The organism is Paenibacillus sp. MB22_1, assembly GCF_047200555.1.
Lineage (GTDB): Bacteria > Bacillota > Bacilli > Paenibacillales > Paenibacillaceae > Fontibacillus > Fontibacillus phoenicis.
Genome location: NZ_JBLADV010000002.1, coordinates 705,172 through 762,842, shown reverse-complemented (window position 1 = coordinate 762,842; position 57,671 = coordinate 705,172). Strand labels below are relative to the sequence as shown.

Here is a 57,671-nt window from a genome sequence, read left to right as displayed (position 1 = left end):
ATGTTTAACTCTCCGCTTGACAAACACCAGTATTTTTATGCGCGTAAGTGGGAAACGGAAACGCAGCTCCAGCTTTACGTAAAACTCGGTGAGATCACAGCGGACGAATACAAAATCATCACTGGGTTAGATTATCCGGCGGAATGATCGGACGATATTGTGCAACAACGAGAGCAACAAAAAAAAGAGCTGCCGGATCATTCCGACGGCTCTTTTTCAAGTGCAATTCTGACGAGCTCTCGTATGGCTTCGCTTCTACTTTTCAGCTGCTTTTCGTGCCAAAACTTCTCAATCTCCTCGATCATATCATTCGGAAAGGAAACGAGAATCTGAGTGTTTTTCGATTTATCGATCGGCATTCGATTATCACCTCAAAAGTAGTATAGGTTATACAACTTATATTGACAACAAGAATGTACGTTTGTATATTAGTTATATAAGTTATATAACCGCGAGGTGATGACATGAATAATGCGAGTGAGCAGTTGTTGTCTGATGTCGTAGCCGTGTTATCTGAGAAGTTACCGGAGATCAATGTTGAACGTACGAAATCGATACTTTCGGCAGCAATTTCCAAATACCACATCAAGAAGGTGGAGGAAAATGAGCCTCATCCTGATTCTGACGAAAAGCTCGGTATGTTCTTGTCGTCGAAGCGGTTGGAGGGGCTTAGCCCGATTACCCTCGCCGGGTACGAGCTGGAGCTTCGAATCTTTTTTCGCTACGTAACGAAGCGCATGGAGTCCGTGACGGCAGCGGATATCCGGGCTTACCTAGGACAATTCGACCAACTAAAAATGAGCACCGTTGGACGCAAGCTATCTGTCCTGAAAAGCTTCTTTGGCTGGCTGACGGCCGAGGAGATCATCCTGCGCGATCCCTCAGCACGACTCAAGACGCCAAAGCAGGAAAAGCGCCTGCCGAAGGCGTTAACGGTGGCGGAGTTAGAAATGCTGCGGGAAGCCTGTCGTACCGTCCGGCAGCGGGCCTTTATCGAGGTGTTGTACGCGACCGGCTGCCGTCTCTCTGAAGTGTTCGGCATGAACCGAGATGATATCAATCACCAATCAATGAGCTGTCGGGTTGTCGGGAAAGGAAATAAAGAGCGGGAAGTGTACTTCTCATTTAAAGCCATGTATCACCTGAACAGGTATCTGTCCAGCAGGAACGACGACTGTGAGGCGTTGATGGTCACAGAGCGGCGGCCATTCCGGAGACTTTCCCGCCGGGGGATTCAGCGGGAGATCGACGTGATCGCCCGGGCTGCCGGTCTGGGCGGCAAGGTTAGTCCGCACGTACTTCGCCATACCTTCGCGACCTTAACACTCAATAACGGGGCGGAGTTGGTTGCGGTACAGGAGCTCATGGGGCACGCAGATCCGCAGACAACGCTACGTTATGCTCGGATAACGGAGGAGAGAAAACGAGAACAGCATAAAAAATACTTAGTTCAATGACACGCCCTGGCCGGCGTGTTTTTATTTGCCATCGAAAGGAGGGTTCGGCTTGGACATCCAATCCATTATCGCTGAAGCGGATCTGCTCGTCCCGAATGAAATACCGGAAGCCGATAAGCTACTTTGGATCAATTCGATTAATCAGGACTTCTTCAACGTGGTGAAGATCCCGAAGATCGCTCGCTTCGCGTGTGTAGCATCTCAGGCTGACTATATATTGCCAGACGATGTTCGATCCAAAAACATTGACCTGCTTATGGTCGGCTTGTTCCGGTATCAAAGCCTTGAATCGGACCTGGTTATCCCAACGCAGAACATGTACAGCTTTGATGATGTCAGCCATACCTTATCGTTGTTTCCCGCCCCATATTCGTCTGATCAGCAGGGCGTGCTCCGGTACCGCCGGATCGCGACCACCACCTATACGACCTCGAACCTGACAGCCGCGCCGGACGCTCCGGAAGAGTATCATTGGACGTACATCCCCGCGCTTGCCGTGTTCCTTGCACTCGCGCAGGATGATGGTGTGAAGGCGGCCAACTATGAGGCTCAGTATAAATCGGCTTGGAACGCTGCGGCACAGAACTATCAAAATGGGGTGGGCGAATGAAGCCAGTTCAATACCAGCCGGTTGCCTATCAGCAGCTCCCCGGTCTATCCGCACCGATTCCAATTCGGGAGTTTAAAGGCCTGAATACCTTTGATCCTTTGGCAATTAACGAATCATTCTTCACGGATATGCAGAATATGACCTCAGACGATTACCCGGCTGTATCAACGCGGCCGGGTTATTCCGTGCTTGGGACGTTCGGAACGCGAGTGCTAGGCATGGGAGTATGGGAGGGCAAGGAGTTACACGTTATATTTAACGATGGGACGTGGCGACGCTGGAACGGGTCTACCTGGACAACGTTGGCCAGTGGGCTGAGCACAACGGCTGAATGGACCTTTACCAACTTCCAAGGTAATTTTGATCAAGTCAATCTGATTGGCTGCAACGGCGTGAATCCTATGAAACGGTACGACGGCTCCACGGTTCAGAATTTGGCCGGCGCCCCGTCGAACGGAAAATACATCACCACGTACCAAAACCGGCTTTGGTGCGCGGTGGGCGTTGAGCTGTGGTCCTGTAAGTTGGACAACGCGACCGTTTGGGACAACTTCCTCAATGATGATGCGGCTTATCGTAAAACGATGGAATCAAGTCGCGGAGAGGAAATTAACATGCTCACCGGTAGCCTGACCAAGCTCACGATCGGTATGCCAAATGGGCTTCACGAATTGTACGGTGGTCGCCCTTCGGACTTTAACACGAAGCTGATCACGGAGGATACGGGGCTGGCAAGCAATAAGGCACAGGTTACACAAGATGGAGTTATGAGGTTCATTCATGGGTCAGGTATTTATGAATACGGTGGCGGTGTGGCCCCGGATAAAGCTTTTTCAGAGATCATCGGCAAGCTGCTTACCGGGATCACGGATCAGAGCGTAGCGGGAACAGACGGGAAGAAGCTCTACTTCAACCTTCCGGATGATCGCATGCTTGTTCATGATCCGAGGTCCGGGATACAAGCATGGAGCCTATGGCGAGGGATACGGGCGGTCCACTTCGCATCGATCGGTGGCACCTTGTTCATTGGCGATGCTCAGGGGCGTGTGCTTCGACTGGAGGGCACGACCGACGGCGGAAATCCGATAACCTGGTCTGCTACAACAAAGCCGTTCAACGGCAGCTCGCTTGCGCAGAAAATGCGGTGGTATAAGTTATGGGTCATGGTTGAGCTTTCAGGCAGCATGGATGTTTACCTTTCGCCGTCTATCACCGGAGAGGACTGGACGTTGGTTCAATCGATCACCGGTACGGGTGCCCCTCTGATCCGCCGGGTCATTATTCCGGTGTCCAGCTTTGCCCGAGAAAATTGGATTCGGGTTAAATTCGCAGGCACGGGCTGGGCCCGTATTCACGAGTTCACACGGCAAATGCGGCAGCTGCCGCTTTATTAGGAGGGATGATAGATGTCAACATGGAGCGACGCCCCGAAGATTCAGGGGCCGCCACAAACCGAGGATGTTTCCGTATTGGTTGATTACGTGAAGAAGCTTGCAAACGTGACGGCTAAGATGGCCAAGGATCTGGAATTCATCTTGAACGGCAATGTGGCGTTCGACAACATCCAAGCGAACGGTATCAAAGCTAATAATATTCAGGCTGGGGCGATCACCACAGAGAAGCTTCAGGCCGGGGCGGTGACGGCGGACAAGATCACGGTGAGCGAGCTGTCAGCTATCACTGCTGATCTGGGACATATTACTGCGGGGCTGATCGAGGCGGTCCAAATCTTCGGATCGTATATCGCTACGTCCATGGGATCATATCCTCGGGCTGAAATGAGCAATACGGAAAATATGTTTCGGGCGGCATCATCGCCAAGCAATAGAATTGAAATGCGGGCTTTAGGTTACCCAAACGCTGTGTCTGATTTGCATTTTATTAATGGGAGCGATGAAGCGTCCATGGGTTTAAGCCCGTCCGCTGGTCTATATTCGAGTGGTAGGAGATTGACATGCGAGTTTACGGATATTTACTTACGAGGTTATTCGGGGGTAAGGGTGCCGAGCTGGAGTGCGTTAAGAGCAGAGGATACCGGAGAAAACTTGCAGAATGCTTTGGACGGACTTGCTATTAACATGACCTTTGATCCTACAACGAGAAACCTAAAGCTCTGGAGCCGAAACGGAAGCCTACTCGCTCAAGTGAATATTCCGTAGATTATTGAAACTTTTTCCTCTTTCTGGCGATAATATAAGTAATAGAGTTTGTCGAAGGAGGATGTAATAGTGAAAAAGTGGTCATATCTCGTAGCTGGTATTTTGATAGGGGCTATGTTGTTTGGCGGGATTCCGGCATTTGCTGATACAGTTAAAGGCATTCTTGGGGCAAAGGTAACCGGTGTGTACACGGTAAAGAAGGCGAACGGCGCGAAGGTTGCGGAAGGGGCAATCTTGAATGGTTCAACTTACGTACCGGTTCGAGCGATTAGTGAAGCCGCGGGGATTCCTTTGACGGTTGATACGAAGGGGAAGGTGATTGTTATGGGCGAAGGCACAAGCGCAACATCAAATGTCCAAGTTGATGAGTTGAACATCAAAAAAAGCGCTGTTTCTCGTGAAATTCAATCCCTGCAAGGAATGGTAATCCTTTATGAAACTGATATCATTCCACGAGCACAAGAAGCGGCAAAAAACACAAAAGGTACCGAATCGGAGGCTACTTACCAAAGTAGACTCGACGAACGAACCAAAGAACTTGAAAAATACAAATCTGATCTCGCTGAAGCACAGAAACAGCTCGCAGAGATTGAGGCTCAGATTGCCGAGTTTCAAAAATAAATAGTGTTCGCAATAAGAGTCCTCTTCGTGGGGACTCTTTTTTATGCCTATGAGGAGGTGCGCTAATGGATAACGTCCAAGTTCGCCAGAATAGATTACTTTATTACGCAGATAAAATGCTTAAAGAGATTCCCGATCTTCTTCGTTCAGAAAATCGTCGTAGTCTTCTAGAACGTGTTTCACCACTTGAAGACAAACGGAAAGAGAAGTTGAAAACATATATGAAATGAAATACTCCTGATCATATTCGTCTCTTCTCTTTTGCAATAATTCGATTTCTTGACTCACTTGTAGCATCGCATTTTTGGAATGGCGGCTGAAAGACTCATCAAAATTAAATCCTGACATGTTCCTCCTTTCTACGAACTTGGACAGGTATATTCTACCAAATAAGCAGATTTGGAACTATAACTAAGGAGGTGACGCCGTATGAAGGGTAAGAAAGAAGTCGGGGCTCGATCTGTTAGTTCGAGTCTAAAATTGTTAACTACTTATAGTATCCTGCTTAGCGAAGTTCCGAGAATTTTCTCATCAGAAAACGATGATAGTCCTCCAAAACAGACTTCGTAACTTGGAGGCTGATCGCTAGCGAGCTTTTGGCAAAGCCCCGACGAGAATAGCTTATCAGATTTCAAGGAGGTGTAACATGGCCACAAATTACGATCTTGGGATTCGGAGTGCACTCAACAGCAAGGGGATCGACAATTCCCGAATCGGATATTCAAACGGGTATGTAACCGTAGATGGCAAGAATTTCATCAAGGCGGACGCTAATAAGAACGGTACGACCTATACTAGCCAGCAGAATTTTAATAACGCCTGGAATAGTAACTTTGGCCAGCCAACAAATCAATCGAACGCCATGGTGCAAGCCGCGAATAGCGTGAAGAGTACGCCGCAGGCGACCTACACACCACCATCGAGCCAAACGGCGGACACCTTGAGTCGAATCAACGACTTCATTAATAAACAGTCACAATTTCAATTCACGGCCCCGACGCCTTTCAGTTATGATCCGCAAAGCGATGCAGCCTATCAAGCTCAACTGGCCGAAGCAAAAAGGAATATCGCCAACCAGCAGGCTGACACGAATGCGTTCCTTCGAGCGAATGGTCAAGGTAAATCATCCTATTCTGAGATGGTGGCAAACCAAGTTGCCGACAGCGCGCTGGGCAGTATCGCGAATAACCTTGTGCCCGCTTTGATGCAACAGGCCTACCAGCGTTATAACGATGAAGCAAATCGGAATCTGCAGGTGCAGCAATTAAACTACGGCATTGGCCAAGACGCAATCGGAAACCTAAGCAGCCTTTACGGTCTGCAGGATAACGAGTATTTCCAGAAGCCAATTACGGAAGCGCAGCTCACCGGGAACTACCTACCGACGGAGGCCCGGCAGCTAATTAACGAAATTCTTGGACTGAAGCAGCAGGCGGAGGCTCCTGGTATCACGGCCCAAGCACGGGCGGGTTTGAGCCAACAGGCGGACGTATTGCGTGGACGATTGCAAGCGCTCGGCATCGATCCGAGTCTGTATGGTTCCGACGTCAGCTACAGTAACGCCAGTCGGGCAAATGCGGGGATCCGAACGCTCGCAGGACAGCAGCTCGATCTGCAGCGTCAAGGGCAAGCCTTCGATCAGAAATTCGCGCAAGAGCAGTTTGCGTATCAGAAGGCCCGCGATGCGATCAGCGATCAACAATGGCGTATGCAATTTGACGAAGCCGTACGGCAAAACGGCTTGAGCTACGGCCTGCAGATGCTGCAGGAACGGAACCAACAGGCGTATCGTGAAGCGCAACTGGCTCTCGCACAGGATGATAATGACCGTCAATGGTACGCCTTGGAGCAACAGTTAGCCTCCTCGGGCGCGCCAGAATACAATGGAATGACCGCAACTCAAGTTCTCGATGCCGCCCGACAACGTTTTGCGGTTCAGACGAATGATGGGCGGACGGTAATTCCGCAAGACCCGACGACTAAGGAGAAGATCTATCAGTATGTCGGCAGCATTGGATTACCGCTTGGCCAAGATGATCAAGTCATGTTGTCCCTTGGGCTAACTGCGCAAGACATCAAGGAATTTGATAAGAAGTATGGAGTGACGGCTTCGGGAAAATAGGAGCCAGCGTAAATGTGCCGTCCAAATACGCTGGCATCATTTCGACGGCAACGAAAAAGTACGGGCTGCCTGACGGTCTTCTCGCTGCCGTAGCAAGCGCGGAGTCAAGCTTTAATCCGAATGCGAGAAACAGCAAGAGCGGCGCTGCGGGGATGTTTCAGTTCATGCCCGCTACTGCGAAAGGGTACGGGATCGACCCCTATAACGTCAATCAGGCTGCTGACGCAGCAGCCAAGATGCTTAGCGGCTTGATCGCTAAATACAATGGGGATCTCGCCAAAGCGCTGGCCGGTTACAACTGGGGCGGTGGTAACGTCGACAAGGCCGTTAAAAAATACGGCAACAACTGGCTCAGTCACGCACCGACCGAGACGCAAAAATACATCCAAAAAATCCTCGGAAAATGAGGTGGGTTAAATGGCCACAAGAGCTGAAGAAATAAGACGCCGCCAACTGGGCGAAGAAGCCCGGCAGCGGATTAGGAGCGGATCGTTGAGACCGTCTGCTCAAACGCAGATGATCAATCCTCGTACAGAGGCGATAAAGAACTATTCTCCTTTTGTTGAGGACGTTCCTATGGCTGATCTGCAACAGCAATTTGGTGCGGTGACGCCGCTTAATCTGATCAATGCGGCACAGGCCAGCGCACCGAAGCAGCAGTCCATAGCAACGAGCCAGCCAACAACTGAATACGATCGTCGTATCGCTGAGATCAATCAGAGCAAAGCGCCTGCTCCGATCAAAGCCTATGCCCGCGGCATGACCTGGCTGACCTACGGTAATCCCGTAGGTCGTTTTGTTTCCCGGGTTGGTCATCAGGCCGATGCGGTTCTATCCGGCGGTAACCCGGCGACGATTCAGCCGGATACCGGAAGTCCTGTTGCCAACAAAGCGGCTGATATTGCGGGATCGGTCTTGTCGGCCTTTGTACCGACGGGGGCTCCAGTTGGAGCCGGTCCGATCGCTGGAACCTATGACGTAGCGGATCGCGTCCTGGCGTCGCCGGCAGCGCAACGTGTGGAACAGGCAGCTGCCCGGCAGTTGGGCAGGGTCGTGCGGCCGCAGACCGCACAGGCAGTCACCCGGGAAGCGCTGCGCGAAGGAGCCGCTGGCGTTATGCAGGGGGCCGCCTTCGGGGCAATGAGCGGCCAGGACGACCGGGGCATTTTGGAATCCGCAGCTGCAGGTGGAGCGATCGGCGGAGTCACCGGAGCGGCGCTGCGGGCGGCCGGCGCAGGATTGTCCAATTTGCTCAAGCGTAACGGCATACCGGAAAGCGAGATCAACGAGATCCTCGCGTTACCGGAAGGCCGCCGGGACGCTCGCATGGCCGCCGCAGTGGAACGCTCCAATCTACCTGCCGGTACGGAGCCCATCGTCAACCCGTACACGTTTGAATTGCCTGAAGCTTCTCCGGCATCGATTCGTGCAGCGGCGAATGCGGCAGAAGGCCGTACGGGACTGCAGGAGATCGACCGCGCCATTAATGAACTGCAGACGCAGTACGAGCAGCGCGTGATCGATGAGTACAAATACCTGAAAGCATCCCGGGATAGCCGGGGTGGTGTGCAACAGGGGAGCCTGCAGCGGAATGCAGCCGGTGATGTAGTCGGCCGCACAGGGCGGATCTCAGAAAATCCATTATGGTATCAGGAGTTTTATCGAAAGAACGGCAGGGTCCCGACAAACCGTGATCTTTATGAGCTTGCCCGGGAACGGGTGGATAACGGTTTTGTCGACGAAGCGGGCAATATGCCGTCATGGCGGGCTGAATCCGGGTATGATGAACAGTTGGCTGGTCTCATAGCCGTGCGTGAAAACCTGCAGAACAGCCTTCGGGAGATTGATCCCGCATTACGTGTGGTTGATCAGCCACTCGTAACAGAGAAGCTTAGGGACGTTCGTCCAAGGGCGCAACAGCAGCCCGTCATTCCCGAAGCTGCTGCACCCCCTATGCCTGAGGTCGATCCAAATGCTCCTCCGGTCTTGCGTCCGGAGCAATTTGAACCGCAGCGAGGGCTGGGGATCACGCCTTTCTCCCGGACTGATCCATACGATTCTCTCCGAACGGATACTCGGTCGCAGCTGGTGAGCCGGCAGAAGCGGGAAGCCCGCGGGCTCACGGTGAACGCTGATAGGCTGTACACCGCATTGGTGGATGATCTCCACCCACTGAACCAACAGGATAAGTTGCTTGAAAAGGTCATGGGCGAAGCGCTGCCGTCGAGTCAGCGGATACATGATCTTGGCCTGGCTTCGCGCGGTGCCGATGTCGTGGCCAAAAGGATCATTACGGACGGACTTGTAGATGCCAATGGCCAAGTTGTGGGCGAATCGCTTAAGAGCATCCTTGCGCCGCTTCGTCCGCTGATGCGACGGAACAAGCATATCTATGTGGACTTTGAAGACTATCTCATCAACAAGCATGCGATTACGCGGTTTGAACGCGGGGAGAAAGTATTCCGTGATGATCTCAACTGGACGCCTGCCTACGGGGCCCAGAAAGTTGCAGAGTATGAGCGGATGTTCCCGCAGTTTAAGGAGATGGCTGATAAGCTTTATAACTTCCAGCGAGAGCTGGCGCAAAAGTGGCTTGTCGATACCGGAATGATCCCGCAGTCGATGCTGGACTCTTGGGTTGAGCAAAATCCTTTCTACGTGCCGAACAAACGGTATTTTTCGGAGTTGGAGAAGACAGGGAAGGGATTCGGGGGCAAAAAGCGCGGATTCGGGAACCAGTCCAATCCGGTTAAGTCTTACCAGAAAGGCGGCTCGCAGCGGCTGATCATCTCGCCGATCGAGGCGATCATCGAGAACGTCGATGCCTACGTCAAATCGGCAAAGCGGAACCAGGTCATGCAGCAGTATGTGCGGAATATCGAACGGGCGCCGGAGGATTTTGAGCCTTGGGCTGAGATCGTCAAGCAGCCGGAGAAGCCAGAGGACATCACGAAGATTGTGCTGGATGAGGGAGGATTGGATGAGCTACTGTTCCGTTTTTCCGCTGACTTCGACAAAGCGATGCAGCGGACGCAGCTCGACAAGGATAACATCGTCCGGGCGCTGGTTGACGGCAATGCGGTCCACGTCAAGATCAAGGACAAGCAGCTGCTGAGCGCGTTGACGGCCCTCGGACCGGAAAGATCACCCTGGATGCTTGATATGGTTGGTAGACTCACGAACACCATGAAGCTGTTGACTACCGGCAGTAACCCGGTGTTTTCGCTGACGCGGAACATTTTCCGAGACATCCCGCAGGCCTATATCGCCAGTAAGACGAGCGATAACCCGATTTCATTTATGGCCGACTTGATTAGTGCTGCACTAGATATCGGACTTAAGCGCGGAGCGTATCGGGACTTCCTGAATATCGGCGGCGGTCACTCCTCCGCAATTGCGGCAGACCGTAACTTGCTCCAGCAAAGTAAAAACGCGGTGCTGCCTCAGTCTGGGCCGGTCAGGGTACACCGAGGCCTTCGGGATTCTTACGAGAATTTCCTGAACGCACTTGAAACTGCGCCGCGACTTTCCGAATTTAAACGGGTGCGTGCGCAGGGGGGAGACTTGCAGGCAGCACTCATGGCCGCGCAAGACATCACAACAAACTTCAAACGGCGTGGGGCGTTATCCGGGGAGATTGACAAGGTTTTCCCATATTTCAACGCTGCGATCCAGGGTTTGGACAAGACCATTCGGACTTATCGGGATGATCCGGTCAAAGCTGTTATCAAGTCAGTATTGGCGATTACATTACCGACCATGGCTTTGTACGCTCTCAACTACGACAATCCAGATTACCAAAAACTGAGCAACCGGACGAAGGATGCCTTCCTTCTTATTCCACGTGGTGATGGTAGATTCATAAAAATTGCCAAGCCACAGGAGCAAGGGACGATATTCAGCGACCTTCCGGAACGACTCATGCGCTTGTTCTTCGAGCAGGACCCGGCGGCTTTCCGGGACTTCGCTGATCGTATCCGTACGACATTCATCCCGCCGGGGCTGCAGGGGATAACTGGGGAGCGTGGGTTCATCGGCGGTCTGCTTGGTGATACAATCCTTGGGCCTGGCGTCGATGTGGTGGCCAATGAATCATGGTCCGGCGCTCCGATCGTTCCGGGTTATTTGCAAAATCTCTCTCCCGGGCTGCAGGCGGATGCCAACACAACCTGGCCGGCGCGGAAGATCGGCGAGCTGACGAATCGATACTTTCCGGGAACTATTCTTGAGGTTAGCCCCAAAAATATTGACTATCTGGTGCGGCAGTACACTGGGTTCATCGGGCAGTTTGGCCAACCGCTGCTGTCGTCCGGCGGGGATGCTGGCTATGCATTGTCTCAGCAAATGACAGCGGACCCGGTATTTTCAAATGACTTGTCGACGGAGTTCTATCATTACAAGGATAAGCTTGACCAGGCGTATGCGGACCGCGATCTGCGCGAACTGCCAGACTGGTACAACGACCCGCTGCGGAAACGGCTGAATAAAATCAGCCAAAACATGTCGGCGGTCCGGAAGGAGATTCGGGCGGTTCAGAGCGACACGAGGCTTTCCAACGCTGAGAAGCGTGTCAAGCTGCGCGAGCTGCAGGAGCGGATAAACCGCATGGCGGAAGCAGGCAGCAGCTTGGCACGTGGTAAGGTGCCCTACTAATTAAACAGTTTTCATATATGCCCTCGGAGCCGATCCGGGGGCTATTACATTTGAGAGGATGATAATGGTGGATAACGTAATCAAAGGCATCATCGCTGTTGGCGGCTCAGCCGCATCATTTCTGTTTGGGGGCTGGTCGTCGTTGCTTAATATCCTACTTGCATTCGTGGTAATCGATTATATTTCCGGGGTGGCCGCTGCGGCCCAGGAAGGTAAACTCAGCAGCCGGATCGGGGGGTGGGGGATCGCCAAAAAGGTGATGATCTTTGCGATTGTTGCCGTTGCCCATCTGGTGGATACGGCTCTTGGTGATGCGCACTTATTCCGGGACGCGGCGATATTCTTCTACCTTTCCAATGAGCTGTTGAGTTTGCTTGAAAATGCAGGCCGGCTGGGGGCACCGATTCCACCGGGCCTGCAAAAGGCGATTGCCATACTGCAAGGTAAAGGCGGAGCAAACGATAAGGAGGCTGAACGATAATGAAAAAGGTATGGATCGATGCCGGCCACGGCGGAAAGGACCCGGGCGCAGCGGCGAATGGATTGAAGGAGAAGGACATCGCGCTCGCGGTGTCCCTGGCGATTAAGGTGAGATTGGAAAGTGCATATGAAGGCGTGCAGGTGATACTCTCCCGCAGCACGGATGTATTTTTGGAGTTGGCAGACCGTACGCAAAAAGCGAATGCTGCCGAGGCGGATCTGCTCGTATCTGTCCACTGCAACGCCGGAGGCGGAGCGGGGGGCTTCGAATCGTTCAGGTATACGAATGCCTCAGCTGCATCTAGGGCATTCCAAAACGTCTTGCATACCGAAATCCTTACCGCGATCAAGCCGTTTGGCGTGATAGATCGGGGGCAGAAGGCGGCCAATCTGCATATGGTCCGGGAGAGCAAAATGCCGGCAGTGCTGACCGAAAACTTGTTTATCGACGTTACCGCTGATGCTGCGAAGCTTAAACGGTCTGACGTAATCGATGCGATCGTGACCGGTCACGTCATCGGGATTGCGAAGTATCTAGGGCTGAAAAAGAAGGAGGCAGGACTGGTGAGCGACAAGGTGACTGTGATCGTAAATGGAAAGAAGGTCGACGATGGGAAGCTGATCGACGGCGTTACTATGGTACCGCTCCGAGCCGTTGGTGAGGCTCTTGGGGCAAAGATTTCCTGGGATAACAAAACGAAGACAGCCACCGTCACAAAATAGATAGTTTACAGATTTACCCATATATCATATACTGGCAGTAGAAATCCGGAAGCACCGGTAGCAAAAGAGCCTCGCTGGCCTTATGGGCTGGCGGGGCTTTTTTCTTTTTCACTGGGCAACCAATACTTATCTCCTGGATCGGACGGGTTGATGTATTTAAAAATGTCTAGACCAAGAAACTTTTCCATGAGGACCGATGATTCCGCTTTGATCAAGCTCCAGGAAAGTGTCATGCTGTAGTGATAGCCCCGGCAAAGGTACTTAGCTTCAATCCCAATCCCGGTATGTTGTTCTTCGTATACCTTAAGGCCATGAAGCCGAAACTTCCTACGAACCTCACGAAGCTCGCCCTCGACCTGTTTAATCGCGTTTTCCAGCAGTGACACATATGGCCTCGGCGTTTTAAATACCTTTTCCGCGATCTTTTTATCCCGTTCAAAAGCCGCCAGGATCAGCGGCAGTATGAGGTAAAGCTTGACGTAAGATGACTCTTCGTTGGTTATTTGTGGCGGCATAAATATCACCTTTCGACTAGGAACGTATGTTCTTATTTTAACCTAAAACAAGCCGGTTATTCAAGAGGTAAAGAAAGGGTCGCCGAAGCGTCGGTAGCCGGATTTCAACAAAGCCTCTGCCCACAATTTGCCCACAATGCGCAAAATTTCGGACTATTTTCGCCTGTTTTAAGGCGTGCAAAGAAGGGCAATGCAAAACGCCGAGATGCCTTGATAATACAGGGTTAAACGTGTTTTAGAGGGCAAGGAAGGGCAATACGATAACAAACCGAGATGGTCTTCCCTCTGCTGCGCTATGCATTGGATAGCGGCGGCCGGGTGCTGGTCGCGACGCCGCGCCGTGATGTCGTGCTGGAGTTGGCGCCGCGGGTGGCGAAGGCTTTTCCCGAGGAGCCGATGGCGGTCTTGTATGGCGGAAGCCCGCAGCGATGGGAGGAGGCGCGGTTGATCTTGGCTACAACCCATCAGCTGATGCGGTTTTACCAGGCCTTTGATTTGGTTGTGATCGACGAGCTGGATGCTTTTCCGTATCACAACGATCCGATGCTGAACTTCGCGGCGGAGGCCGCTTGCAAACCGGAGGGGCGGTTTATTCTCCTCTCTGCGACGCCGCCTGCGCGGATGCGAAGAGAGATCCGGGCGGGGCGGTTACCGCATGCGAAAGTACCGGCAAGGTATCACGGCCACCCGTTGCCGGTTCCTGAAAGAATCACTATGGCGAGCGTGGAGTTGTGCCTTCGCCGCCGCGTGTTGCCCTCAGCACTGCTTCACCCGCTGCGGCATTCCGTTCAGCGCGGGGCGCAGATTTTTCTCTTTGTCACGCGGATTCGCCAAATTGCAACTTTTTCTGAGCTCTTGCGGACTTATTTTCCCGGGATCCGTATTGAAGGGACTTCTTCCACCGATCCGGACCGGAATGAGAAAGTGCGCGCCTTTCGGGAAGGGCGAATTCGCATGCTGGTGACGACAACGATTCTGGAGCGCGGGGTCACCGTACCCAAAAGCGATGTATACATAGTGGATGCGGACAGCGACTTGTTTGATGAAGCCTCATTGGTGCAGATGGCAGGAAGAGCCGGCCGCTCCAAGGACGATCCGAACGGAAAGGTTGTGTTTGCCGCACCGGCGTGGACCAAGTCGCAGCGAGATGCGATTCGGCAAATCCGAATGATGAACGCGGCTGCTTACAAAAACGGCTTTATAAAGGTAAAGGAGGTTCAATAATATGATGAAGTCATCCCAGAGTGTTGCAAGCGGCGGGTTCCGGATACGGAGCCGAAATTGGAGTCGCGTGAAAACATCCCCAAGTCCTATGCAAAATCCCTATGAGCGGCTAGGTGGCAAAGCTTGCCTTGAACAGGCGTACGGTAATGCTTCAATGAGGAAGGTTCCCGAAACGGCACATGGCGTCCATTCTGCGGATGACTTTACCTCGAACGCCTTATCCTCCGGGATGAGCTGGCTGCATGAGGGACGTACCTTTTCCTGGACGAGCTTGCTTTCTCCGCTGCATCAATTGCTTGCACCGCCTGCGATTCCCTGCTTAACCTGCGGCAAAACCATTTCCGAACGCGTCCGAGGTTACCCGGAAATCTGCTTGTCCTGCTATCTTTCGATCCCTTGGATCAAAACCACTCGCTGCCAAATCTGCGGCCGGTCGATAGGCTGCCCGGACTGCACTCGGACAGGACAAGCACCGCGCAGCTTTGTTATGAACCGAAGCGCGGTGATGTACAGCCCATTCATGCGGGAGTGGCTTGCCCAATACAAGTATCGGGGCAATGAAATATATGGGACGGTCCTTGCCAGGATGACAGGAATGGCGTATCGGCGTATGGTGAAGGAAATCAACGAAGCGGCTTCAAGCGGTAATCGCAATGCGATCCCGTTTCGATTCCATGCCGTGACGGCGGTGCCGGTCAGCCATAACCGCATGCAGGAGCGGGGGTTTAATCAAGCAACACGTTTGGCGTATGGCGCTGCGTCTGCCGGGCGTATTCCGTACTTGAACTTGCTGGAACGCACCCGTCACACTGAGAAACAAAGCTTTAAGACCCGCTGGGAACGTCTGCATGATTTACATGATGTTTTTCAGCTAACCGCTCACGCTGCCGACAAATTGTTGGCTGCAGTAAACGAAGTGAAATTGAAGCGAAACTCTTCCTCCTGGGCGTCATCGTGGTTTGGTGCAGTTTCATGGGAGGATTCCTATCCGCCAAAGGTACAAACGATTCCGCAAGTTACAGAGAAGAAACTCCCGCGTTTTCAAGCGGCAGGACTAGATCCTTTTTCCCGAACTCTAACTGAACCTTCACCCGAGCCGATACGTATTCTTCTCGTCGATGATGTCTATACGACGGGGAGTACGTTGGAGGCCTGCTCTCGTGTATTGCACGAATTGGGGGGACAAATCGGGAAACGGATCGAAATTTATTGCTTGACCTGGGCACGTTCCTAACCCTAAATTTTTACAAAATTCTTCAAAATTGTTGATAAAGTTATAGACGAATGACCTAGTCATAAGGTAATCTAACATCAAATGATGTTTTCAAGAAAGGACTGTAAGCGCATGGGGATGGAGCTTGGAAATTGTCCACGCTGCGGGAAACTGTTTGCTAAAAATTTCAGAGACATTTGTCCTTCTTGCATTAAAGATATTGAAGCAGAGTACGAGAAGTGCCTGAAGTATCTGCGTGAGGAGAAGTCTGCGACGATCCAAGAGGTTCATGAAGCGACGGGCGTATCCATTCGGCAAATTACCAAGTTCATCAAAGAGGGGCGCATTTCGATCGCCAATAACCCAAATATGATGTATCCTTGCGAAGTGTGCGGTGTCTTGATTCGTGACGGGAATATGTGCGATTCATGCCGTGCCCGGCTGACTCGGGATTTGAACTCCGCCCTGAAAGAGGACACTTCCAGAAGAAACGAATCGGGAGAAAAGAGCGGAAGTGGGGCTTACAGCGCCATCGACAAATTCCGTAGTCCCCAATGACTAAAACCGTGATTCTTTGGCATAATATTCTTAAACATCCAATGCTTCGCTATTAAAAATAATTTCAGTGCCGCCGATAAACTTAGTAAAGATTATCGGCTTTTTCTATTTGGAAGGAAGGTGAAGCCCTATGAAAATCAATGAAACTGGACGGGTTGGAGCCATCAATAACTATCAACGCCAGATTGATTCGCAACGTAAAGATACAGATAACAAAGCTCGCCGCAAGGATGAGGTCTCGATTTCGGCGGAAGCCAAGGAACTCTTGAAAGCGCAGGAGGTCGGAATCGATCCCGAGCGGGCCGAGCGGATTGAAGAGTTAAAGGCGCAAGTTTCCGCAGGAACCTATCAGGTGGAAGCACGCAAGCTCGCCGACAAGCTTGTCCCTTACTTCAAGTCTTTTCTGAACGAGAAATAGGAGGTTAGTATGTCAGTTCAGCCACTCATCGAAATTCTGAAGCAGATGGATGATCTTCACGCCGAATTGCTTGAAGTCATGGAATTGAAGAAGCAATCCATATTAGGGCGAAGTTATGAAGAACTGGTTCGCGTGATGTCCCGAGAATCGAAATTGGTGAAGGCCATCGAAGAACAGGAAAAACAACTGTTTGCATCCGCACAGACTTTCCTGCAAAGCAAAGGCATCCGATCTCAGCTGGAATTAACGGTATCGGAGCTTCTCCGGCTCGTGTTTGATCCGGAAGAGAAGCGTATGCTGGATGAGGCTAGACGGAAGCTTGGTGAGCGCCTGATGGAACTGAAACGGGTAAACGATCTGAATCAGCAACTAATTCAACAATCGCTCTCTTTTATTGATTTCTCCTTGAATTTGATGATTGGCGGCGAAGACGAAGGCACGACGTACTCCCCTCCATTGGCTCAAGATAAGAAAGCATCGGCAAGAAGCATGTTTGATACGAAGGCATAATCATTCGCAAGGGTAAAGGGGAATAAAAGATGACCTCTACTTTTCATGGGATAGAAACGAGTAAACGAGCGCTTTTTGTAAATACGGTGTCCATGCAGACGCTGGGGCATAACATTGCCAACGCGAACACCGAAGGATATACACGCCAACGGGTGAATCTGACGGAAGCCAATCCGATTTGGGCAATGGGCATGACGAAAAGTGCACAGCCTGGACAATTGGGGACCGGGGTTGAGTATACGAGCATTACGCGGGTGAGAGACACTTTCTTGGACACGCAATTCCGTCGGGAAAATCAGATGCTCGGGTCATGGGAAGTTCTTAATTCGAGCATGACCGCGATTCAAAATATCATTAATGAACCTTCAGGTAACGGGCTTAGCGCTGTTATGGACGATTTCTGGAATTCGTGGGAGACCTTGAACCGGGATCCTTCCTTGCTGAGTGCCCGCGTAGCTGTCGCTGGCGCGGCCAGTAACCTGGTCGATACGTTAAAGCATATTAGTGAATCCTTGAACAACTTGAGAAATGATATAAACACGAATATCGATAAGAAAGTGCTGGAGGCCAACAATATTCTCGATAATATTGCTCGGCTGAACGTGCTGATCCGCGACAATGAGAGCTTTGGGGATCATGCCAACGATTATCGTGACCAGCGGGATTTGCTGTTGGATCAATTGTCGACGATTGTGGATGTTCAATACACCGAAGACGAGAATGGGATGGTGAACATCACCTCGGCGGGGGTTAACGTACTGACGGGTGACACTGTTACGCCGCTGACCGCAGCTAATGCGAACACAGCTACGGCGGGACAATTAAACGGATATGTCAAATCCCTGCAGGAGACGGACTTGATCCGCAACCAATTAAATGGTTTAGTCAGCACCCTGGTGACTGGGGATATCAAAGTTACCTTAAGCAACGGATACGTTACGTCCTCAGATATTGTAGCGTTAAATGATGTTACAGTTGATGGGATGGGCACCGTAGCCGCAGGTACGGTGATCCCGGCCGGCTCCAAGATTACTTCTTCCATGGATGTCATGGTCAAAGGGTTTAATGGATTACATCAACTGGGCTACTCCTTAACGAAGCCAAGCTCTACTGGAATTCCTTTCTTTGTATCCGACAGTGGAACGTTCTCCATTGATGATATTAAAGTCAATCCCGACATTCTAGCAGATACGAATAAAATAGCGGCTTCCTCGCAATACGAGGTGATCAACGGCGTAAATACGACGATTCGGGGGAACAGCGACATTGCGAATGCGATCGCGGGCTTAAGAGATGCGATCTTCAAGTTCCCTGACGCGCTCACCTCGCTTTCCGAGGGTACGACGGACGACTACTTCCGGGCTTTAACGGCCGATCTGGGGATCCGGGCCAGCAATACCGAGCGCAATTATGAGAACGAACGAACGATGACTGACAATTTACAAATTTTGCGTCAATCCGTAAGTGGGGTTTCCATGGACGAAGAATTGGCCGATATGATTCGCTTCCAGCAAGCTTATAATGCAGCGGCCCGGAATATGACGGTGGTGGACGAGATGTTGGATCGCGTCATCAATTCGATGGGACGCGTCGGACTATAGTCCCGATAACGGTCTAAGGTGAGAATGAGGAGGTTCGACCAATGCGAGTAACAGGCATGATGCAGAACTTGCAGCTGCTAAAGAATTTACGAAATATCAATTCATCGCTAACGACCGGCCAACAACAGTTGGCCACCGGCCAAAAAATCAGCAAACCCAGCGATGACCCGATCGGCGTTGGTTATCAGATGCGGTATGATACGGATTTGGCGCGGAGCGAGGAGTTCCTGCTGAACGCACAGACCGGGACGGAAATCCTGAAAACGATGGATTCTTTGTTTCAGCAAGCTAGTGATGTTCTTAAGAGAGCACGTACATTAACCTTGCAGGCAGTCAATGGTACATATGACGCGCAACAGCGCCAGACAATTTCGGCAGAAATTAAGCAGTTAAAGGAACAAATGGTGACGATCGGTAATAGCACCTATAATGGTCGTTACCTATTTAATGGGCAGAAAACAGATCAAGCTCCATATACGGTGGCGGGAGCTGCTGGAGAGACGACGGATCCAGGTTTGTTCTATCTGAATGTAAGCCCCTCTGTAAAAGTGCCAGTTAGTATTACAGGAGAAGTTGTCTTTGGCGCTGCAAATACCGATAACGTGTTTCAAGTATTGGATGATCTCGCCAATGCTCTGGATACTAATAATGTTACTGGGATCACCGCGGCGCTGGACAAGATTGATGATTCGGCAGACCGTCTTTCGATCAGTTGGGCGGAAGTTGGTGCCCGTATGAATCGATTTGCCTTGATGGAGGAGCGGATCTTGGATGACCAAGTTAGTTTGAAGGAACAACGAGCGAATGTTGCCGATGTGGATGTTGCTGCTGCGATTACAGAATTGAAGTCCAAAGAAACTGTACTTCAAGCGGCTCTTTCAACAGGAGCGAGAATTATGCAGACTTCGCTTGTTGATTTCTTGAGATAAAAGGGAATGCCGTTGGTAGAGGAGGGCCTTATGCCAAGTATTCAACCCGTCTTTCCAGCCGACTGGGGGATTTACCGGCCTGCTGAAATAACAATTCGGATGAAATCTGCCGAAATGGAGACCGATTGGACAAGTGTGTTCTATGATATGGAACTGAAACGGCCAATTACAGTTGCGAAAGAATTAGGGCAAGCTGCAATGGAAAAAGCAATTGAGGATGTGGCGATCAAAGCACAAGAGGGCGACCGAATGATGAATATCGCTGTGGGTGAGAAAAATGTGTTTGGGAAAATCGCCCACGATCGATATATGCGAAATGGTCAGAAAGAGATTACTGTTGAAACGATCCCGCACCAAGGCGTATTAATCGATTTTCGCATCTATCCACCTGAAATTACGGTTGATCCGAGAGGGGCACTCCCGAAATGAGACAAGTAGAGAGTTCGATTTATGGAATGTTAGATGTTAAGGAACAGCAAATCTATAGGTTTGAACCGGGAATTGCTGGGCTGCCGGACATTAAGGAATATGCATTGTTTCCCATGGATGGTACTCCTTTCTTCGTTTTACATGCGCTTGAGGAAGAGGTTAATTTTATACTGTTGCCAGCTCATCAGGCAGTTTCGGACTACAGTTTTCAACTTAACGATGAGGTAGTCGAAATGCTCGGGCTAGAGTCGGCTGAGGATGTCGCGGTTATGGTTGTAGTTAACGTCACGCCTGAGCAATTGTTTGTCAATTTATTAGCGCCGATTTTGTTGGCCCCCAATTCTTTAAAAGGATGCCAATATATCATCAAAGATCAAGAATTGCCAATTCGACACCCGCTTTTACAGAAGGAGGGCCCTTAAGTGCTGGTACTCAGAAGGAAGATTGGGGAAGTCGTCATGATTGGCAATGATATTCAAATACAGGTGCTTGGTATTGAGGGAGACCAGATTAAGCTGGGGTTCCTTGCCCCCAAAGAAGTTCAAATCTTACGTAAAGAACTGTACGAAGGGGTTGCTGCAGAAAATTTGGCCGCAAACGAACAGCTTCAAGGGTTACCTCAAGATCAGCTTATTCATTTACTTAAGGAATTCAAAATTTAATATCAGGGTGGTGAGAAGATGAATGTGAATCGTTTAGAATCATTAGGGTTTGAGAAAATTACTTCAACCACAGCCGCCTATAAATTGGGCTCATCTATAAAAGGAATTAGGTTAATAGAGAATCATCAAGTGGATCAACAACAAGATAAATCCAAACAAGAACTTGAAAAAATGCAAGAGCAAATTAAGAAGCTTAATGAGTCTATAGCGGCTTCTGGCAAGGAGCTTCACTTCAAGTATAACGAAGAGGTTAATCAGCTTTATGTGGAAGTGATTGATTCCAAAACGAAGGAAGTTTTATCTAGCTTACCACCTGAATTTTTAATTGAATTATCGAAAAAAATGAAAGAAATGATCGGTTTGTTTATAGATGAGAGATTATAATGTGCGGTGAAAGGGTGAATGATGATGACTATTAGCTTTACAGGCTTAGCCTCAGGTTTTGATTCGGCTTCGTACATAGATGCGATTATGGCCCAGGAGAAGCTCCCGTTAAAGCGACTGGAAACCAAAAAGCAAGTTACAACAGCATATCAAAACGTATTTAAATCACTGAATACCAAGCTTTCTACTTTAAAAGATGCAGCAACAACGCTTTCCGATTTGAATAGTTTTCAAGTCTTTAAGGCAAGTTCTTCGGATACAACGAAGTTGTCCGTTACTGCTGATAGTTCAGCTATGGGCGGAGAATATTCAGTGAATGTAACACAATTGGCTCAAAAACATGTGGTAGCTTCTCAATCATTCGATGCATCTGCGGAATTTAAGTATGCAAATTTTTCAAACACTTTAAAAATAGGTGAATATACAACGACTGATGGAAATGGGGATCCTGTGACAACGGACTCTATAGATCTCACAAAGCTCCAACTTGAGGGGAAAACAGTAGGTGAGGCCTTAAATCTTATTGCCTCGCACATTAATAGTCTAACAGATGGCAAAGTTCAGGCTTCGGTAATCCAAACTGAGGACGGCAAGAGGTCGTTGGTTCTTACTTCAAAGCAGTCGGGAGCAGCTAATAAAATCGATTACGAAACTACTTCTAACTGGCTTTTTAGTGAGAAACAAGAAGCACTGGATGCTAAGATTACGGTTAACGGAATAGAAATTGTCAGTTCGACAAACACGATCAAGGATGCGATTCCTGGCGTCACGTTAACTTTGAGCAACAAAGGTTTATCGACAGTCAATGTGTCTCAAGATGTTGATACGATTACGGGTAAGGTAGAAGCATTCGTAAAAGCTTATAACGATATTATTAATACGATAAAGGAAAATACTCAGAAATCAACAAAGAATAGTGACGGCTCTCTCTCCTTAACATTACAAGGTGACTCAACCATGCGATCCTTGCGGAACCAATTAGCTGATATGATGAATGCCGTCGTAGGGGATACAAAAGGATTCAAACTCCTTTCCGATATTGGACTGGAAGTTGACAAAGGAGTTACGAGTGCGTCCTTGATGACAGGTACGATAACTTTTGATAAAGAGTTGTTTAAGCAAAAACTACAGCAAAATCCAGCAGAAGTTGAAAAAATGTTCACCAGTGAAGCTGTTGCAAATGAGGATAATACAGTAACTGGACAAGACGGTATCGGCACCATGTTTAAAAAAGTTATGAAAGCTTGGACCGATAGTGTTGAAGGCATCATTACTTCAAAAATCAAAGGATACGACTCTGAGATTTCATATCTTACAGAACAAATTCAAAGCATGAATGATCGTTTGGAAATCAAAGAGGCCTCCTTGAAGACGAAGTTTGTTAATTTGGAAGTAGTAATGTCTACGCTAAATAGCCAATCGGATTGGATTTCTTCTCAACTTACGGCATTAACTAAGTCGACTTCCTCGTCATCATAATGTACCTCTGTCAATAGAGTAGTCATCTGAATCGTTTGCAGTTTAAATTCTTTATCGTATTTTTTCGTCATGGTAGCACCTCGAATTTGGATAGATTCATTTTACCCGATTCTCGGTTCTCCATGTCTACTTTTTAGTCTATCAGCATAATAACTGGAGATGATGTCATTGGTATCACCTAACCTTGCAGGCTACCAAGCCTATCAAAAGAATAAATATGAAACCGCCTCCCCCCATCGATTGATTTTAATGTTGTACAATGGGGCGATCCAATTTGCAGGGAAAGCTAAAGATGCGATAGATAAAAAAGATATCGAGAAAACGAATAGTTTCATCCAAAAAACAGAGGATATTATTTACGAATTGATTTCTTCTCTGAATCTTAAAGAAGGAGGAGAATTGGCTTCAAATCTTAATAACTTATATTTATATATGATAGATCGTTTGATAGAGGCGAATATCAAAAAGCTGATTGCTCCTATAGATGAAGTGATCGGGATTCTTGAAGAATTGAGATCCGCTTGGGAAGAAATCGGAAAGAGAGGAACACTTGGATCTTAATTATGTTGAACTGTCTGAACAGCAGAAGACACTCTATTTGAAACTTTTGGATAATTCAAGAAAACAGTTGGCTTATCTCGATGTGTTGGAGGAAGATCTGGTTAACAATTTGACCTCTTTTCTGAATCTACATCAAGAATGGAATCAATGCACACATGAAATTAATAAATTGGACGAAATTCTGCAAGATATGGAACATTTAACAGATCAATTGTGGCGATTGGAGATTCTTCGTGAAGTTGAGACAAATATCGAAAAAGTCAAAACTGTTCTTAAAGTAAATTTTGAGAATACAAGTGTGAATTTACAAAGTGTTCACAACCAACGCAAGGTAATGAATGCCTATTACAGTTTGCAACGTAATGATCAGGTTCCATTGTATGTGGATGAAAAAAAATAGTATTTTTGTCCCACGAAATTAAAAAAAACGCTAAAAAACTATCAGATAATATCCGATATATTAATTAGGCCACAAGGATGTAGCCAATATAAAACCAATCATGGAGGATGATTAGTAATGGGAATGTTTATTAACACGAACGTTGGCGCTATCAACGCTAACCGCAACCTGAACTTCAACAACACGCAAATGAGCAAAACGATGGAAAAACTGTCTTCCGGTTACCGCATCAACCGCGCTGCTGACGATGCTGCTGGTTTGGCAATTTCCGAAAAAATGATTTACCAAATCAACGGTTTGAACCAAGCTCAACGTAACGCTCAAGACGGTATTTCCTTCATTCAAACGGCTGAGGGTGACTTGACTGAGGTTCACTCCATGCTGCAACGTTTGAACACGTTGGCTAACCAAGCTGCTAACGGTACTTATGTACAAGATGATCGTAAGAAAATTCAACTGGAAGTTTCTGAATTGCTTACTGAAATCAACCGTATCACAGATAACTCCAAGTTTAATGGTGTTAACCTGTTGAACACTTCTGCTACAGTTGATTTCCAAATTGGTGTTTCTAAAGCTGAAACCCTTTCGGTTAAATTGTCTAATAACGGAACGACAGCTCTTGGTATTAATGCAATTACCGTTTCTACAGTAACAGATGCGAAAAACGCTATGTCTGCTGTTGCTAAGGCAATTGACACTGTTTCTCAAAACCGTGCTCAACTGGGTGCTTACCAAAACCGTCTGGAGCACACAATTAACTCCCTGGGCGTAACTGCAGAAAACCTTTCTGCTGCAAACTCCCGTATCAAAGATGCTGACATGGCAACTGAAATGACTGCATTCACGAAGAACCAAATTTTGGTTCAAGCTGGTACTGCAATGTTGGCACAAGCTAACTCCGCTCCACAAGCTGTACTTAAACTGTTGGGTTAATTTAATCATTTTATCGTTTAAGCATAAAAAGCTCCCAGAAAATGGGGGCTTTTTTGCTATTCAGTCAATTGACAATAAAGCCGATAAAACCAATAAGAAGTTTAATTTGAATAATGAGGTGCGGATATTTGAAAGCGACAATTGATTGTATCAAGGAGACATTTCTTGAATCAAATTATAACAATATTAATGACTGGTGGAAGGTGGTCACTGATCAAATCTATCAGATGGACCGGCTTATTTATTGTGTGAAGATTGATGATCAAGAACTGTTCAGTGGATATGAGGAATATATTTCAAAATACTATGATCGGATTCGAGAAGTTCATATCGAAACAAAAAGTAAGCTAGATAGTTATTTGGAAACAAAATTAGTTGTTCGGGAATACCTTGAGAAACTTGTACCTGCGTGTCATGAGTTGGCTGACCAATTTTATGGAGGGGTTAATGAAGAGGGGTGGAAATTATTTTCTCAGTTTATTGAAGGATTAGATTGGTTAATTCACGCATTTGAATTTATGCAAGTTTTAAACAGAGACCTTAATCTGAATCCCATTATTAAAGAGCTTCAAGTAATTATTTCTGAGTTGAGTAGCGGGGTACAAAACCAAGATTTGGTTTTAGTTGGTGATTTGATTCAATATGAGATCGTTACAGCCCTGGAGAAGTTCTTAGAGCTTGATATATAAAAAAGGTGGGAAAGTAATGGGTTTGTATGAAGCCAATATTGAATATTTAACAAGTCATTACCCGTCTCTTTTATCTATTGTTGATCGCCATGATCTAGAGCCAGAATATACTGTTACGCCTTGTACTACTCGTTACGAGGAACCCAATCTATTTTTTACTTCTGGTACCGATTTATCCTACAATCTTCATAGTAAGTATAATGCGCTTCATGAAGCACAACGATGGGTGAATTCTCTTAGGAATCGTCTTGCAGAAGTGAAGTGTTTACTTGTTATTGGTTGTGGACTTGGCTATTATCTTGAGGAAATTATTAAGAATACAGAAATCCCCAACATATATGTATATGAGCCTAGCGTTAAAATATTTCAGTCATGGCTTACTTCAAGAGATATCAGCGTTGCTCTTTCTGATCCACGCGTTCGGGGATTTGCTGTAGGACAAGATGAATTTGTTGCCTTTCGATTAGCTGAGGAAATTTCGTCAAATGTGTATGATTCATTTGATTGTATTTCACCGCCGATATATCAAAAAATATTCCCCGACTTTATAGAAGATTTTGAAAAAAAAATTAGGGAAAGAATTTTGCTGCAAATTGCAAATTTTCATACATTGGAACTTAACCAAAATACTTGGTTAGGAAGTGTTTTGAATAATTTACCGCATGTTATAAGCAATGAATCAATTGCACCTCTTAAGGATAAGTGCAAAGATACTAAGCTAAAGGCAATTGTTGTTGGTTCTGGGCCTTCCCTGAAGAAGGACATCCATTATCTCAAAAAGCTTAAAGATCATTGTCTTATCATTGCTGCTGGATCTAGCATACAAGTGTTAAAACACTATGGAATAGTACCTCACTTTGTTGTTTCGATGGACGGTCGGCCAGAGAACTTCAACGTTTTTAAAAATGTAGATACATCTGATGTTCCATTAATGTTCTGCCCGCAACTATATTACGAGATTACTGATTGTTATCAGAGCGACGCATATCATTTCTTGTTTTTAAATGATCAAATTATTCCATATTTGACTGAAATGGAAGATATCCCTGAGTTTATCTCTACAGCCACCGTAACTGGGCTAGCTATTCAGATAGCTGTATTCATGGGGATAAATGAGATTATCCTAATGGGGCAGGATCTGTCATTTACTGATGGACAATATTATGCGCCAGGAGCTAATCATATCTCTGAAGACGATAAGTTTAAAGCTATTTCTGAGGCGGACATGACGGTTTTAAATGTAGAAGGTACTTACAATCAAACGAAGGCAAACATGCAAGTCTTATTAGATGATCTGCAAATTTTAATACAAATTCTTAAATTATCTGGAGTTAGCATTCTCAATACTTCAAAAAAAGGAGCAGTGATCAAGGGGACGGAGTGGATTTCAATGGATGATTTATATCCGGAACTCATTCAATGTCCTAAACATCAATTTACCCTTTCCTCATTTTTTATGTCTTTGGATTCAGAATTAACGAAACAACGTATGGAGAGAGTCATCAAAAAAATGAAGACCCTGACATCCTCGATAGACGATGTTGAGATGAAGTGTAGAAGGTTGAAGAGGGAGTTAATGGATTTAGCTAGTGAGCTCAGTTTTTCAAATGATTCTCATGTATTCAAAAAGCTCAAGAAAGTAGACAAACTTTGGACGTATGTAACGGAGCAAGACATCTTTACGCGGTTTTATAGTTACTCTTTAAGACATGGAATTAATGTCTTTATGAGGTATGTTCCAGAAATCGCCGAAACCAATGACCTAAAGCGAAAGGGAGAATTAATTGTTGAACATATGGGGACTTTGGTTTCCAAAATCATAGAATTTACACCTGAATTAAAGAAAATATTTAATACTGCGATTAATAGATTAAATCAGCATGTTATTAGGAGAGAAAATGAATGAGTAAGCCATATATTCAAATTGGTACTCGAAAAATCGGTGAAGATTATCCGCCTCTTGTGATTGCGGAAATCGGTATTAACCATGAGGGGAGTCTTGAAACGGCGAAACAAATGGTTGATGCAGCTTATCAGGCTGGTGCAGAAATCATTAAGCATCAGACTCACGTCGTTGACGATGAAATGAGCCCCTTGGCCCAAAAAGTCATTCCTGGAAATACGGATGTTTCAATTTATGATGTAATGTCACGATGCGCATTAAATGAATCGGATGAATTGGAACTGAAAAAGTATGTTGAACAATTAGGAATGATTTATTTAAGTACCCCATTTTCACGAGCAGCTGCTAATCGGTTACGGAAGATGGATGTTCTAGCCTATAAAATCGGTTCAGGGGAGTGCAATAACTATCCCTTAATTGAACATATCGCCTCCTTTGGAAGACCGATGATCATCTCCACTGGCATGAATGATATTCAAAGTATCCGAAAGACTGTTGAAATTGTAGAAAAATATCAGGTACCTTACGCATTGCTCCATTGTACCAATGTTTATCCTACGCCACCATCTCTGGTGCGGCTTGGTGGAATGCAAGAACTTCAGCGTTCTTTTCCGAATGCGGTTGTCGGTCTTTCGGATCATACTGTGAATAACAACGCTTGTTTGGCAGCAACGGCTCTGGGTGCATCGATATTAGAACGTCATTTTACGGATTCTAAGGATCGGCCAGGTCCAGACATCATCTGTTCGATGGATCCTCAGGAACTTCGGGAACTTATTAAGGGAAGCGCTGAAATTGCCTTAATGAGAGGTGGAGAAAAAAAGGCAGCTCAAGAGGAACAAGTGACGATAGATTTTGCATTTGCCACAGTAGTTGCAATAAAAGACATTAATCAGGGTGAAGTTTTCACGAAGGAAAACTTATGGGTAAAACGTCCCGGTACTGGGGAGATTCGAGCTGCTCATTATAATGATCTGCTAGGTAAACGAGCTGCTAAAGATATTAAGCAAGATCAACATTTATGCTGGACCGATGTGGAGTAATAATGGAATGAGGAAACCACATGAAGAAGATCGTTTTTGTAACTGGAACTAGGGCAGATTACGGAAAACTTAAATCATTAATGAGAAGAGTTCATCAGCACGCTGATTTTGAGCTCCATATTTTTGTGACAGGTATGCACCTGCTTTCTAAATATGGAGCAACCTACAAAGAAGTTGAAAACGACGGGTTTGTTAACATTTACAAGTTTGTAAATCAGAAACTGAATCAACCTATGGATATTACACTAAGTAATACCATTCTCGGATTTAGTAATTATGTTTCTGAAATTTCTCCCGACCTTATCGTTGTTCATGGTGATCGGATTGAAGCGTTAGCAGGAGCGATTGTTGGGGCTATTAACAATATTCAGGTAGCCCACATTGAGGGAGGAGAAGTATCAGGAACTATCGATGAATCCATTCGTCATGCAATTACCAAGTTTGCTCACATTCATTTAGTGGCCAATGAGGAAGCAAAGCAGCGAGTGATTCAATTAGGAGAAAAAGAAGAACTTATTTATGTTATCGGATCACCTGATATCGATATTATGAACTCAGCGTATTTACCTAGCATTTATGATGCTAAGAACAGATATGAGATATTTTTTGAAGATTATGCTATCCTCATGTATCATCCAGTAACCACAGAAGTGACTTTGTTAGGTGACAAAATAAGTGAAGTAGTGGAGGCTGTTTTAGCTTCAGAAAAGAATTATGTTGTAATTTATCCAAATAATGATGAGGGCAGCCACCTAATAATTAATGCGTATGCTCGGCTAGAGGGGAATTCGAATTTTCGGATTTTCCCATCAATTCGCTTTGAATATTTCCTGACCTTGCTAAGTCATGCTGATTTCATTATTGGAAATTCAAGTGCGGGTATCAGGGAAGCGGAAGTATACGGCGTTCCTGTTATAGATTTAGGAAACCGTCAGTACGGAAGATATAACCCGGAAATAGCACAAAACATAGTTAATGTGGGTGAAAGAAAAGAGCAGATTCTGCAAGCTATTAATCAAATATCAGGTACACGGTATCCGAGACGAACCACGTTTGGATCAGGCGATAGTGCTGATAAATTCATATCTATACTTGAACAGGGCTCCATTTGGAAGTCCAGTCCGCAAAAGCATTTTGTGCCTGTTGAGTTTCAATATAGATAATAAGTGGAGAGGAGCTTGCAAGATGGGAAAATCAATAACGCTTGCTATCATTACGGCAAGAGGAGGATCTAAAGGAGTACCTCTCAAAAATATCAAGCCGTTAAATGGAGTCCCATTAATTGAATACACTATTAAAGCAGCTCTATCCAGTCATTGTATAGATGAAGTTCTTGTTACGACTGACCATGAGGAGATTGCAAAAGTATCAAGAAAGGCGGGAGCACTGGTCCCCTTTTTAAGACCTGCCGAATTAGCAACGGATGAAGCTAAAAGTGTAGATGCTATGATCCATGCTATCGATTATTATGAAAAACATTTTAATTGTAAGGTTAATGATGTGATTCTACTTCAGCCAACTTCCCCATTAAGAACAGCCAATGATATCGATCAGGCTTGGAATCAATATCAGAGACTACATGTAGAATCTCTTCAAAGTGTTGTGGAGACAAGTGATCATCCTTACTATTTAAGAGATATCAACGAGGGAATACTTGTTAAATACGATCAACAAGAGTCCCGTACTGATTTACGACGACAGGACCTGTCTAAATTGTATAGGTTGAATGGGGCAATTTACATTGTTAAGAGAGATATTATCATGAATGACAAAACTTTGTTTAGTGATCGATGCGGCGCTTACATCATGAGTAAAGAGAATTCTGTTGATATTGACGACTGGATTGATTTTCAAATTGCAGAAGTGTTGATAAAAAATCAAGAATTAGTAGTTAGGGGAAAAGAATAAATGACTATTCACGGTTACGAAGTGGACAAAGCTTTTTACTATGAAAACGGCTTTATACTTACGTCAGAAGTTTATAGAATGGGGAACTTTTTAGCCCATTATGAACTCTATAAACAAATTATTGAACTCCCTGGTGACTTGATAGAGCTAGGCGTATTTAAAGGTAACTCACTAATTCAATTCGCATCATTCAGGGAATTGCTAGAAAATGAAAATTCAAGAAAAATTATCGGTTTCGATATGTTTGGGGAATTTCCAGCTAGTTATGCTTTGGAAAGTGATAAACAGTTCGTTTCAAAGTGGAACGAGCAATTCGAAGGTGACTTCTTAAGCCAGGAAGATCTTTATAAAAGCTTAGAGCAAAAGAAGATTCAAAATGTCGATCTAGTAAAGGGCAACATTCTCCATACTTTGCCGGACTATATTGACAAGAGACCGCAAATGAGAATTTCCCTTTTGCATATTGATACAGATGTTTATGAGCCAGCCAAGCTTGGGTTGGAACTATTGTATGATAGGGTTGTACCGGGTGGAATTATTGTTATTGATGATTACGGGACAGTTGAAGGGGCTACGAAAGCTGTAGATGAGTTTATAAAAGGGAAGGGTATTAAGCTGCAGAAATACACATTTAGCCATGTGAAGCCATCCTATATGGTTAAACCATAACTATCATCCATGATACAAGGTATGCTGTTAGGCCTATAAAATGCCTTAATCCAATGAAACAAAGTATTGCTATATGCATCTAACGATAAACTAAAAGAGCCTCATTGATGAGCGCATTAGATAACTTAGGTAAAAAACGAACTCAATTTAGTCTTTGCCAGCTTGAAATTATGAAATGTTAATATTGAAATGAAGAAGGTTGTCTAAAATGTCAATCCAACATGAACTAGTTGTGGATGCCCATCCTAATATATACACAGGACATGGAAGAAAACTGAGTATATATTTTTCTGAACCCTCTGAAGGTGTGAACGAGAACACGGGGCTAATATTGTTTATTCCTGGATATGGTGGTCATGCTAGAAGCAACGTTTATCAAAAAATGCGTAAACAATTTGCAGATCAATATAATCTAATTTGTATTCAATGTGATTATTTTGGATATGAGCACATGCAACTGGAAGATACGTTGGAATCATTGGATAATTTTAATGATATGTCCCTAATGCAAGTTTTAGATAATCTGACAGCTGTATTGATGGTTAAAGAAATATTGAAAGAGAATGGAATACCATTCAATGGACGCAAAATAATATGCTCAGGGCAGTCTCATGGAGCTTACTTGGCTTACCTTTGTAATCGTTTTGCGCCACATTTATTTTCTATGATTATAGACAATTCCGCTTACCTGAGACCTGTTTACTTAGATTATATTCGAAATGTACCTTCTCATAATCTACAAAAACGCTATTACGTTTGTGACTTGAATTTGGATAGAGACGTGATGGATCTAGTTTTTCTTTATCGTAAGTTCGAAAATAAATCAAATATTGTTAGTTTTCATGGTGTTTATGACCAGTTAATCGGAATTATTGAAAAAATCAATTTTTGTAATTCTATCCCAAACTGTAGATTGAATGTCGTAAATGATACCACTCTATATAAAGGGGCTTTTAAAACAGCCCATCACGGGATGGATGCTGACTTTATTAAATTTTTTGACTTGGTTATGGGAAATTATAAGTCGGAATCAGAACATCCTTTTCAACTCCCCAATGTAAGGGTAACGACGAAACAAAACGTTTATACATTTGACTATTCGAGTGGATTGGTCAGATTAATGGTTGAATAAATATACTTTGCAATCAGTTTCGATTTCTCTCCTTCTGGGTTAATAAAGGGATAAAGTGATTATTCCAGCCATCCACATTTCCGACAATCCCCTGACAAAAATCTACAAATTCCTTACAATAAAACCTTTTCCTTGGCAATTGACACCGGATAAGCTCGGATGGTATAGTCAAAAATGTGGGGCTTGGTTACAAGGATCACACTCTTATTTGATAATGAAGGGAATGTTAGTGCATGCAAGGTAAAGTAAAATGGTTCAACGCAGAAAAAGGCTACGGTTTCATCGAAACTGAAGAAGGCGGCGACGTATTCGTACACTTCTCCGCGATCCAAGCTGAAGGCTTCAAAACGCTGGAAGAAGGCCAATCCGTCGAGTTCGAAATCGTTGAAGGCGCACGTGGTCCACAAGCCGCTAACGTAATCAAACTGTAATCATCCCGGCACAGCCGACCTACATATGAACGGTACGATGGTTAACAATTAAAGATTCGCTAGCAACTCCCCGGGGGAACCCGGGGTTTTCTTATTTTTATTATGCTATAATTTTCTAAAGTGAATGAGTTCGTAATCGAATGAGGTGACCTCCTTTGCACAACCTTCGAACTTGGCTGCGCTGGCTGCCGGCGATCGCGATGATGGCAATTCTATTTGGGTTTTCTTCGCAGTCTTATGAGGAGCAGTCGCTGGTGCCGGAAATTGAGAAGAGCACCTCGGACCAGTGGATTGAGAATCGATTCGGCGGGATCCGGTTCAGCTATGGTGACTATGAAATCAGTGTGGACAGTGTGGGCGGGGCGAGCTTCATCGAGTTTTTTATTCGCAAAGCGGCGCATTTCGGCAGTTATGCTTTACTGTCAGCGTTCCTGGTTTACGCTCTAGGCGGTCGGGGGCGCTCTGATCGGCGATGTTTGCTCTTCGCGATCCTGATCGCGTTCCTCTATGCCTGCACGGATGAGCTGCATCAGAGCTTTACGCCGGGGCGGACGGCGATGGTGCAGGACGTGCTGCTGGATACGATCGGGGCCGCGTGTGGGGCGGCGTTCACGATTTTGTTGAAATCCTGGTGGAGAAACCGGAGGGATCGCCGGGCTTGAAAGCACGGGGGATTTGCCGATCTGCCCGTCTTTTTACGGATATCGCGGTGGTTTACAGACCTTTAACACTTTTTACTTTGCCTTAACGTCATGGTATAATAAAGGTGCAAAGCAAAGGAGGAGTGCCCTATGAATTTTAGTATTCGTGGACAGCAGATTGAAGTGACTGAGGCCTTGCGTGATTACGTAGACAAGAAACTCAGCCGACTAGACAAGTACTTTGATGCACCCCCTACCTCAGACGGTACTGTCACGTTAAGTGTGGTACGAGGCTTGCACACGGTCGAGGTAACGATTCCTTTGACCGGCGTTGTGCTCCGTGCGGAAGATCGCAGCGATGACATGTACGCCTCCATTGATGCGGTTGTGGACAAGCTCGAACGTCAAATCCGCAAGCACAAAACGAAAATCAACCGTAAACTGCGCCAGAAAGGCGTGAAGAACAGTCTCTTTGTAGAGGGCACGACCGCAGGCTCCGTTGCGCTGGATGAAGGCGAGGAAGAGCTGGAAGTGGTTCGTACGAAACGCTTTACCTTGAAGCCGATGGACGTAGAGGAAGCGATTTTGCAAATGAATATGGTAGGACACAACTTCTTCGTTTTCTCGAACATCGACACTAAAGAAGTGAACGTCGTCTACAAGCGCAATGACGGCAAATACGGTTTGATTGAACAGGATTAACCCCTTGCACTCCGTGCAATCATGGCAACTTGCTTCAAACTAGGTGGTAATTCCTGTGATACTTACGCAAAGGAAACGAGCCTTATCCGCCCGCGGATAGGGCTCTTTATTCGTATACAAAGGCGCTTTACCGCAATGCAGACGTGACGGGGCGTGTTGCGGCGTGCCTTACAAACTGTTACAATTTAGGCAAATCATCTGTTTATGCGTGAAAGGGGTAAATCATGCTGGGATTAGTAAAAAAGATATTTGGCGACACGAATGAACGTGATGTCAAACGTCTGATGAAGACGGTCGATTATATTAATTCATTAGAACCGCAATTTGAGGCGCTTTCGGACGAGCAATTGAAAGGGAAAACCGCTGAATTCCGGGAACGGATCGAGAAAGGCGAGACGCTGGATGATTTGTTGCCGGAGGCTTTTGCCACAGTACGGGAAGCTTCGAAACGCACGCTCGGGATGCGTCATTTTGATGTGCAGCTGATCGGCGGCATGGCGCTTCACGAAGGCAAGATTGCGGAGATGAAAACCGGTGAAGGGAAGACGCTGGTCGGAACCCTGCCGGTTTATTTGAATGCGCTCCTGGGGAAAGGTGTGCATGTCGTTACCGTCAACGACTATTTGGCACAACGCGATAGCCAGCAGATGGGGCAGATTTACAACTTCCTCGGCATGACGGTTGGGGTGAATCTCAACGGCATGGAGCATGAGCAGAAACAAGAAGCTTACGCTTGCGACATCACGTACGGCACGAACAACGAGTTTGGATTTGACTACCTGCGCGACAACATGGTGCTCTACAAAGAACAGATGGTTCAGCGGCCGCTGTATTATTGCATTATTGACGAAGTGGACTCCATCTTGATCGATGAAGCGCGGACGCCGCTGATTATTTCCGGCCAAGCTCAGAAATCCACCGAGCTGTATTATGCAGCCGATCGTTTCGTGAAGACGCTGACGCCGGAGGAAGATTATACGGTAGATATTAAAGTAAAGGCCGTTTCGCTGACCGAAAAAGGGGTCGCTAAAGCGGAACGCGCTTTTGGCATTGATAACTTATACGATCATAAACACGTTACTCTGAACCACCACGTGGTGCAGGCACTTAAAGCGAACGTTATCATGCGCCGCGACGTCGATTACGTTGTGACCGATGATGAGGTGCTGATCGTCGACGAATTTACCGGCCGGATCATGCAAGGTCGCCGTTACAGTGACGGACTGCACCAGGCGATCGAAGCCAAAGAAGGCATCGAGGTACAGAACGAAAGCATGACGCTGGCGACGATTACGTTCCAGAACTACTTCCGGATGTATCGCAAGCTGGCCGGGATGACCGGTACAGCGAAGACCGAGGAAGAAGAGTTCAAGAAAATCTACGGCCTCGAAGTGCTGCAAGTGCCGACCAACCGGCCGAACCGTCGTATCGACTTGCCGGACGTCGTTTACAAGAGCGTTGAAGGCAAGTTCAAGGCGGTTGTCGAAGAAATCGTTAAGCGCCATAAGAAAAAACAACCGGTGCTCGTCGGTACGATCTCGATCGAGAACTCCGAACGCGTATCCGAGATGCTGAAGCGCAAAGGCATCCCGCACAAGGTGCTGAACGCGAAATACCATGCGGAGGAAGCCGAAATTATCTCTCACGCAGGGGAACCGGGTTCCGTGACGATCGCTACCAACATGGCGGGCCGCGGTACCGACATTTTGCTTGGCGAAGGCGTGGCCGAATTAGGTGGCCTGCATATCATAGGTACCGAACGCCACGAATCGCGCCGGATCGATAACCAGTTGCGCGGTCGTGCCGGTCGTCAAGGCGACCCCGGCTCCACGCAATTCTACCTGTCGCTGGGCGATGAACTGATGAAGCGGTTTGGCGCGGACAACGTGCTGAACATGATGGAGCGCTTGGGCTTCGAGGAAGACCAACCAATCGAGAGCAAGATGATCACCCGCGCGATTGAGTCGGCGCAAAAACGCGTAGAAGGCAACAACTTCGACGTGCGCAAAGTCGTCCTGCAATATGACGACGTTATGAACCAACAGCGTGAAATTATCTATAAACAGCGCCGCGAGCTGCTGGAATCGGAGAACATTAAGCAGATCATTCTCGATATGATCAAGCCGGTCATCGAACGGGTGGTTGAAGCCCATACCGCTGACGAGCTGCCGGAGAACTGGGAACTGCAAGAGATTGCCGATTACGTCAACAGCAAGCTGCTGGACGAAGGCGCCATTACGAAAGACGATCTGTGGGGCAAAGAGCCGAATGAGATGGTCGAGTATATTTTTGAACGCGTCCTGACGAAATACAACGCTCGCGAAGAAGCGATTGGTCCGGAAATGGTACGGGAGTTCGAGAAGGTTATCGCTCTCCGTGCGGTCGACAGCAAATGGATGGACCATATCGACGCGATGGATCAGCTGCGTCAAGGCATTCATCTTCGTGCATACGGCGGTACCGATCCGCTGCGCGAATACCAATTTGAAGGCTATGAGATGTTCAACGCGATGATCGCCAGCATTCAGGAGGAAGTCGCGACGTACATCATGAAGGCGCAGATCGAAACGAACCAGGAACGTCAAGCAGTCGTGGATGAGAACAAAATCACCACGAGCGGCGAGCCGGCAGAGAAACGCCCAGTCAAACGCGGCGAAACGATCGGCCGCAACGACTTGTGCCCATGCGGCAGCGGCAAGAAGTACAAACACTGCCACGGCCAAAACGCATAATGTCGGCATAAGCTGGGTGCGGCGGGGAGCCTGAGGATTTCCTTAGGCTGCCCGCTTTTGCCCCGTTTGGAGGGAAAACCTGTTCTCGGCCGCAGCGGCCGCGCCGATGTTGGCTCATCCGAGGTAGCCACCTCGACGTTGGTTCAGCCACAGGCGAAATAGGGGTAAAAAAGGGCCTTATTTTGCTTTTTTGGGCGGATGTCTGGTAAATAAGGGAGTTTTTTGGCACTCGCGTTGCATTAACTTTTCAAACGATATTTCAAATCAACAATTTACTAAATTTGCAAATTATAGGCTGGTTTTCATGTACAAAAATAAAGAAATCCCCTAATGTTGAGTTGATCCAAAGGTTATCCATCAACCTCTCAACAAAAGGAGATTTCTATGGATAACAGTACAAATTTAAGTGTCATATGTCAATGTCTACAAATGTTAAATATTAATTCTTCCCGAGATAGCGTTTTGGATTATCGTGCTCGCAAGCTTTTTGTCGGTTCTTCCCTACTGCTGTTCATTGAAGCCCAGTTACAGCAACGAGAGTCTTATGCTGAAATGTCCGAGCATCTTGAAGCCAATGAAGACTTTCAAGCGATACTTGGTGGACTTGAAAGCATAAGCCCATCCCAACTCTCGCGGAAAATGAAGAAGCTTCCCCTAGAGAACCTTCACCTGCTTTTCATGCAAGTAACGAGACAAATCCAACAACTAACGGAGAATAAGCCAGGAATCACGACTAAGATCGGAAAGCTCGCGATCATGGATTCTACTCAAATCACCTTGCCAGCGATTCTTTCCAAATGGGCTTACTGCTCTGCATCCAATCACGGCGTGAAAATGCACACTTCACTTCTAGTCGTCGACGCGAAGACGATGGTTCCAGATAAAATCATCGCCTCAACCAAAGATGTCGCAGACCACGAAGTTGCCCCAAACTTTACGGTCGATAAAGAAGTGACCTATGTGATGGACCGGGGCTATCAGGTGCACAAGCATTTTCAAGCCTGGGTGGACCAAGGGATGAAGTTTGTGGCTCGGGTTAAGGATAATACCCGATTGACGATCCTCAAGGAACGGGCTCTTCCCAAGCGGGGAGATTTCATTCGGGATGCGGATGTAACTCTGCCAGGGCAGCAAATGAAGTTGCGACTCATTGAGTTTCAGGATCAGCAAGGTCGTTTATATCGCCTTGTGACAAGTCGCATGGATTTATCCGTGCACCAAATTGCAGATGTATATCGGCATCGTTGGCAAATCGAGCTATTCTTTAAATGGATTAAGCAACACCTCCGTTTAGTGAAGCCTCATGGGTACACCGCAGAAGCCATCTGGAACCAGATGTATATCGCGTTGATATCCTATGCTCTGTGCCTGTTGCTACGCCTGAAGCTAGAGTGCAAGCAAACCGTTTGGCAGTTACTTCGATTGATTCGACTCTATGCCGATCGGTCATGGACTAGGCTGCATGAAGCCTTATTCAAAAAGCCCACACGGAGTTCAAAAGGACGAACGAAGCGAAACGGTCGGCCCCCCAAGCAGGCGAACAAATCGATGAAGCCACGAATCATTGTAGAAGTATTGAACTAAATACTTAAATTTTAAAAAATGGGTAACGTGCGGGTTTAATCCCCTCTAAACTTTTTCAAATTTAAGCAAAGTGTGTCTGTAAAATATATACTAATATGGTTTATATATACTATATCGTTGTTCTGTATTTGTCTGAATCAAAGCAGAAAGAAGTCTTAATGCAACGCTAGTGGTTTTTTGGCCTTATTTTTGCAGACTATGGCTCAAAACAGGGTTTTTCCAGGTTTAGGAATGAAATAAAGGTAGATTTTGGCCTTATTTTTTGAAATTCGGTGCCCGGGAGTTGAATAAGGGTACAAAAGGGCGTTACCTTTAAACCAAAGTGGCAGCTACAAATAAACTTTTACAAAGAAAGGTGATCTACCGTATGATCGATGCGAATGTGAAACAAGACATGCGCGAAATCGCAAAGAAATTAACTAACCTTAGGGGGTCTCTTTGACTTAGATCTGAAGCAAGAGATGATCGCCAACTATGAGGAGAAAATGGCGGCACCGGATTTCTGGGACGACAACGAGAAAGCTCAAGGGATTATCGCGGAGATGAATGCGGTAAAATCCTCGGTGGACCAATATACGGCGCTGCAGAACGAATACGATGAGCTGGAAATGATGGCGGAGCTCGCCGAGGAAGAAGGCGATGAATCGCTGGCTGCGGAGGTTGCAGACTCCGTAGAGAAGCTCGTGAAGAAGTTGGAGGAGTTCGAGCTCCAGCTGCTGCTGAACCAGCCGTACGACAAAATGAACGCGATTCTCGAGTTGCATCCTGGCGCAGGCGGCACCGAGTCCCAGGACTGGGGCCAAATGCTGCTGCGGATGTATACTCGCTGGGCGGAGAAACGCGGCTTTAAGGTCGAGACGCTGGACTACCTGCCGGGCGACGAAGCCGGGATCAAGAGCGTTACGCTGTTGATCAAAGGCTACAACGCCTACGGCTACCTGAAGGCGGAGAAGGGCGTTCACCGGCTGGTGCGGATCTCGCCGTTTGACGCTTCCGGACGCCGGCATACGTCGTTCGTCTCCTGTGACGTCGTGCCGGAGATCAGCGATGACGTGGAGATCGAAATCCGTAATGAGGATTTAAAAATCGATACGTACCGCGCCAGCGGTGCCGGCGGTCAGCACATCAACACGACCGACTCGGCCGTGCGGATTACCCACATCCCGACCGGGATCGTGGTGACCTGCCAGAACGAACGCTCACAGATCAAGAACCGAGAACGGGCGATGACGATGCTCCGCTCCAAGCTGTACGAACGCAAGATCGAGGAGCAACAACGCGAGTTGGATGAGATCCGCGGCGAGCAATCGGATATCGCCTGGGGCAACCAAATCCGCTCGTACGTGTTCCACCCGTACAGCATGGTGAAGGATCACCGGACGAACGTGGAGACGGGGAATGTCGGCGCGGTGATGGACGGGGATCTGGACGCTTTTATCGACGGTTATCTGCGCAGCCAGATTAAGACGGAGAGCTAATCGGCGGGACGGGAGCGCCTTGATGTGCCTTCCCGCCCGAGCCGCTACTAAATACGACCCACCTTGGCCACGTTTGGTACGGGTGGGTTTTTCTATTTTTACATATTTCATGAAATGCAAGTAAGGAGGGGGAGCAATGCCGCCGAAAGTTCGCAAACGCCGATTTCAAGACTATATTCCGGTCACCGGTCCGATACGCCATACGCTGGATACGTTGATGATTATCGTAGGCTCGCTGATCACTGCCTTGGCGTTTAATTTGTTTTTGGTCCCCAGTCATATCGCCTCGGGCGGTGTCTCGGGGTTATCTATCATCGTTCAGTCGCAATTTGGAATCGAACCAGCCTACACCCAATGGGCCCTGAACCTCCCGCTGTTCATCGCAGGCTACGTGCTGCTCGGGCGGGACTACTCCATCCGTTCTCTGCTGGGCACGGTGGTGCTGCCGTTCTTCGTCTTTTTGACACGGGACATTCCCGTACCAACGGCAGATCCGTTGCTGGCTTCGTTATATGGAGGCATCGGGGTGGGGATAGGACTCGGTATTGTGTTCCGAGGCCGGGGATCCACCGGCGGGCTGTCCACCTTGGCGCAAATTATTCAAAAATACAGCGGCCTCAGCCTCTCCGTTTGCGTTGTGATGATGGACGGGATTGTGATTGTGTTGGCGTTATTTTTGCTGACCCCGGAAAAAGCGCTCTATGCCCTGATCGGACTGTACATCACCGGTAAAATCATCGATGCCATCGAGCTGGGCTTCAATTACACGAAGGTCGCTTACATTATTGCCGACCGGACGGAGGAGATCTCGCAGGCTGTGCTCACTCACCTGGACCGGGGGCTGACTAAGCTGGACGGTCACGGCGGGTACACCGGCGATGCGCGGACCGTGCTGATGGTCGTTGTAGGGCAGAGCGAAGTCACGCGGCTCAAGACGTTGGTACAGACGCTGGATCCCAATGCCTTTGTCATCATCACGAATGCACATGAGGTATTGGGGGAAGGGTTTAAAAGGGTGCAGGGAGAGCAGTGACTTCTGGTAGTTGGTTGATCTCTCCGGTGCTGGCTGACCAAAGGGGATAAGCTCGGCATGGGGGAACTCTGCTGGGCTTTTTTGCACCATTATCCCTTTCCTTCAGGAGATGATCGTTAGGGCAGGGGTGAACTGACCTGTGCAGATCATTCATCAAGAAGTGTTTCTTGCTCTGATCGAACGGGATAATGGTGTAAAAGGGGTCCGGAGAATCTAATACGTCCGGGGAGACGCATGCCCCGAAAAAGAACATACCCGCAAAATAGAAATAAACCGTCCGAATTGATTCGGACGGTTATTGTTTGGGGGTCGCTTTCAAACCAAGCCATCATAGATAGACTGCTCGTTTTTTTGTGGATACCGTTCGCCCCGCTCCCAGATCAGCTCAAATGACTCGAATTGGTGATGCGGCGGTACCTGCGGTCCTAAAACGCCAAATACCCGCTCCACGCTCCAAATTTGCGACTCATGGGCGGCCAGGGCTTGGCGTTTGGCTTCCCAACGGTTGCCGGCCGCCACGCGCAGCACGCTGGAATGATCCGAAGTATACGATCCCAGTTGGTTATAATACAATTTCTGCACGGTAGGCGCTTGGCCGCCAAAAACGACATCGTTTACGGCGTGATGGATGACGATATGATCCGGGTGTCCGGATAGGCCGTCTTCCGGGAACGTCACGACGACCTCCGCCTGATGGCGCCACAAGAAGTCGGCAATCTTCTCCCGCAGCATCGCCGGGTCCGCCTCCTTCAGCTTGCCGTCCGGCAGCCCCAGCTGCTCGACAACGGAGATGCCGAGGATCTCGGCGGCTTTGGCCAACTCCTGATCCCTGCGGGCAGCTAACTGTTCGCGTGTCATTTCCCCTAAGCGACCGGTTTTACCCGCGTCTCCCCGGGTGGCGGTCAGCAGCACCGCCTTGCCTCCTTCATCGGCGATTTGCCGGATTAAATAAGAACACCCAAATGTTTCATCATCGGGATGAGCGTATACGAATGCGATCGTTTTTTCGTTCGACATGGTGCTTCTGCTTCTCCTCCTTCTATGCGGTACATGAGCACCTTCTAAATATACCTGATTCAGACCTTGCACAAAAGTTGGACGGCGAGAGAGGCCTGACATGCGAGGGTAAATTTTTTGTGAGAGTTGTTGTATTTATATAAGTTCAGCCGTATAATAATACATATTTACAACGGAATGATGCATATTGTTGATTTCATAGGCTTGATCCAACGGGAGAGGAAGCGAGGTTAGCATTGTGAACGGGGAGAAAATAAAAGTAGCCATCGTCGGTTCCACGGGGTATGGGGGCGTGGAGCTGATTCGTTTTTTATGGGGACATCCGCATGTGGAGATCGCTTCGGTGATTTCCGTTTCTAGCGCGGGAGAGCCCTTAACGGACGGGTTCCCGCATTTATCCGAGATCATCGTTCAGCCGCTGGACGGCTTGAATCCGGTGGAGCTTGCGACGAAGGTCGATGTGGTATTTACCGCAACGCCATCCGGGGTCAGCACGAAGCTGGTGCCGCAGCTGCTGGAGGTTGGACTGAAGGTTATTGATTTGTCCGGTGATTTTCGGCTCAAAGACGGCCGTGAATACGAGGCTTGGTATAAACATGAGGCTCCGGCAGCAGCGTTGCTTGAGCAGGCGGTGTATGGCTTGGCGGAGATTTACGGCGATGAGGTGAAAGGCAAGGAGTTCGTCTCCAACCCGGGCTGCTATCCAACCGCTACGCTGCTTGGTCTGATCCCGGCGCTGAGTGCAGGCTGGATTGATCCGGGCAGCATCATCATCGATGCCAAGTCGGGTGTATCCGGCGCGGGCCGGGGCATGAACCTGACAAACCATTACGCGGAAATCAATGAAAATATGAAAGTATATAAGGTCAACAAGCACCAGCACATCCCAGAGATCGAGCAAACCTTAGGGAAAATCACCGGTGAACCGGTCACGGTGACGTTCACGACGCACCTGACGCCGATGACGCGGGGGATTATGTGCACGATGTACGCCACGTTGAAGGGCGCCTATACAGAGGAAGATTTGATCCAGCTGTACCGTCAATATTACGAAGGACGTCCGTTCGTCCGCATCCGGGACAAAGGCAAGTGGCCGGCGACCAAGGAAGTGTTCGGCTCGAACTTTTGTGACATCGGCTTTGCGGCGGATGCACGTACAGGTCGGCTGACGATCGTGTCCGTCATTGATAATTTGGTCAAAGGCGCGGCGGGGCAAGCGATTCAGAATTTGAACCTGATGATGGGCTGGGAGGAAACGACCGGCTTGAAGTTCACACCGGTTTACCCATAGGGAGATATCAACTTATTTAGGCTTGTGAAAGGAGTACGTCATGGGAGTGGTTAGTTTATTTCGTGCAGCGCCGGAGGGGAGCATCACCACGCCAAAAGGCTTTCAGGCCGGCGGGCTGCATTGCGGTCTGAAGAAAACGACCCGCAACGATCTCGGCGCAATCCTCTGCGAGGTGCCGGCGGTAGCCGCCGCTGTTTATACGACGAACGTCTTCCAGGCGGCGCCGCTGAAAGTGACGCGTGAGAGCGTCACGTCCAGCGGGCAGCGGCTGCGGGCCGTCGTCGTCAACAGCGGCAACGCCAACGCGTGCACCGGCGCGCAAGGCGAAGCCGACGCGTACGCGATGCGCGCTGCGGCGGCGGAGGCGTTTGGGCTCGGCGAACACGAAGTCGCCGTAGCCTCCACCGGCGTCATCGGCGAGCTATTGCCGATGGACCGCGTCCGCGCCGGCATCGCTGGATTGCCGGCGGCGGTGGCAGCGAACGGCGAGGGGGCCGAGCAGTTCTGCCAGGCGATTTTGACCACGGACCTCGTGAAGAAAGAGGTGTGCGTGAAGCTTGACGTGGACGGCCGCGAGGTGACGATCGCGGGGGCTGCCAAGGGCTCGGGCATGATCCACCCGAACATGGCCACGATGCTGGCGTTCGTCACGACCGACGCCGCGATTGAGCCACAGGCGCTGCAAAGCCTGCTCGGGCAAACGACCAACGTGACGTTTAACATGATCACCGTTGATGGCGATACGAGCACGAACGATATGCTGCTGGCGATGGCGAGCGGGCTGGCTGGCAACCGGGAGCTGACGCCCGAACACGCCGACTGGGATGCGTTCGCCGCGGCGTTCCGCCACGTGTGCGAGACGTTGGCGAAGGCGATCGCCCGCGACGGGGAAGGAGCAACCCGCCTCGTTGAGGTCACGGTCCAAGGCGCCGTGAGCGACAACTCGGCTCGCGCGATCGCGAAGACGATCGTTGGCTCGAGCCTCGTGAAGTCGGCGGTGTTTGGCGCCGATGCCAACTGGGGCCGCATCATCGCTGCGGTCGGCCGTGCGGGAGAGCCGGTCAACCCAGAGACGGTGGACATCAAGCTGGGGGACATCGTCGTGTTGGAGGGCTCGCGTCCGGTTCCTTTCGATGAGGATGTGGCGCTTGCTTACCTGAAAGGCGACACGATCAACATCTCCGTTGACCTGCATAACGGCCAAGGCGAAGCCACCGCCTGGGGCTGCGATTTGACCTATGACTACGTCCGGATTAACGCGGCTTATCGCACTTAATTTGAATTCATATCCTAAATCATTTATCAGATGAGATGAACTCCGGAAAGGAGCAGGCAGACTAATGTTTGTGATGAAATGTGGCGGCAGCACGCTCGCGGAGCTGCCGAATTCTTTTTTTGCCGACTTGGTGAAGCTGCAAAAAGAAGGGGCAAACCCGGTGATCGTCCATGGCGGCGGCCCAGCCATTTCGGAGAACCTCGGTAAGCTGGGGATTGAGAGCACGTTCGTCGACGGACTGCGTTATACGACGGATGAAGTCCTGGACGTCGTGGAAATGGTGCTGGCCGGCAGTATTAATAAGTTGATCGTGCGCCGCATCGCTCAGAATGGCGGGAAAGCGCTGGGCTTATCCGGTGTGGACGGCAGTTTGCTGCAGGCGAAGCCGGTTGCGAACAGCAAGGAAGTCGGATTCGTTGGGGATGTGACGGGTGTTAACGCGGATTTGATCCGCGGCGTACTGGATCTCGGCTACATTCCGGTCATTGCGCCCGTTGGTATTGATGCCAGCGGAGCACAACGTTATAACATCAACGCGGACACGGCCGCAGGAGCGGTTGCTTCGGCATTGGGTGTTTCACGTATGATCGTCGTCACCGATGTGCCCGGAATTTTGAAAATGACCGGAACCGAAAGAAAAGTACTCGATTCCATTACCGTACAGCAAATCGAGGATATGATTTCGACCGGGGAAATTTACGGCGGAATGATCCCGAAGGTGCGCGCCGCCGTGGCTTGCATCAGCGGCAGTGTCAAGGAAGCAGTGATTGTAGGCGGCAACGAGCCGGGCGTACTCGGAAAAGTGCTGTCCGGGGAACGCATCGGTACCCGAATCGTGCGGATGGCGTAGCGAAGCGGATGTCGGAAGGTTATATTAGTAATTAAGTAGATGGGAGTGGAAAAAACGATGGCGCAAAGTGATCTGAAAGAAGCAACAACGGCTCCGGGCACCGGAGCAAACGCCGTAGCAGCTGCGGCGGAAGGGAGCAGCCCCAGCGCGTTGTTCCCAAGTTATGCCCGGTACCCGATTCATTTGGTTAAAGGGAAAGGCAGCTGGCTGTGGGACGACAAAGGCAACCGCTACCTTGATTTCATGAGCGGTCTTGCGGTCGCCAACCTGGGGCATGCCCCGGAGAAGGTGGCGGCCAAGGTGAAGGCTCAGCTGGATGAGCTCTGGCATGTGAGCAACCTGTTCCATATTCCGCAGCAGGAAGCTGCAGCGCGGAAGCTGACGGAGATTAGCTGCGCGGACGTCGTTTTCTTCTGCAACAGCGGCGCCGAAGCAAACGAAGCGGCGATCAAGCTGGCGCGGCGCTACCATCAAAAGGTGAAAGGAACGAACCGCTTCGAGATGATTACGTTCAACCAATCCTTCCATGGGCGGACGTTGGCTACGCTGACCGCGACCGGCCAGCAGAAGGTCAAGGACGGTTTTCTACCGCTTCCTGAAGGCTTCAAGTCCGTACCTCTGCATGACCTGCCAGCACTGAAAGCAGCGATCGGCCCGCAAACGGCGGCAGTGATGCTGGAAATGGTGCAAGCCGAAGGCGGTGTGTACCCGGTGGAGCCGGCGTTCGTGCAAGAGCTGTCTGAGCTGTGCAAGGCAGAGGGGCTGCTGCTCATCATCGACGAGGTCCAAACCGGCATGGGCCGTACGGGCAAATGGTTTGCGCATCAGCATTACGGCATCGAGCCGGATATTTTTACATTGGCGAAAGGGATTGCCAGCGGCTTGCCAGCCGGAGCAATGCTGGCTAAAGAGTATTTACGCGAAGCGTTTCCTCCGGGCAGCCATGCGTCTACATTTGGCGGCAATCCGATCGTGACGACAGCGATCATTGCCACACTGGAGACGATGCAGGAGGAGCGCATTCCGGAGCATGTGGCAGAGATGGGTGAATATTTGACGGGGCTCCTGAAGGAGACGTTTAAAGATGAGCCGTTTGTCCAAGAAGTGCGCGGCAAAGGCTTGCTAATCGGAATCCAATGCGCCGGACCGGTAGGCGACATCGTACTGCTGGGACAACAACATGGACTGCTGTTCGTCACCGCTGGCCCGGAGGTCATTCGTTTACTGCCGAACCTCAAGGTGTCGAAGGAAGAGATTGATCAGGCCGTAGCGATTTTGGCAGACGTCATCGCCGCTTATACTTCCAAGGAGGGGAACTAATCAATGACTTTGCTGGAACCATCCAAACGCAGCAGTATGAATTTGAACGGCCGCGATTTTATCGAGCTGACGGATTATTCGACTGACGAGATCCACTATTTGATCGATTTGGCGATTGAGCTCAAGCGCAAGCAGAAGAACGGCGAGGTGTACCAGCCGCTGCTGGGGAAAACCGTCGGATTGATTTTTGAAAAATCGTCAACGCGGACGCGGGTGTCCTTTGAAGTGGGGACGTATCAGTTGGGAGGTCATGCGCTGTTTCTCAGCAAAAACGACATCCAACTTGGACGCGGCGAAACGATCGCCGATACGGCGGGGGTCATGTCGCGCTACCTGGACGGGATCATGATTCGGACCTTCGGTCATGATAAGGTAGCTGATCTGGCCCGCTATGCTACCGTGCCGGTCATTAATGGACTTAGCGACTTGGCCCATCCGTGCCAGGTGCTGGCCGACTATCAGACGCTTTACGAGCATAAGGGCAAGCTGCAAGGCCTTAAACTGGCCTACGTGGGCGATGGCAACAACATGGCGCACTCGCTGATGATCGGCGGGGCGAAGCTGGGCGTTCACGTGTCCGTGGCCAGCCCGGAAGGGTATGAACCGGACCCGCAAATCGTTGCGGATGCGCAAGAAATCGCCAAAGCGACGGGCGCGGTTATTGAAGTGGTGCGCGATCCGAAGGCGGCGGTACAAGAAGCGGACGCTATTTACACCGACGTGTGGGCAAGCATGGGCTTTGAAGAAGAGCAGAAGATCCGCGAAGAGGCCTTCCGCAATTACCAGGTCGACGAGCAGCTGGCGCGGTATGCGAAGCCGGATTACGTCTTTATGCATTGCCTGCCGGCTCACCGGGGCGAGGAAGTCAGCGAAGGCGTGATCGACGGGCCGCATTCGATTATTTTTGATCAGGCAGAGAACCGGTTGCATGCGCAGAAAGCGCTGATGGCCGCATTGATAGGATAAATTTTTCTTCGGGAGGACTAGGAATCATGGCAAAGGAAAAAATCGTACTGGCATACTCCGGGGGCCTGGATACGTCGGTCATTCTCAAGTGGTTAAAAGAAACGTACGATGCCGAAATTATCGCGTTTACGGCTGATATCGGCCAGAAGGAAGAATTGGACGGGCTGGAAGCGAAGGCTTTGGCTACAGGCGCTTCGAAAGTATACATCGACGATCTGCGCGACGAGTTCGCCAAAGACTTCATCTATCCGATGTTCCAGGCGGGCGCCTTGTATGAAGGGCAATACCTGCTGGGCACCAGCATCGCCCGTCCGCTGATTGCTAAACGCATGGTGGAAATCGCCCGCGCGGAAGGCGCGACGGCGATCGCTCACGGCGCTACCGGCAAAGGCAACGACCAAGTGCGCTTCGAGCTGGCGGCCGCGGCGTTGGCTCCGGAAATTCGCGTGATCGCCCCTTGGCGGTTGAGCGAGTTCCGCGATCGCTTCCCGGGACGCGCCGAAATGATCGCGTATGCGGAAGCAAACGGCATTCCAGTAACGGCCTCGGCAGCCAAGCCGTATTCGATGGACCGCAACCTGCTGCACATCAGCTATGAAAGCGGCGTGTTGGAGGATCCGTGGTTCGACGCATCTGCACCGGAAAACAAAGACATGTACCTGCTTAGCGTTTCGCCGGAAGATGCCCCGGATCAACCGGAGTATCTGGAGCTGGAGTTCGAGCAAGGCAACTGCGTGGCGCTGAACGGCGAACGGTTAAGTCCGCTCGGGGTGATGGAGAAGCTGAATGAGCTGGGCGGCAAACATGGCATCGGCCGCGTCGACATGGTCGAGAACCGCTTTGTCGGCATGAAGAGCCGCGGGGTATACGAGACGCCGGGCGGAACCATCCTGTTCACGGCTCATCGCAAAATGGAGTCGCTGACGATGGACCGCGAGGTCATGAACCTGCGCGACAGCCTGATCACCCGTTACAGCACGCTCGTTTACAACGGCTTCTGGTTTGCGCCGGAACGGTTGGCGCTGCAAGCGCTGGTGACCGAGAGCCAGAAGAATGTGACGGGGACGGTGCGCGTGAAGCTGTACAAAGGTAACATCATCGCTGCCGGCGTGAAAAGTCCGGTCAGCTTGTACAACCCAGACATCGCCACGATGGAGGCCGATCCTACGCAAGCGTACGACCAAGGCGACGCTACCGGCTTCATCCATCTGAACGCGCTGCGGCTGAAAGTCGGCGCGGGTGTGGCGCAAAACAGCGGCAAGTAAAGGGTGTGCCCAAAATCTATTCGAAAAATCGAATACAATTCGCCGATTTTCAGCGATTAGACCCCAATGTGTATGAAATTTCGTATATAATTGAGCATTTTGCCACTAGCGTTGCATTAAGACTTCTTTCTGCTTTGATTCAGACAAATACAGAACAACGATATAGTATATATAAACCATATTAGTATATATTTTACAGACACACTTTGCTTAAATTTGAAAAAGTTTAGAGGGGATTAAACCCGCACGTTACCCATTTTTTAAAATTTAAGTATTTAGTTCAATACTTCTACAATGATTCGTGGCTTCATCGATTTGTTCGCCTGCTTGGGGGGCCGACCGTTTCGCTTCGTTCGTCCTTTTGAACTCCGTGTGGGCTTTTTGAATAAGGCTTCATGCAGCCTAGTCCATGACCGATCGGCATAGAGTCGAATCAATCGAAGTAACTGCCAAACGGTTTGCTTGCACTCTAGCTTCAGGCGTAGCAACAGGCACAGAGCATAGGATATCAACGCGATATACATCTGGTTCCAGATGGCTTCTGCGGTGTACCCATGAGGCTTCACTAAACGGAGGTGTTGCTTAATCCATTTAAAGAATAGCTCGATTTGCCAACGATGCCGATATACATCTGCAATTTGGTGCACGGATAAATCCATGCGACTTGTCACAAGGCGATATAAACGACCTTGCTGATCCTGAAACTCAATGAGTCGCAACTTCATTTGCTGCCCTGGCAGAGTTACATCCGCATCCCGAATGAAATCTCCCCGCTTGGGAAGAGCCCGTTCCTTGAGGATCGTCAATCGGGTATTATCCTTAACCCGAGCCACAAACTTCATCCCTTGGTCCACCCAGGCTTGAAAATGCTTGTGCACCTGATAGCCCCGGTCCATCACATAGGTCACTTCTTTATCGACCGTAAAGTTTGGGGCAACTTCGTGGTCTGCGACATCTTTGGTTGAGGCGATGATTTTATCTGGAACCATCGTCTTCGCGTCGACGACTAGAAGTGAAGTGTGCATTTTCACGCCGTGATTGGATGCAGAGCAGTAAGCCCATTTGGAAAGAATCGCTGGCAAGGTGATTTGAGTAGAATCCATGATCGCGAGCTTTCCGATCTTAGTCGTGATTCCTGGCTTATTCTCCGTTAGTTGTTGGATTTGTCTCGTTACTTGCATGAAAAGCAGGTGAAGGTTCTCTAGGGGAAGCTTCTTCATTTTCCGCGAGAGTTGGGATGGGCTTATGCTTTCAAGTCCACCAAGTATCGCTTGAAAGTCTTCATTGGCTTCAAGATGCTCGGACATTTCAGCATAAGACTCTCGTTGCTGTAACTGGGCTTCAATGAACAGCAGTAGGGAAGAACCGACAAAAAGCTTGCGAGCACGATAATCCAAAACGCTATCTCGGGAAGAATTAATATTTAACATTTGTAGACATTGACATATGACACTTAAATTTGTACTGTTATCCATAGAAATCTCCTTTTGTTGAGAGGTTGATGGATAACCTTTGGATCAACTCAACATTAGGGGATTTCTTTATTTTTGTACATGAAAACCAGCCTATAATTTGCAAATTTAGTAAATTGTTGATTTGAAATATCGTTTGAAAAGTTAATGCAACGCGAGTGGCATTTTGCGGGGATGAGGCGGGAATGTGTATGATTTTTCGAATAGAATCTGCAATTTCGATGGTTCGCGAGGAAATGTAGTCGAAATTTCGAATACATTTCCTTCTGTTTCTGTTCTGATTGATTGGAATAACAATCAAGTTTCAAAGTTAAGGAGTGGGTCAGGTGAGCAAGCTGTGGGGTGGCCGCTTTACGAAGCAGACCAACCGTTTAGTTGAGGAGTATACCGCTTCCATCGGGTTTGACAAGGCGTTGGCGGAGGAGGATGTGCAAGGGAGTCTCGCGCATGTGACCATGCTGGGCAAATGCGGGATCTTGCCGGAAGAGGATGTCGAGAAGATCAAGGAAGGTCTGCATCAGGTCCTGCTGAAGATCCGCCGCGGCGAGATGGAATACTCCGTGTCGGACGAAGACATCCATATGAACATTGAGAAGCAACTGATCGACGAGGTGGGGCCGGTTGGCGGGAAGCTGCACACCGGGCGCAGCCGGAACGACCAGGTAGCGACGGACATGCACCTTTACCTGCGCAAGCGGGTGGTCGAATTCGTGGGCCTGTTGCAGGAACTGCAGGAGGCGCTGCTGGGACAAGCCAAAGCGAACCTCGACACGATTGTGCCGGGCTACACCCATCTGCAGCGGGCGCAGCCGATCCTGTTCGCCCATCATTTGCTGGCGTACGTGTCGATGTTCCAACGCGATATCGAGCGCCTGCAGGACAGCTACAAGCGGATCAATGTGCTGCCGCTGGGCGCGGGGGCACTGGCCGGCACGACGTTCCCGATCGACCGCCATTTTGTAGCCGAGCAGCTGCATTTTGACGGGGTGTATGAAAACAGTCTGGATGCCGTGAGCGACCGTGACTTTATCGTCGAGTTTCTCGCCAACGCCTCCATTCTGATGATGCACCTCTCACGTCTCAGCGAGGAGCTGGTCCTGTGGAGCAGCACCGAATTCCGCTTCATCGAGCTGGATGACGCGTTCTGCACCGGCAGCAGCATTATGCCGCAGAAGAAAAATCCGGACGTGCCGGAGCTGGTTCGCGGCAAAACGGGCCGGGTCTACGGCAACCTGATGGGCCTGTTAACCGTGCTGAAGTCGCTGCCGCTGGCGTACAACAAGGACATGCAGGAAGACAAGGAAGGCATGTTCGACACCGTCGCCACATTGCAAGGAGCGCTGCAGCTGTTCGCGCCGATGATCGCCACGATGAAGGTGAACAAGGAGCGGATGCGCGAAGCGGTCAACCAGGACTTCTCCAACGCCACCGACATTGCCGACTTCCTGGCAAGCAAGGGTCTGCCGTTCCGTCAGGCGCACGAAGTTATCGGCAAAACCGTCCTATACTGCATCCAAAATGGCAAATACCTGCTGGATCTGACGTTAGACGAGTTCAAGCAGTTTTCGCAATTGTTTGACGAAACCATTTATGACGTGCTGCAGCCGGAGACTGTCGTGAATGCCCGCAACGTGTATGGCGGGACAGCGACCGCTCAAGTGACGGCCGCCATTGAACGTGCAGAGAGCAAGCTGGAAGCGGGCCGCCAATGGACGCAAGAGTATCTGGAAAAAAGTAAATAAGTGAATCGCCGCTTCGCAGGCAGAACTTTAGAAACAGCCTTCGTCGAATAGACGAACGGCTGTTTTTTTAGTACGGCGTGCCCAGCTAAGCACGCATCTTCTAGCCGGTGAAAGTCCGGTCGCGGGAAGGGCCAAGCCCCCGCGTAGCTAGGATACCTACGTATGGCGAAATCTGTACGTAGAAGCGTATCGACGAAAGTACCTGTCAGAGGCAGGGCGAGCAACATACCAGGCCGTAACATGAAAGTGAATCCTGCCGCGTCGTCAAAAAGGCCTCGCAAGAGGGAAAAGAGGAAGCCGAGTCCCGCGTACATGGACGAAGGCCATGGAAGCTGCCTAGAACTTGGAGCGGCAGTGAAGAATCCTCCGGCGTAGAGGGAACGGCATGGTATGAAAGAGGATGCAGTGAACTGGGGAGGCCCTCCCCTGCACGGTTGCAGAAACCGTAAAGAGGCCTTCTATAAGCCCCAGAGGTGAAGTGAACGGTCTGCAGGAAGGGAGTCCGAGGGGCTCATAGTACCGTGGAACGCAGGACAACACAACCTGCGGGAGGGAAGGAGCCCTGCTTTGTTCAAGTTTCTTGAGGAGGTACGAGTCAGTGAATGCCAAACGGCTAACAACACCAGAGGAAAACGTTCAAGAACTCCAAGGGAAACTCGGTCATGCGGCCAAGGAGAACAAGAAGCGAAGATTTCACGCGCTGTACGACAAGGTCTATCGGGTAGACATCTTATGGGAAGCGTGGCGAAGGGTACGAGCCAACGAGGGCTCGGCAGGAGTGGATGGAGAGACGTTGGCAGACATCGAGAAACAGGGAGAAATGCGTTTTGTGCTTGAATGTCAACGGCTACTGAAAGAAGGGAAGTACCATCCACAACCCGTTAGACGCCACTACATCCCGAAGAAAGATGGCAAACTGCGACCGCTGGGGATCCCGACGGTGAGAGACCGCGTCATCCAGATGGCGACCAAACTCGTCATGGAACCCATTTTCGAGGCGGATTTTCAGGACACGTCTTTCGGTTTTCGGCCTAAGCGGAGCGCGAAACAGGCGTTGGAGCGAATCCGGAAAGCATGCAACCGCAAAGGAAATTGGGTGGTCGACGTCGACATCCAAGGCTACTTCGACAACATCAATCAGGAGAAACTGATGAAGCTGATCGAAATGCGGATCAGTGACAGGCGAATCTTGAAGTTGGTGAGGAAGTGGTTAGGTGCGGGAGTGATGGAAGAAGGAAACATCCGACGCTCAGACTTGGGTACACCGCAAGGGGGAGTGATCTCACCACTGCTGGCGAACATCTACCTGAATTACTTTGATCTTCTGTGGGAACGACATGGCGGTAAGCTTGGGGAACTGACGCGTTATGCAGATGATCTGGTGATCATCTGCAAGACGAAGAAGGACGCACAGCGGGCCTATGAACTCATACGAGCGATTATGGAACGCCTGGAATTAACCCTGCACCCCACGAAAACGCGCATCGTTGGACTTTGGACTGGGGAAGAAGGCTTCGATTTTCTGGGCATGCATCATCGAAAGACGAAGGCCGAAACATCCAAAGGCCAAGTGTACTACACAACCCAGCAGTGGTTGTGCCGGAAGGCGGAAGAGCGAATACGGGAAGGGGTAAAAGAGCGATTAGCTCCGCCAGGTATGCGACGCCTGAGTTTCGAAGAGCACGTGGAGTACCTGAATCCAAAGATTCAAGGCTGGCGCAATTACTACTACACAGCTTACAGCCAGAGGAAGATGGCGAAGTTGGATTGGTATATCCGGCAGCGGTTTGCGAAGTGGTATGCTAAGAAACACAAACGCAGACGATGGTTGAGTTCGCTGCGCGAAGTGAAGTCTTTGTCTATTCAATATGGACTTAAAACGCTCTTGTAATCTGCATGCTCATGATGACGAACATCGGAAAGCCGTATGAGGGAAAACCTCACGTACGGTTTGATGAGGAGGGGCTGGGCCCCGCCCAGCCTTTCACTCTAGCCCAGCAGGGGCCGCCTGAGCCCGGTGATGCTTTGCACTTTTGAATTTTATGGAAATGTCAAGAAATTTTCAGAAAACTATAAAAGAATGGTCGGTTTTTGTCGAAATAAAGAAATAAAAGTAACAACTTTCCTTGCCAAGTCTTTTATTTTGGTGTATTGACTCAGGCTGATGCAGCACTGGCGCGGCTATGTAGTTGATCAACCCTTGGCAGACAACAAGAATCACTAGATGCCTATAACAAAATAAGAGGAGAAGAAAAAAGCAATGAAAAAAAGATGGATGCAGATTCGACAATTGTTGGAGGTCCGTACATTACGCAATCGGATGCTCATCATTTTTGCCGTACTGCTGGCGGTCCCTAATCTGGTGATCTCTTACTTCAGCTATACCCGCGCCAGCGAACAGTTACATGAACAAATGGATGGCAACACCCGATCAAGCGTAAATCTGTTGAATGATACGATTAACCATATCGTGGAGGCAGAAGTTCGCAACGTGGAGCAGCTGGTGCAGCAAATCGATTCAGCCCAGGTGGATGCCAAATCTCCGGAGCTGCGACAACTTATTGATCTGTACGTAGAAAAACATCCGGAGCTGGAGAATCTGGTGGTGGGCAATCAGAACGGAGCGTGGATGAAAGCTCCCGATCCTGGCAAACAGGATTACGATCCGCGCGAACGGGTTTGGTACATCGCCTCGATGCAACGCCCGGAGGAAACGGTCATCATTGATCCGTTCATCTCGGCGACGACCGGCAATTTTAATCTATATATCAGCCGTGCGTTAAAAGACCATCAGGGAGCGATCACGGTTTCCCTGGACCTGACAAAACTGAACCTGGACGTCAGCAACATTCGCTTGGGGGATCACGGCTATATTTATATCCTGGACCGGACGAACAAGTTCGTCTCACATCCGACCCATGCGATTGGTGAGGAAGCTTCAGGTGAACATCTGGCGAAAATCCAAGAGGCGGAGTCGGGCTACTTGAGATACAACGATCCTGAAACCGGGAAGGAAGAGAGTGCGTTTTTTACGACCAACCCACTCACCGGGTTCAAAATCGTTGGGGTTCTGGATGTGCAGGAGTTCCGCGACGCCTCGAAGCCAGTCATGTGGACTTCCCTCATTGTCCTGGCTGTCTCAATGATCGTTGCGGGCATCCTGCTCATCCTCGTGATTTTGAGCATCACGCGCCCGATCGAGCGGCTTAACCGTTCGGCCAAACGGGTGAGTGAAGGTTACCTGAACGAGGATGTAGTTACGAAGCGCAAGGATGAGATCGGTGAGCTGACGGCGAACTATAACGGCATGCTGGCTTCCCTGCGGGAAATGGTGCGGGAGATGTCCGAAACGGCCAGTCAGCTGGCGGCTTCCAGCGAAGAATTAAATGCGGGAACCGAGCAGAACTCCAAGGCGGTTGAACATGTTGCCCAGCTGGTGACGGATGCCTCGGATCATGCGGAGAACCAAGCCGCTGCTTCGTTAGAAAGCGCCCAGACGATGGACGAGATGTCCCAGGGCATTCGGAAAATCGCAGACGCCTCCGGCCTGATTGTGGAGTCTTCATTGCAAACGGTAGAGGATGTCCGGGAGGGCAGCGGGAAGGTGAACCTCGTCGGATTGCAAATGGAAGAGATTCGCCGGTCGACGCTGGAATCGGCGGAGATCCTGCATCAGATGAATGAGCTCAGCGGACAGGTTGCCGGAATGAGCAGCGCGATTACCGAGATTGCCAACCAAACCAATCTGCTGGCGCTAAATGCAGCGATCGAAGCGGCGCGTGCCGGCGAGGAAGGACGCGGCTTCGCCGTGGTAGCGGGCGAAGTGCGTAAATTGGCGGAGCAGTCCGGAGCGACGGCGGAATTGATTCAACGGACCATCGGGCAGATGACCGAACTTACGAGCAAAGCCTATGAAGTGATGAATCATAAGGTGAATACGAATGTCGAGCGAGGAAGAGCGGTGACAGAGGAAGCGCAAACGGCTTTCCAAGCGATCGAGCGGTCGACGCAGCGGATTTCGGAGCAAATTCACGAAGTGTCGGCCATTACGCAACAAATGTCAGCGAGTGCTGATCAAATCGCTCACGCGGTCGAACAAATCGCGGCGACCTCGGCCAGCAGCATGGAGGGCCTGCAAGAGGTGACGGCCGCAACCCAGGAACAGCTGGCGTCGATGGAGGAGATCTCCTCCGCCTCGGAAGGCTTGGCCCGGATGGCCGCAGATATGCACGCGCAGATCGACCGGTTTAAGCTATAAGAGATCAAGAGACAATCTATGCCTTCATTCCCCAAGTCACGGTTCGTGGCGAGGGGCTTTTTTTTTCGGTTGAGATTTCCACCCCAGGCCGGGCGCATAAATCCGCCCCGAGACGGATGGAGAAGATTTCAGGGTCGATTAAGATGAATAGCAGCAACGACTTGGATCGATCTCCATTCACGCCTGCTTTACAACGTAACAATGTTATGTTACGATGTTTGTGCAATGAAAGGAGCATGACAATGAATGAGGATTTGATTTCCAAGAAGGAATTGCTGGATCTGACGGGCATTTCATATGGACAGTTGTATCGCTGGAAGCGCAAGAACCTGATCCCGGAGCAGTGGTTTATCCGCAAATCGTCTTTTACCGGGCAGGAAACGTATTTTCCAAGGGAAAAAATCCTGCAGCGCATTGACCGCATTCTGGGCATGAAGGATGATTTATCGCTGGATGCGCTGGCAGACGTCTTCTCGGGGAGTCCGAAGGATATCCGTTTAAGCGCAGGCGAACTTTTGGAACGAAACATTGTTACATCAACATCATTGAACTTATATATGGAGACCACAGAGAAGAAAGAGGCGCAGCCGAACTTTGGCTTCGATCAGATGTTGATCATCTACGTGCTCGACAAGCTGCTGCAAAGCGGGGATATTTCCCTGGAGGAAGGGCGTTTATTAGTTCAGGCGCTCGAGGATCATTTACCGGGCTTGGCCGGGCAGGAATGCGGCGTGCATCTCATCCGTAAAATGGGGGTAGCCGCTTTTATCCTGGTGCCGGGGGATGGAGACATCTATGTAGACCGCAGTGTCCGGACGATCGTTCGGTTATCGCTGGCGCGCTGTACAGAGGAATTAAAACTTTTAGTGAGCGGGAGTGAAGGATAATGGCAGAACGAAGCGTTAAGGATTTGAAAATTAACGGCGTAGGTCAGGCATCCGGCGGCGCGTACCGTGAAATCCAAGCCGAGGGCATTGCTAGGCTGAACGGAGACATTACGTGCGAGGCGCTTACTGCCAATGGAACGCTGAAAATCAAAGGAACGATCCATGCGGACGAATTCAGCCTCAACGGCACCGGTTCCTCGGATGGGTTGCTGGAGGGCGGCAAATTCGAGTTGGATGGGATGTTTAAAGTCGGCAACGATGTACGATGCAACTCGCTGCATGTCCGGGGGATGCTCCAAGCCAGGGGCTCTGTGATCGGAGAAACGGCCAAGGTGGACGGTGCATTAAAGCTGGAAGGCAATGCCGAATTTGAAACCGCGGAGGTATACGGCCAAATTCAGGTTGGCGGGATGCTGAATGCGGGTACGCTGAAGCTTGACTTGGAAGGCCCTTGCCATGCCAAGGAAATCGGCGGGGAACAGATCGTAGTCCGCCAACGCAAAGGCAAACGACTGCTGGACTATATCTCCCCGCTGTGGGCTTCCCGGTTAACGGCCGATGTGATCGAGGGCGATGACATACGGGTAGAGGGGACGAAAGCCGAAGTGGTACGCGGCAACTCGGTAGTGATTGGACCGGACTGCGAGATTGGCCGCGTGGAGTATAAGGAACACTATGAGGTTTCGCCGCAGGCTTCGGTCGGGCACGCGGAACAGAAATAAAACGAAGAATCACGAAGGA

The 57,671-nt window shown here is 49.3% G+C and carries 57 protein-coding genes (1 of these 57 running past the window's edge); 53 read left to right on the top strand and 4 right to left on the bottom strand.

Going from position 1 to position 57,671, the window contains the following annotated elements; translation table 11 throughout:
* Nucleotides 1-8, top strand: partial view of a hypothetical protein gene (locus tag ACL02P_RS15330; RefSeq protein WP_412837628.1) — the 3' end only. 409 nt of this gene lie to the left of the window's left edge; the window shows 8 of its 417 coding nt (coding positions 410-417); the start codon falls outside the window, past its left edge; its stop codon occupies nucleotides 6-8.
* On the top strand, nucleotides 1-147 hold the full coding sequence (locus ACL02P_RS15325; RefSeq protein WP_412837627.1) for an XkdX family protein: 147 nt from the start codon (nucleotides 1-3) through the stop codon (nucleotides 145-147). Before ACL02P_RS15330 ends, ACL02P_RS15325 begins: the two co-directional genes overlap by 8 nt.
* Nucleotides 148-197: 50 nt before the next feature.
* On the opposite strand, the gene ACL02P_RS15320 is transcribed toward ACL02P_RS15325, so the two are convergent.
* Entirely contained in the window at nucleotides 198-359 is a 162-nt protein-coding gene (locus ACL02P_RS15320) for a CopG family ribbon-helix-helix protein (RefSeq protein WP_412837626.1), read from the bottom strand.
* 105 nt (nucleotides 360-464) lie between these two features.
* Between ACL02P_RS15320 and ACL02P_RS15315 the strand changes: the two genes are divergently transcribed.
* The 11 genes from ACL02P_RS15315 to ACL02P_RS15265 all read left to right on the top strand — a co-directional run bounded on the left by ACL02P_RS15315 (nucleotide 465) and on the right by ACL02P_RS15265 (nucleotide 12,825).
* A complete protein-coding gene (locus ACL02P_RS15315) occupies nucleotides 465-1,457 on the top strand; it encodes a tyrosine-type recombinase/integrase (protein ID WP_412837625.1) in 993 nt (330 codons plus the stop codon).
* Nucleotides 1,458-1,506: 49 nt separating this feature from the next.
* A complete protein-coding gene (locus ACL02P_RS15310; protein ID WP_412837624.1) occupies nucleotides 1,507-2,067 on the top strand; it encodes a hypothetical protein in 561 nt (186 codons plus the stop codon).
* Nucleotides 2,064-3,461: a hypothetical protein gene (locus ACL02P_RS15305; RefSeq protein WP_412837623.1), complete on the top strand. Its 1,398-nt coding sequence runs from the start codon at nucleotides 2,064-2,066 to the stop codon at nucleotides 3,459-3,461. The genes ACL02P_RS15310 and ACL02P_RS15305 overlap by 4 nt, the downstream gene beginning before the upstream one ends.
* A 12-nt stretch (nucleotides 3,462-3,473) precedes the next feature.
* Nucleotides 3,474-4,226: a hypothetical protein gene (locus tag ACL02P_RS15300; RefSeq protein WP_412837622.1), complete on the top strand. Its 753-nt coding sequence runs from the start codon at nucleotides 3,474-3,476 to the stop codon at nucleotides 4,224-4,226.
* Nucleotides 4,227-4,295: 69 nt separating this feature from the next.
* Entirely contained in the window at nucleotides 4,296-4,847 is a 552-nt protein-coding gene (locus ACL02P_RS15295) for a hypothetical protein (RefSeq protein ID WP_412837621.1), read from the top strand.
* Nucleotides 4,848-4,912: 65 nt separating this feature from the next.
* On the top strand, nucleotides 4,913-5,077 hold the full coding sequence (locus ACL02P_RS15290) for a hypothetical protein (protein ID WP_412837620.1): 165 nt from the start codon (nucleotides 4,913-4,915) through the stop codon (nucleotides 5,075-5,077).
* 416 nt (nucleotides 5,078-5,493) lie between these two features.
* On the top strand, nucleotides 5,494-6,969 hold the full coding sequence (locus tag ACL02P_RS15285; protein WP_412837619.1) for a hypothetical protein: 1,476 nt from the start codon (nucleotides 5,494-5,496) through the stop codon (nucleotides 6,967-6,969).
* A 14-nt stretch (nucleotides 6,970-6,983) separates the two neighbouring features.
* Nucleotides 6,984-7,376, top strand: coding sequence for a lytic transglycosylase domain-containing protein (locus ACL02P_RS15280; protein WP_412837618.1), 393 nt, complete (start codon nucleotides 6,984-6,986; stop codon nucleotides 7,374-7,376).
* A gap of 10 nt (nucleotides 7,377-7,386) precedes the next feature.
* A complete protein-coding gene (locus ACL02P_RS15275) occupies nucleotides 7,387-11,622 on the top strand; it encodes an LPD38 domain-containing protein (RefSeq protein ID WP_412837617.1) in 4,236 nt (1,411 codons plus the stop codon).
* 58 nt (nucleotides 11,623-11,680) lie between these two features.
* Complete coding sequence (locus ACL02P_RS15270) at nucleotides 11,681-12,103, top strand: holin family protein (protein WP_412837616.1); 423 nt, start codon at nucleotides 11,681-11,683, stop codon at nucleotides 12,101-12,103.
* Nucleotides 12,103-12,825 (top strand): N-acetylmuramoyl-L-alanine amidase, encoded by a 723-nt coding sequence (locus ACL02P_RS15265; RefSeq protein ID WP_412837615.1) that lies wholly within the window; start codon nucleotides 12,103-12,105, stop codon nucleotides 12,823-12,825. Before ACL02P_RS15270 ends, ACL02P_RS15265 begins: the two co-directional genes overlap by 1 nt.
* Nucleotides 12,826-12,905: 80 nt before the next feature.
* Here the strand turns inward: ACL02P_RS15265 and ACL02P_RS15260 are convergent, their stop codons facing one another.
* Nucleotides 12,906-13,340, bottom strand: coding sequence for a hypothetical protein (locus tag ACL02P_RS15260; protein ID WP_412837614.1), 435 nt, complete (start codon nucleotides 13,338-13,340; stop codon nucleotides 12,906-12,908).
* 273 nt (nucleotides 13,341-13,613) lie between these two features.
* Between ACL02P_RS15260 and ACL02P_RS15255 the strand changes: the two genes are divergently transcribed.
* The 29 genes from ACL02P_RS15255 to ACL02P_RS15115 all read left to right on the top strand — a co-directional run bounded on the left by ACL02P_RS15255 (nucleotide 13,614) and on the right by ACL02P_RS15115 (nucleotide 40,586).
* Nucleotides 13,614-14,564: a helicase-related protein gene (locus ACL02P_RS15255; protein ID WP_412837613.1), complete on the top strand. Its 951-nt coding sequence runs from the start codon at nucleotides 13,614-13,616 to the stop codon at nucleotides 14,562-14,564.
* A gap of 1 nt (nucleotide 14,565) precedes the next feature.
* Nucleotides 14,566-15,798 (top strand): hypothetical protein, encoded by a 1,233-nt coding sequence (locus ACL02P_RS15250; RefSeq protein ID WP_412837612.1) that lies wholly within the window; start codon nucleotides 14,566-14,568, stop codon nucleotides 15,796-15,798.
* A gap of 117 nt (nucleotides 15,799-15,915) precedes the next feature.
* The gene (locus ACL02P_RS15245) at nucleotides 15,916-16,335 is read left to right on the top strand and encodes a TIGR03826 family flagellar region protein (protein ID WP_036645386.1); all 420 of its coding nucleotides are present in this window, start codon (nucleotides 15,916-15,918) and stop codon (nucleotides 16,333-16,335) included.
* 130 nt (nucleotides 16,336-16,465) lie between these two features.
* Complete coding sequence (flgM, locus tag ACL02P_RS15240) at nucleotides 16,466-16,753, top strand: flagellar biosynthesis anti-sigma factor FlgM (RefSeq protein ID WP_009225335.1); 288 nt, start codon at nucleotides 16,466-16,468, stop codon at nucleotides 16,751-16,753.
* 9 nt (nucleotides 16,754-16,762) lie between these two features.
* Nucleotides 16,763-17,263, top strand: a complete 501-nt coding sequence (locus ACL02P_RS15235; protein WP_009225336.1) for a flagellar protein FlgN — start codon at nucleotides 16,763-16,765, stop codon at nucleotides 17,261-17,263.
* A gap of 29 nt (nucleotides 17,264-17,292) precedes the next feature.
* Entirely contained in the window at nucleotides 17,293-18,864 is a 1,572-nt protein-coding gene (gene flgK / locus ACL02P_RS15230) for a flagellar hook-associated protein FlgK (protein ID WP_009225337.1), read from the top strand.
* Nucleotides 18,865-18,905: 41 nt separating this feature from the next.
* Nucleotides 18,906-19,793: a flagellar hook-associated protein FlgL gene (flgL, locus tag ACL02P_RS15225; protein ID WP_412837611.1), complete on the top strand. Its 888-nt coding sequence runs from the start codon at nucleotides 18,906-18,908 to the stop codon at nucleotides 19,791-19,793.
* Nucleotides 19,794-19,823: 30 nt separating this feature from the next.
* Entirely contained in the window at nucleotides 19,824-20,222 is a 399-nt protein-coding gene (locus ACL02P_RS15220) for a DUF6470 family protein (protein WP_412837610.1), read from the top strand.
* Nucleotides 20,219-20,644 carry a flagellar assembly protein FliW gene (gene fliW / locus ACL02P_RS15215; protein ID WP_412837609.1) on the top strand — a complete coding sequence of 142 codons (426 nt, stop codon included), beginning with the start codon at nucleotides 20,219-20,221 and terminating at the stop codon, nucleotides 20,642-20,644. Before ACL02P_RS15220 ends, fliW begins: the two co-directional genes overlap by 4 nt.
* Entirely contained in the window at nucleotides 20,645-20,884 is a 240-nt protein-coding gene (gene csrA, locus ACL02P_RS15210; RefSeq protein ID WP_260071076.1) for a carbon storage regulator CsrA, read from the top strand.
* A gap of 18 nt (nucleotides 20,885-20,902) precedes the next feature.
* On the top strand, nucleotides 20,903-21,268 hold the full coding sequence (locus ACL02P_RS15205) for a flagellar protein FlaG (protein WP_412837608.1): 366 nt from the start codon (nucleotides 20,903-20,905) through the stop codon (nucleotides 21,266-21,268).
* Nucleotides 21,269-21,286: 18 nt separating this feature from the next.
* Nucleotides 21,287-22,747, top strand: coding sequence for a flagellar filament capping protein FliD (fliD, locus tag ACL02P_RS15200; protein ID WP_412837607.1), 1,461 nt, complete (start codon nucleotides 21,287-21,289; stop codon nucleotides 22,745-22,747).
* Nucleotides 22,748-22,915: 168 nt separating this feature from the next.
* Nucleotides 22,916-23,308, top strand: a complete 393-nt coding sequence (gene fliS, locus ACL02P_RS15195; RefSeq protein ID WP_412837606.1) for a flagellar export chaperone FliS — start codon at nucleotides 22,916-22,918, stop codon at nucleotides 23,306-23,308.
* On the top strand, nucleotides 23,298-23,708 hold the full coding sequence (locus tag ACL02P_RS15190; RefSeq protein WP_412837605.1) for a hypothetical protein: 411 nt from the start codon (nucleotides 23,298-23,300) through the stop codon (nucleotides 23,706-23,708). The genes fliS and ACL02P_RS15190 overlap by 11 nt, the downstream gene beginning before the upstream one ends.
* A 117-nt stretch (nucleotides 23,709-23,825) precedes the next feature.
* Complete coding sequence (locus tag ACL02P_RS15185) at nucleotides 23,826-24,641, top strand: flagellin (RefSeq protein ID WP_412837604.1); 816 nt, start codon at nucleotides 23,826-23,828, stop codon at nucleotides 24,639-24,641.
* 128 nt (nucleotides 24,642-24,769) lie between these two features.
* The gene (locus tag ACL02P_RS15180) at nucleotides 24,770-25,330 is read left to right on the top strand and encodes a hypothetical protein (RefSeq protein WP_412837603.1); all 561 of its coding nucleotides are present in this window, start codon (nucleotides 24,770-24,772) and stop codon (nucleotides 25,328-25,330) included.
* A 16-nt stretch (nucleotides 25,331-25,346) separates the two neighbouring features.
* Nucleotides 25,347-27,236, top strand: coding sequence for a 6-hydroxymethylpterin diphosphokinase MptE-like protein (locus ACL02P_RS15175; RefSeq protein ID WP_412837602.1), 1,890 nt, complete (start codon nucleotides 25,347-25,349; stop codon nucleotides 27,234-27,236).
* Nucleotides 27,233-28,276 (top strand): N-acetylneuraminate synthase, encoded by a 1,044-nt coding sequence (gene neuB, locus ACL02P_RS15170; RefSeq protein ID WP_412837601.1) that lies wholly within the window; start codon nucleotides 27,233-27,235, stop codon nucleotides 28,274-28,276. Before ACL02P_RS15175 ends, neuB begins: the two co-directional genes overlap by 4 nt.
* Before the next feature lie 20 nt (nucleotides 28,277-28,296).
* Nucleotides 28,297-29,439 (top strand): UDP-N-acetylglucosamine 2-epimerase, encoded by a 1,143-nt coding sequence (neuC, locus tag ACL02P_RS15165; RefSeq protein WP_412837600.1) that lies wholly within the window; start codon nucleotides 28,297-28,299, stop codon nucleotides 29,437-29,439.
* Nucleotides 29,440-29,461: 22 nt separating this feature from the next.
* A complete protein-coding gene (locus ACL02P_RS15160) occupies nucleotides 29,462-30,184 on the top strand; it encodes a cytidylyltransferase domain-containing protein (protein ID WP_412837599.1) in 723 nt (240 codons plus the stop codon).
* On the top strand, nucleotides 30,185-30,853 hold the full coding sequence (locus ACL02P_RS15155) for a TylF/MycF/NovP-related O-methyltransferase (RefSeq protein ID WP_412837598.1): 669 nt from the start codon (nucleotides 30,185-30,187) through the stop codon (nucleotides 30,851-30,853). It abuts the gene before it with no gap.
* A 208-nt stretch (nucleotides 30,854-31,061) separates the two neighbouring features.
* The gene (locus ACL02P_RS15150; protein WP_412837597.1) at nucleotides 31,062-31,985 is read left to right on the top strand and encodes a DUF2920 family protein; all 924 of its coding nucleotides are present in this window, start codon (nucleotides 31,062-31,064) and stop codon (nucleotides 31,983-31,985) included.
* Between the two features lie 233 nt (nucleotides 31,986-32,218).
* Nucleotides 32,219-32,416: a cold-shock protein gene (locus ACL02P_RS15145; RefSeq protein WP_009225364.1), complete on the top strand. Its 198-nt coding sequence runs from the start codon at nucleotides 32,219-32,221 to the stop codon at nucleotides 32,414-32,416.
* 155 nt (nucleotides 32,417-32,571) lie between these two features.
* Nucleotides 32,572-33,078, top strand: coding sequence for a VanZ family protein (locus tag ACL02P_RS15140; protein ID WP_412837596.1), 507 nt, complete (start codon nucleotides 32,572-32,574; stop codon nucleotides 33,076-33,078).
* Nucleotides 33,079-33,207: 129 nt separating this feature from the next.
* Entirely contained in the window at nucleotides 33,208-33,759 is a 552-nt protein-coding gene (gene hpf, locus ACL02P_RS15135) for a ribosome hibernation-promoting factor, HPF/YfiA family (RefSeq protein ID WP_085170113.1), read from the top strand.
* Nucleotides 33,760-33,983: 224 nt separating this feature from the next.
* Nucleotides 33,984-36,491, top strand: a complete 2,508-nt coding sequence (gene secA / locus ACL02P_RS15130; protein ID WP_412837595.1) for a preprotein translocase subunit SecA — start codon at nucleotides 33,984-33,986, stop codon at nucleotides 36,489-36,491.
* Nucleotides 36,492-36,953: 462 nt separating this feature from the next.
* Nucleotides 36,954-38,075, top strand: a complete 1,122-nt coding sequence (locus ACL02P_RS15125; protein ID WP_412836828.1) for an IS4 family transposase — start codon at nucleotides 36,954-36,956, stop codon at nucleotides 38,073-38,075.
* Between the two features lie 367 nt (nucleotides 38,076-38,442).
* Nucleotides 38,443-39,553, top strand: a protein-coding gene (gene prfB, locus ACL02P_RS15120) for a peptide chain release factor 2 (protein ID WP_412837594.1) whose coding sequence is annotated in 2 segments (ribosomal slippage) — nucleotides 38,443-38,514 and nucleotides 38,516-39,553 — 1,110 coding nt in all. Because the reading frame shifts where the segments join, the coding sequence is not laid out codon by codon here.
* Between the two features lie 136 nt (nucleotides 39,554-39,689).
* A complete protein-coding gene (locus ACL02P_RS15115) occupies nucleotides 39,690-40,586 on the top strand; it encodes a YitT family protein (protein ID WP_412837593.1) in 897 nt (298 codons plus the stop codon).
* Between the two features lie 315 nt (nucleotides 40,587-40,901).
* Here the strand turns inward: ACL02P_RS15115 and ACL02P_RS15110 are convergent, their stop codons facing one another.
* Nucleotides 40,902-41,603 (bottom strand): PIG-L deacetylase family protein, encoded by a 702-nt coding sequence (locus tag ACL02P_RS15110; RefSeq protein ID WP_009225370.1) that lies wholly within the window; start codon nucleotides 41,601-41,603, stop codon nucleotides 40,902-40,904.
* Between the two features lie 238 nt (nucleotides 41,604-41,841).
* Between ACL02P_RS15110 and argC the strand changes: the two genes are divergently transcribed.
* The 6 genes from argC to ACL02P_RS15080 all read left to right on the top strand — a co-directional run bounded on the left by argC (nucleotide 41,842) and on the right by ACL02P_RS15080 (nucleotide 48,571).
* On the top strand, nucleotides 41,842-42,894 hold the full coding sequence (gene argC / locus ACL02P_RS15105; protein ID WP_009225371.1) for an N-acetyl-gamma-glutamyl-phosphate reductase: 1,053 nt from the start codon (nucleotides 41,842-41,844) through the stop codon (nucleotides 42,892-42,894).
* A gap of 40 nt (nucleotides 42,895-42,934) precedes the next feature.
* Nucleotides 42,935-44,170 carry a bifunctional glutamate N-acetyltransferase/amino-acid acetyltransferase ArgJ gene (gene argJ / locus ACL02P_RS15100; protein WP_412837592.1) on the top strand — a complete coding sequence of 412 codons (1,236 nt, stop codon included), beginning with the start codon at nucleotides 42,935-42,937 and terminating at the stop codon, nucleotides 44,168-44,170.
* 64 nt (nucleotides 44,171-44,234) lie between these two features.
* Nucleotides 44,235-45,020, top strand: a complete 786-nt coding sequence (gene argB / locus ACL02P_RS15095; protein ID WP_009225373.1) for an acetylglutamate kinase — start codon at nucleotides 44,235-44,237, stop codon at nucleotides 45,018-45,020.
* Nucleotides 45,021-45,077: 57 nt separating this feature from the next.
* Entirely contained in the window at nucleotides 45,078-46,340 is a 1,263-nt protein-coding gene (locus tag ACL02P_RS15090; protein ID WP_412837591.1) for an acetylornithine transaminase, read from the top strand.
* Nucleotides 46,341-46,343: 3 nt separating this feature from the next.
* Complete coding sequence (gene argF / locus ACL02P_RS15085) at nucleotides 46,344-47,306, top strand: ornithine carbamoyltransferase (protein WP_412837590.1); 963 nt, start codon at nucleotides 46,344-46,346, stop codon at nucleotides 47,304-47,306.
* 26 nt (nucleotides 47,307-47,332) lie between these two features.
* Entirely contained in the window at nucleotides 47,333-48,571 is a 1,239-nt protein-coding gene (locus ACL02P_RS15080; protein WP_009225376.1) for an argininosuccinate synthase, read from the top strand.
* 275 nt (nucleotides 48,572-48,846) lie between these two features.
* Here ACL02P_RS15080 and ACL02P_RS15075 read toward each other — a convergent pair whose 3' ends face one another.
* On the bottom strand, nucleotides 48,847-49,968 hold the full coding sequence (locus ACL02P_RS15075) for an IS4 family transposase (RefSeq protein WP_412836828.1): 1,122 nt from the start codon (nucleotides 49,966-49,968) through the stop codon (nucleotides 48,847-48,849).
* A gap of 401 nt (nucleotides 49,969-50,369) precedes the next feature.
* Between ACL02P_RS15075 and argH the strand changes: the two genes are divergently transcribed.
* The 5 genes from argH to ACL02P_RS15050 all read left to right on the top strand — a co-directional run bounded on the left by argH (nucleotide 50,370) and on the right by ACL02P_RS15050 (nucleotide 57,652).
* On the top strand, nucleotides 50,370-51,785 hold the full coding sequence (argH, locus tag ACL02P_RS15070) for an argininosuccinate lyase (protein ID WP_412837589.1): 1,416 nt from the start codon (nucleotides 50,370-50,372) through the stop codon (nucleotides 51,783-51,785).
* Nucleotides 51,786-52,383: 598 nt separating this feature from the next.
* Nucleotides 52,384-53,676 (top strand): group II intron reverse transcriptase/maturase, encoded by a 1,293-nt coding sequence (gene ltrA, locus ACL02P_RS15065; RefSeq protein ID WP_009226730.1) that lies wholly within the window; start codon nucleotides 52,384-52,386, stop codon nucleotides 53,674-53,676.
* A gap of 369 nt (nucleotides 53,677-54,045) precedes the next feature.
* Nucleotides 54,046-56,043: a methyl-accepting chemotaxis protein gene (locus ACL02P_RS15060; RefSeq protein ID WP_412837588.1), complete on the top strand. Its 1,998-nt coding sequence runs from the start codon at nucleotides 54,046-54,048 to the stop codon at nucleotides 56,041-56,043.
* 242 nt (nucleotides 56,044-56,285) lie between these two features.
* Nucleotides 56,286-56,930 carry a YhbD family protein gene (locus ACL02P_RS15055; protein WP_412837587.1) on the top strand — a complete coding sequence of 215 codons (645 nt, stop codon included), beginning with the start codon at nucleotides 56,286-56,288 and terminating at the stop codon, nucleotides 56,928-56,930.
* A complete protein-coding gene (locus ACL02P_RS15050; RefSeq protein ID WP_260071097.1) occupies nucleotides 56,930-57,652 on the top strand; it encodes a bactofilin in 723 nt (240 codons plus the stop codon). The genes ACL02P_RS15055 and ACL02P_RS15050 overlap by 1 nt, the downstream gene beginning before the upstream one ends.
* Nucleotides 57,653-57,671 lie beyond the last annotated feature (19 nt).

What these genes read in the sequence shown, in the direction of transcription:
- ACL02P_RS15325 (WP_412837627.1), top strand. Translation starts at nt 1, where the DNA reads ATGTTTAACTCTCCGCTTGACAAACACCAGTATTTTTATGCGCGTAAG.
- ACL02P_RS15320 (WP_412837626.1), bottom strand. Translation starts at nt 359, where the DNA reads ATGCCGATCGATAAATCGAAAAACACTCAGATTCTCGTTTCCTTTCCG.
- ACL02P_RS15315 (WP_412837625.1), top strand. Translation starts at nt 465, where the DNA reads ATGAATAATGCGAGTGAGCAGTTGTTGTCTGATGTCGTAGCCGTGTTA.
- ACL02P_RS15305 (WP_412837623.1), top strand. Translation starts at nt 2,064, where the DNA reads ATGAAGCCAGTTCAATACCAGCCGGTTGCCTATCAGCAGCTCCCCGGT.
- ACL02P_RS15300 (WP_412837622.1), top strand. Translation starts at nt 3,474, where the DNA reads ATGTCAACATGGAGCGACGCCCCGAAGATTCAGGGGCCGCCACAAACC.
- ACL02P_RS15290 (WP_412837620.1), top strand. Translation starts at nt 4,913, where the DNA reads ATGGATAACGTCCAAGTTCGCCAGAATAGATTACTTTATTACGCAGAT.
- ACL02P_RS15285 (WP_412837619.1), top strand. Translation starts at nt 5,494, where the DNA reads ATGGCCACAAATTACGATCTTGGGATTCGGAGTGCACTCAACAGCAAG.
- ACL02P_RS15275 (WP_412837617.1), top strand. Translation starts at nt 7,387, where the DNA reads ATGGCCACAAGAGCTGAAGAAATAAGACGCCGCCAACTGGGCGAAGAA.
- ACL02P_RS15270 (WP_412837616.1), top strand. Translation starts at nt 11,681, where the DNA reads ATGATAATGGTGGATAACGTAATCAAAGGCATCATCGCTGTTGGCGGC.
- ACL02P_RS15265 (WP_412837615.1), top strand. Translation starts at nt 12,103, where the DNA reads ATGAAAAAGGTATGGATCGATGCCGGCCACGGCGGAAAGGACCCGGGC.
- ACL02P_RS15260 (WP_412837614.1), bottom strand. Translation starts at nt 13,340, where the DNA reads ATGCCGCCACAAATAACCAACGAAGAGTCATCTTACGTCAAGCTTTAC.
- ACL02P_RS15255 (WP_412837613.1), top strand. Translation starts at nt 13,614, where the DNA reads ATGGTCTTCCCTCTGCTGCGCTATGCATTGGATAGCGGCGGCCGGGTG.
- ACL02P_RS15250 (WP_412837612.1), top strand. Translation starts at nt 14,566, where the DNA reads ATGATGAAGTCATCCCAGAGTGTTGCAAGCGGCGGGTTCCGGATACGG.
- ACL02P_RS15245 (WP_036645386.1), top strand. Translation starts at nt 15,916, where the DNA reads ATGGAGCTTGGAAATTGTCCACGCTGCGGGAAACTGTTTGCTAAAAAT.
- flgM (WP_009225335.1), top strand. Translation starts at nt 16,466, where the DNA reads ATGAAAATCAATGAAACTGGACGGGTTGGAGCCATCAATAACTATCAA.
- ACL02P_RS15235 (WP_009225336.1), top strand. Translation starts at nt 16,763, where the DNA reads ATGTCAGTTCAGCCACTCATCGAAATTCTGAAGCAGATGGATGATCTT.
- flgK (WP_009225337.1), top strand. Translation starts at nt 17,293, where the DNA reads ATGACCTCTACTTTTCATGGGATAGAAACGAGTAAACGAGCGCTTTTT.
- flgL (WP_412837611.1), top strand. Translation starts at nt 18,906, where the DNA reads ATGCGAGTAACAGGCATGATGCAGAACTTGCAGCTGCTAAAGAATTTA.
- ACL02P_RS15220 (WP_412837610.1), top strand. Translation starts at nt 19,824, where the DNA reads ATGCCAAGTATTCAACCCGTCTTTCCAGCCGACTGGGGGATTTACCGG.
- fliW (WP_412837609.1), top strand. Translation starts at nt 20,219, where the DNA reads ATGAGACAAGTAGAGAGTTCGATTTATGGAATGTTAGATGTTAAGGAA.
- ACL02P_RS15205 (WP_412837608.1), top strand. Translation starts at nt 20,903, where the DNA reads ATGAATGTGAATCGTTTAGAATCATTAGGGTTTGAGAAAATTACTTCA.
- fliD (WP_412837607.1), top strand. Translation starts at nt 21,287, where the DNA reads ATGATGATGACTATTAGCTTTACAGGCTTAGCCTCAGGTTTTGATTCG.
- ACL02P_RS15185 (WP_412837604.1), top strand. Translation starts at nt 23,826, where the DNA reads ATGGGAATGTTTATTAACACGAACGTTGGCGCTATCAACGCTAACCGC.
- ACL02P_RS15175 (WP_412837602.1), top strand. Translation starts at nt 25,347, where the DNA reads ATGGGTTTGTATGAAGCCAATATTGAATATTTAACAAGTCATTACCCG.
- neuB (WP_412837601.1), top strand. Translation starts at nt 27,233, where the DNA reads ATGAGTAAGCCATATATTCAAATTGGTACTCGAAAAATCGGTGAAGAT.
- neuC (WP_412837600.1), top strand. Translation starts at nt 28,297, where the DNA reads ATGAAGAAGATCGTTTTTGTAACTGGAACTAGGGCAGATTACGGAAAA.
- ACL02P_RS15160 (WP_412837599.1), top strand. Translation starts at nt 29,462, where the DNA reads ATGGGAAAATCAATAACGCTTGCTATCATTACGGCAAGAGGAGGATCT.
- ACL02P_RS15155 (WP_412837598.1), top strand. Translation starts at nt 30,185, where the DNA reads ATGACTATTCACGGTTACGAAGTGGACAAAGCTTTTTACTATGAAAAC.
- ACL02P_RS15150 (WP_412837597.1), top strand. Translation starts at nt 31,062, where the DNA reads ATGTCAATCCAACATGAACTAGTTGTGGATGCCCATCCTAATATATAC.
- ACL02P_RS15145 (WP_009225364.1), top strand. Translation starts at nt 32,219, where the DNA reads ATGCAAGGTAAAGTAAAATGGTTCAACGCAGAAAAAGGCTACGGTTTC.
- hpf (WP_085170113.1), top strand. Translation starts at nt 33,208, where the DNA reads ATGAATTTTAGTATTCGTGGACAGCAGATTGAAGTGACTGAGGCCTTG.
- secA (WP_412837595.1), top strand. Translation starts at nt 33,984, where the DNA reads ATGCTGGGATTAGTAAAAAAGATATTTGGCGACACGAATGAACGTGAT.
- ACL02P_RS15115 (WP_412837593.1), top strand. Translation starts at nt 39,690, where the DNA reads ATGCCGCCGAAAGTTCGCAAACGCCGATTTCAAGACTATATTCCGGTC.
- ACL02P_RS15110 (WP_009225370.1), bottom strand. Translation starts at nt 41,603, where the DNA reads ATGTCGAACGAAAAAACGATCGCATTCGTATACGCTCATCCCGATGAT.
- argJ (WP_412837592.1), top strand. Translation starts at nt 42,935, where the DNA reads ATGGGAGTGGTTAGTTTATTTCGTGCAGCGCCGGAGGGGAGCATCACC.
- argB (WP_009225373.1), top strand. Translation starts at nt 44,235, where the DNA reads ATGTTTGTGATGAAATGTGGCGGCAGCACGCTCGCGGAGCTGCCGAAT.
- ACL02P_RS15090 (WP_412837591.1), top strand. Translation starts at nt 45,078, where the DNA reads ATGGCGCAAAGTGATCTGAAAGAAGCAACAACGGCTCCGGGCACCGGA.
- argF (WP_412837590.1), top strand. Translation starts at nt 46,344, where the DNA reads ATGACTTTGCTGGAACCATCCAAACGCAGCAGTATGAATTTGAACGGC.
- ACL02P_RS15080 (WP_009225376.1), top strand. Translation starts at nt 47,333, where the DNA reads ATGGCAAAGGAAAAAATCGTACTGGCATACTCCGGGGGCCTGGATACG.
- ACL02P_RS15060 (WP_412837588.1), top strand. Translation starts at nt 54,046, where the DNA reads ATGAAAAAAAGATGGATGCAGATTCGACAATTGTTGGAGGTCCGTACA.
- ACL02P_RS15055 (WP_412837587.1), top strand. Translation starts at nt 56,286, where the DNA reads ATGAATGAGGATTTGATTTCCAAGAAGGAATTGCTGGATCTGACGGGC.
- ACL02P_RS15050 (WP_260071097.1), top strand. Translation starts at nt 56,930, where the DNA reads ATGGCAGAACGAAGCGTTAAGGATTTGAAAATTAACGGCGTAGGTCAG.